General features: G+C 68.5%; 58 protein-coding genes and 1 tRNA gene (2 of these 59 running past the window's edge). 37 read left to right on the forward strand and 22 right to left on the reverse strand.

Features of this window, described 5'->3' with window-relative positions:
- Positions 1-419 carry the 3' end of a polysaccharide deacetylase family protein gene (locus tag Psi02_RS05750; protein ID WP_203972392.1) on the forward strand. 1,957 nt of this gene lie to the left of the window's left edge, so 419 of the gene's 2,376 nt are visible here — the last part of the coding sequence; the start codon falls outside the window, past its left edge; its stop codon occupies positions 417-419.
- A 22-nt stretch (positions 420-441) separates the two neighbouring features.
- Complete coding sequence (locus Psi02_RS05755) at positions 442-1,323, forward strand: class I SAM-dependent methyltransferase (protein ID WP_203972393.1); 882 nt, start codon at positions 442-444, stop codon at positions 1,321-1,323.
- Here the strand turns inward: Psi02_RS05755 and Psi02_RS05760 are convergent.
- A complete protein-coding gene (locus Psi02_RS05760; RefSeq protein WP_203972394.1) occupies positions 1,301-2,437 on the reverse strand; it encodes an acyltransferase family protein in 1,137 nt (378 codons plus the stop codon). The two genes, Psi02_RS05755 and Psi02_RS05760, sit on opposite strands and share 23 nt — an antisense overlap.
- Before the next feature lie 363 nt (positions 2,438-2,800).
- On the opposite strand from Psi02_RS05760, the gene Psi02_RS05765 reads away from it, so the two are divergent.
- From Psi02_RS05765 to Psi02_RS05790, 6 genes are all read left to right on the forward strand, one after another.
- Entirely contained in the window at positions 2,801-4,339 is a 1,539-nt protein-coding gene (locus Psi02_RS05765) for a hypothetical protein (RefSeq protein ID WP_203972395.1), read from the forward strand.
- A 382-nt stretch (positions 4,340-4,721) separates the two neighbouring features.
- On the forward strand, positions 4,722-6,554 hold the full coding sequence (locus tag Psi02_RS05770; protein ID WP_203972396.1) for a calcium-binding protein: 1,833 nt from the start codon (positions 4,722-4,724) through the stop codon (positions 6,552-6,554).
- Positions 6,555-6,750: 196 nt separating this feature from the next.
- Complete coding sequence (locus Psi02_RS05775) at positions 6,751-7,674, forward strand: phosphotransferase family protein (protein ID WP_239094646.1); 924 nt, start codon at positions 6,751-6,753, stop codon at positions 7,672-7,674.
- On the forward strand, positions 7,675-8,880 hold the full coding sequence (locus Psi02_RS05780; RefSeq protein WP_203972397.1) for an acyl-CoA dehydrogenase family protein: 1,206 nt from the start codon (positions 7,675-7,677) through the stop codon (positions 8,878-8,880). It abuts the gene before it with no gap.
- Between the two features lie 16 nt (positions 8,881-8,896).
- On the forward strand, positions 8,897-10,069 hold the full coding sequence (locus Psi02_RS05785) for an acyl-CoA dehydrogenase family protein (protein ID WP_239094633.1): 1,173 nt from the start codon (positions 8,897-8,899) through the stop codon (positions 10,067-10,069).
- On the forward strand, positions 10,066-11,205 hold the full coding sequence (locus Psi02_RS05790; protein WP_239094634.1) for an acyl-CoA dehydrogenase family protein: 1,140 nt from the start codon (positions 10,066-10,068) through the stop codon (positions 11,203-11,205). Before Psi02_RS05785 ends, Psi02_RS05790 begins: the two co-directional genes overlap by 4 nt.
- Here the strand turns inward: Psi02_RS05790 and Psi02_RS05795 are convergent.
- Positions 11,198-11,800, reverse strand: a complete 603-nt coding sequence (locus Psi02_RS05795) for a TetR/AcrR family transcriptional regulator (protein WP_203972398.1) — start codon at positions 11,798-11,800, stop codon at positions 11,198-11,200. The genes Psi02_RS05790 and Psi02_RS05795 overlap by 8 nt on opposite strands.
- A gap of 180 nt (positions 11,801-11,980) precedes the next feature.
- Here Psi02_RS05795 and Psi02_RS05800 point away from each other — a divergent pair, with 180 nt between their 5' ends.
- Positions 11,981-12,751, forward strand: coding sequence for a nuclease-related domain-containing protein (locus tag Psi02_RS05800; RefSeq protein ID WP_203972399.1), 771 nt, complete (start codon positions 11,981-11,983; stop codon positions 12,749-12,751).
- A gap of 115 nt (positions 12,752-12,866) precedes the next feature.
- On the opposite strand, the gene Psi02_RS05805 is transcribed toward Psi02_RS05800, so the two are convergent.
- Together Psi02_RS05805 and Psi02_RS05810 are read right to left on the reverse strand one after the other, a co-directional pair.
- On the reverse strand, positions 12,867-14,282 hold the full coding sequence (locus Psi02_RS05805) for a vWA domain-containing protein (RefSeq protein WP_239094635.1): 1,416 nt from the start codon (positions 14,280-14,282) through the stop codon (positions 12,867-12,869).
- 8 nt (positions 14,283-14,290) lie between these two features.
- A complete protein-coding gene (locus Psi02_RS05810) occupies positions 14,291-15,139 on the reverse strand; it encodes an AAA family ATPase (RefSeq protein WP_203952891.1) in 849 nt (282 codons plus the stop codon).
- A gap of 84 nt (positions 15,140-15,223) precedes the next feature.
- Between Psi02_RS05810 and Psi02_RS05815 the strand changes: the two genes are divergently transcribed.
- Positions 15,224-15,297: transfer RNA gene (locus Psi02_RS05815), tRNA-Lys, on the forward strand.
- Positions 15,298-15,419: 122 nt separating this feature from the next.
- On the opposite strand, the gene Psi02_RS05820 is transcribed toward Psi02_RS05815, so the two are convergent.
- Positions 15,420-15,824, reverse strand: coding sequence for a winged helix-turn-helix transcriptional regulator (locus tag Psi02_RS05820; protein ID WP_203972400.1), 405 nt, complete (start codon positions 15,822-15,824; stop codon positions 15,420-15,422).
- A 115-nt stretch (positions 15,825-15,939) separates the two neighbouring features.
- On the opposite strand from Psi02_RS05820, the gene Psi02_RS05825 reads away from it, so the two are divergent.
- From Psi02_RS05825 to Psi02_RS05855, 7 genes are all read left to right on the forward strand, one after another.
- Entirely contained in the window at positions 15,940-16,803 is an 864-nt protein-coding gene (locus Psi02_RS05825; RefSeq protein ID WP_203972401.1) for an SDR family oxidoreductase, read from the forward strand.
- Between the two features lie 120 nt (positions 16,804-16,923).
- Complete coding sequence (locus Psi02_RS05830; RefSeq protein WP_203972402.1) at positions 16,924-17,508, forward strand: NADPH-dependent FMN reductase; 585 nt, start codon at positions 16,924-16,926, stop codon at positions 17,506-17,508.
- Positions 17,509-17,525: 17 nt separating this feature from the next.
- Positions 17,526-18,518: an ATP-binding cassette domain-containing protein gene (locus Psi02_RS05835; protein ID WP_203972403.1), complete on the forward strand. Its 993-nt coding sequence runs from the start codon at positions 17,526-17,528 to the stop codon at positions 18,516-18,518.
- Positions 18,515-19,360 carry an ABC transporter permease gene (locus tag Psi02_RS05840; protein ID WP_203972404.1) on the forward strand — a complete coding sequence of 282 codons (846 nt, stop codon included), beginning with the start codon at positions 18,515-18,517 and terminating at the stop codon, positions 19,358-19,360. Before Psi02_RS05835 ends, Psi02_RS05840 begins: the two co-directional genes overlap by 4 nt.
- Before the next feature lie 175 nt (positions 19,361-19,535).
- Positions 19,536-20,063, forward strand: coding sequence for a GntR family transcriptional regulator (locus Psi02_RS05845; RefSeq protein ID WP_203972405.1), 528 nt, complete (start codon positions 19,536-19,538; stop codon positions 20,061-20,063).
- A gap of 29 nt (positions 20,064-20,092) precedes the next feature.
- Entirely contained in the window at positions 20,093-20,953 is an 861-nt protein-coding gene (locus Psi02_RS05850; RefSeq protein WP_203972406.1) for a DMT family transporter, read from the forward strand.
- A 79-nt stretch (positions 20,954-21,032) separates the two neighbouring features.
- Positions 21,033-21,629, forward strand: a complete 597-nt coding sequence (locus tag Psi02_RS05855) for a hypothetical protein (protein WP_203972407.1) — start codon at positions 21,033-21,035, stop codon at positions 21,627-21,629.
- A 730-nt stretch (positions 21,630-22,359) separates the two neighbouring features.
- Here the strand turns inward: Psi02_RS05855 and Psi02_RS05860 are convergent.
- A complete protein-coding gene (locus tag Psi02_RS05860; RefSeq protein ID WP_203972408.1) occupies positions 22,360-22,926 on the reverse strand; it encodes a peptidase inhibitor family I36 protein in 567 nt (188 codons plus the stop codon).
- Positions 22,927-23,890: 964 nt separating this feature from the next.
- Entirely contained in the window at positions 23,891-24,460 is a 570-nt protein-coding gene (locus Psi02_RS05865) for a hypothetical protein (protein ID WP_203972409.1), read from the reverse strand.
- Positions 24,461-24,637: 177 nt separating this feature from the next.
- On the opposite strand from Psi02_RS05865, the gene Psi02_RS05870 reads away from it, so the two are divergent.
- On the forward strand, positions 24,638-25,171 hold the full coding sequence (locus Psi02_RS05870) for a GNAT family N-acetyltransferase (RefSeq protein ID WP_203972410.1): 534 nt from the start codon (positions 24,638-24,640) through the stop codon (positions 25,169-25,171).
- An 84-nt stretch (positions 25,172-25,255) separates the two neighbouring features.
- Complete coding sequence (locus Psi02_RS05875; protein WP_203972411.1) at positions 25,256-25,582, forward strand: hypothetical protein; 327 nt, start codon at positions 25,256-25,258, stop codon at positions 25,580-25,582.
- A gap of 310 nt (positions 25,583-25,892) precedes the next feature.
- Here Psi02_RS05875 and Psi02_RS05880 read toward each other — a convergent pair whose 3' ends face one another.
- Positions 25,893-26,366, reverse strand: a complete 474-nt coding sequence (locus Psi02_RS05880; protein ID WP_203972412.1) for a MarR family winged helix-turn-helix transcriptional regulator — start codon at positions 26,364-26,366, stop codon at positions 25,893-25,895.
- Between the two features lie 83 nt (positions 26,367-26,449).
- Between Psi02_RS05880 and Psi02_RS05885 the strand changes: the two genes are divergently transcribed.
- From Psi02_RS05885 to Psi02_RS05905, 5 genes are all read left to right on the forward strand, one after another.
- Positions 26,450-27,127 (forward strand): hypothetical protein, encoded by a 678-nt coding sequence (locus Psi02_RS05885; RefSeq protein WP_203972413.1) that lies wholly within the window; start codon positions 26,450-26,452, stop codon positions 27,125-27,127.
- Positions 27,128-27,279: 152 nt separating this feature from the next.
- Positions 27,280-27,651 (forward strand): ClpX C4-type zinc finger protein, encoded by a 372-nt coding sequence (locus tag Psi02_RS40640; RefSeq protein ID WP_203972414.1) that lies wholly within the window; start codon positions 27,280-27,282, stop codon positions 27,649-27,651.
- Between the two features lie 246 nt (positions 27,652-27,897).
- A complete protein-coding gene (locus tag Psi02_RS05895) occupies positions 27,898-29,040 on the forward strand; it encodes an aromatic ring-hydroxylating oxygenase subunit alpha (protein ID WP_239094636.1) in 1,143 nt (380 codons plus the stop codon).
- A gap of 104 nt (positions 29,041-29,144) precedes the next feature.
- Positions 29,145-30,182 carry a M48 family metallopeptidase gene (locus Psi02_RS05900; RefSeq protein WP_203972415.1) on the forward strand — a complete coding sequence of 346 codons (1,038 nt, stop codon included), beginning with the start codon at positions 29,145-29,147 and terminating at the stop codon, positions 30,180-30,182.
- Between the two features lie 119 nt (positions 30,183-30,301).
- Entirely contained in the window at positions 30,302-31,027 is a 726-nt protein-coding gene (locus Psi02_RS05905) for a hypothetical protein (RefSeq protein WP_203972416.1), read from the forward strand.
- 39 nt (positions 31,028-31,066) lie between these two features.
- Here Psi02_RS05905 and Psi02_RS05910 read toward each other — a convergent pair whose 3' ends face one another.
- Both Psi02_RS05910 and Psi02_RS05915 read right to left on the reverse strand, forming a co-directional pair.
- Complete coding sequence (locus tag Psi02_RS05910) at positions 31,067-34,240, reverse strand: ATP-binding protein (RefSeq protein WP_239094637.1); 3,174 nt, start codon at positions 34,238-34,240, stop codon at positions 31,067-31,069.
- 43 nt (positions 34,241-34,283) lie between these two features.
- Positions 34,284-34,502: a hypothetical protein gene (locus Psi02_RS05915; RefSeq protein ID WP_203972417.1), complete on the reverse strand. Its 219-nt coding sequence runs from the start codon at positions 34,500-34,502 to the stop codon at positions 34,284-34,286.
- Positions 34,503-34,605: 103 nt separating this feature from the next.
- On the opposite strand from Psi02_RS05915, the gene Psi02_RS05920 reads away from it, so the two are divergent.
- Positions 34,606-34,764 carry a hypothetical protein gene (locus Psi02_RS05920; protein ID WP_203972418.1) on the forward strand — a complete coding sequence of 53 codons (159 nt, stop codon included), beginning with the start codon at positions 34,606-34,608 and terminating at the stop codon, positions 34,762-34,764.
- Positions 34,765-34,907: 143 nt separating this feature from the next.
- On the opposite strand, the gene Psi02_RS05925 is transcribed toward Psi02_RS05920, so the two are convergent.
- Positions 34,908-35,822 (reverse strand): N-acetyltransferase, encoded by a 915-nt coding sequence (locus tag Psi02_RS05925; protein ID WP_203972419.1) that lies wholly within the window; start codon positions 35,820-35,822, stop codon positions 34,908-34,910.
- A 445-nt stretch (positions 35,823-36,267) separates the two neighbouring features.
- Between Psi02_RS05925 and Psi02_RS05930 the strand changes: the two genes are divergently transcribed.
- Positions 36,268-36,837 carry a dihydrofolate reductase family protein gene (locus Psi02_RS05930; RefSeq protein ID WP_203972420.1) on the forward strand — a complete coding sequence of 190 codons (570 nt, stop codon included), beginning with the start codon at positions 36,268-36,270 and terminating at the stop codon, positions 36,835-36,837.
- Positions 36,838-36,877: 40 nt separating this feature from the next.
- Here Psi02_RS05930 and Psi02_RS05935 read toward each other — a convergent pair whose 3' ends face one another.
- Positions 36,878-37,642 carry a nucleotidyltransferase domain-containing protein gene (locus tag Psi02_RS05935; protein WP_203972421.1) on the reverse strand — a complete coding sequence of 255 codons (765 nt, stop codon included), beginning with the start codon at positions 37,640-37,642 and terminating at the stop codon, positions 36,878-36,880.
- Positions 37,643-37,673: 31 nt separating this feature from the next.
- A complete protein-coding gene (locus Psi02_RS05940) occupies positions 37,674-38,324 on the reverse strand; it encodes an SRPBCC family protein (RefSeq protein ID WP_203972422.1) in 651 nt (216 codons plus the stop codon).
- 337 nt (positions 38,325-38,661) lie between these two features.
- On the opposite strand from Psi02_RS05940, the gene Psi02_RS05945 reads away from it, so the two are divergent.
- The 4 genes from Psi02_RS05945 (at position 38,662) to Psi02_RS05960 (ending at position 41,534) form a co-directional block, all read left to right on the forward strand.
- The gene (locus tag Psi02_RS05945; RefSeq protein ID WP_203972423.1) at positions 38,662-39,075 is read left to right on the forward strand and encodes an ATP-binding protein; all 414 of its coding nucleotides are present in this window, start codon (positions 38,662-38,664) and stop codon (positions 39,073-39,075) included.
- Positions 39,076-39,168: 93 nt separating this feature from the next.
- Positions 39,169-39,699, forward strand: coding sequence for a DUF6609 family protein (locus Psi02_RS05950; RefSeq protein WP_203972424.1), 531 nt, complete (start codon positions 39,169-39,171; stop codon positions 39,697-39,699).
- A 113-nt stretch (positions 39,700-39,812) separates the two neighbouring features.
- A complete protein-coding gene (locus Psi02_RS05955; protein WP_308442208.1) occupies positions 39,813-40,751 on the forward strand; it encodes an NADP-dependent oxidoreductase in 939 nt (312 codons plus the stop codon).
- 48 nt (positions 40,752-40,799) lie between these two features.
- Positions 40,800-41,534: a TenA family protein gene (locus tag Psi02_RS05960; RefSeq protein WP_239094638.1), complete on the forward strand. Its 735-nt coding sequence runs from the start codon at positions 40,800-40,802 to the stop codon at positions 41,532-41,534.
- A gap of 9 nt (positions 41,535-41,543) precedes the next feature.
- Here Psi02_RS05960 and Psi02_RS05965 read toward each other — a convergent pair whose 3' ends face one another.
- On the reverse strand, positions 41,544-41,981 hold the full coding sequence (locus Psi02_RS05965; RefSeq protein ID WP_203972425.1) for an SRPBCC family protein: 438 nt from the start codon (positions 41,979-41,981) through the stop codon (positions 41,544-41,546).
- 135 nt (positions 41,982-42,116) lie between these two features.
- Here Psi02_RS05965 and Psi02_RS05970 point away from each other — a divergent pair, with 135 nt between their 5' ends.
- Together Psi02_RS05970 and Psi02_RS05975 are read left to right on the forward strand one after the other, a co-directional pair.
- Positions 42,117-44,123, forward strand: a complete 2,007-nt coding sequence (locus Psi02_RS05970) for a phosphocholine-specific phospholipase C (protein WP_203972426.1) — start codon at positions 42,117-42,119, stop codon at positions 44,121-44,123.
- Between the two features lie 62 nt (positions 44,124-44,185).
- Positions 44,186-45,169: a CapA family protein gene (locus Psi02_RS05975; RefSeq protein WP_203972427.1), complete on the forward strand. Its 984-nt coding sequence runs from the start codon at positions 44,186-44,188 to the stop codon at positions 45,167-45,169.
- A gap of 32 nt (positions 45,170-45,201) precedes the next feature.
- Here Psi02_RS05975 and Psi02_RS05980 read toward each other — a convergent pair whose 3' ends face one another.
- On the reverse strand, positions 45,202-45,723 hold the full coding sequence (locus tag Psi02_RS05980) for a Dps family protein (protein ID WP_203972458.1): 522 nt from the start codon (positions 45,721-45,723) through the stop codon (positions 45,202-45,204).
- 216 nt (positions 45,724-45,939) lie between these two features.
- On the opposite strand from Psi02_RS05980, the gene Psi02_RS05985 reads away from it, so the two are divergent.
- Together Psi02_RS05985 and Psi02_RS05990 are read left to right on the forward strand one after the other, a co-directional pair.
- Positions 45,940-46,368 carry a hypothetical protein gene (locus Psi02_RS05985; RefSeq protein ID WP_203972428.1) on the forward strand — a complete coding sequence of 143 codons (429 nt, stop codon included), beginning with the start codon at positions 45,940-45,942 and terminating at the stop codon, positions 46,366-46,368.
- A 57-nt stretch (positions 46,369-46,425) separates the two neighbouring features.
- Entirely contained in the window at positions 46,426-46,896 is a 471-nt protein-coding gene (locus Psi02_RS05990) for a substrate-binding domain-containing protein (RefSeq protein WP_239094640.1), read from the forward strand.
- 68 nt (positions 46,897-46,964) lie between these two features.
- Here the strand turns inward: Psi02_RS05990 and Psi02_RS05995 are convergent, their stop codons facing one another.
- Together Psi02_RS05995 and Psi02_RS06000 are read right to left on the reverse strand one after the other, a co-directional pair.
- Positions 46,965-47,441 (reverse strand): MarR family winged helix-turn-helix transcriptional regulator, encoded by a 477-nt coding sequence (locus Psi02_RS05995; RefSeq protein WP_203972429.1) that lies wholly within the window; start codon positions 47,439-47,441, stop codon positions 46,965-46,967.
- A complete protein-coding gene (locus Psi02_RS06000; RefSeq protein WP_203972430.1) occupies positions 47,438-48,856 on the reverse strand; it encodes a DHA2 family efflux MFS transporter permease subunit in 1,419 nt (472 codons plus the stop codon). Before Psi02_RS06000 ends, Psi02_RS05995 begins: the two co-directional genes overlap by 4 nt.
- A 91-nt stretch (positions 48,857-48,947) precedes the next feature.
- Here Psi02_RS06000 and Psi02_RS06005 point away from each other — a divergent pair, with 91 nt between their 5' ends.
- Positions 48,948-49,805, forward strand: coding sequence for an alpha/beta fold hydrolase (locus tag Psi02_RS06005; protein ID WP_239094641.1), 858 nt, complete (start codon positions 48,948-48,950; stop codon positions 49,803-49,805).
- A gap of 120 nt (positions 49,806-49,925) precedes the next feature.
- Here Psi02_RS06005 and Psi02_RS06010 read toward each other — a convergent pair whose 3' ends face one another.
- From Psi02_RS06010 to Psi02_RS06025, 4 genes are read right to left on the reverse strand one after another with little or no spacing between them, the layout of a single operon-like run.
- Positions 49,926-50,297, reverse strand: coding sequence for a hypothetical protein (locus tag Psi02_RS06010; protein WP_203972432.1), 372 nt, complete (start codon positions 50,295-50,297; stop codon positions 49,926-49,928).
- A 42-nt stretch (positions 50,298-50,339) separates the two neighbouring features.
- Positions 50,340-50,753 carry a roadblock/LC7 domain-containing protein gene (locus Psi02_RS06015; RefSeq protein WP_239094642.1) on the reverse strand — a complete coding sequence of 138 codons (414 nt, stop codon included), beginning with the start codon at positions 50,751-50,753 and terminating at the stop codon, positions 50,340-50,342.
- On the reverse strand, positions 50,753-51,556 hold the full coding sequence (locus tag Psi02_RS06020) for a hypothetical protein (protein ID WP_203972433.1): 804 nt from the start codon (positions 51,554-51,556) through the stop codon (positions 50,753-50,755). Before Psi02_RS06020 ends, Psi02_RS06015 begins: the two co-directional genes overlap by 1 nt.
- A 3-nt stretch (positions 51,557-51,559) precedes the next feature.
- Positions 51,560-51,931: a roadblock/LC7 domain-containing protein gene (locus tag Psi02_RS06025; RefSeq protein WP_203972434.1), complete on the reverse strand. Its 372-nt coding sequence runs from the start codon at positions 51,929-51,931 to the stop codon at positions 51,560-51,562.
- A gap of 316 nt (positions 51,932-52,247) precedes the next feature.
- On the opposite strand from Psi02_RS06025, the gene Psi02_RS06030 reads away from it, so the two are divergent.
- Positions 52,248-52,763: a 2-thiouracil desulfurase family protein gene (locus tag Psi02_RS06030; RefSeq protein ID WP_203972435.1), complete on the forward strand. Its 516-nt coding sequence runs from the start codon at positions 52,248-52,250 to the stop codon at positions 52,761-52,763.
- On the opposite strand, the gene Psi02_RS06035 is transcribed toward Psi02_RS06030, so the two are convergent.
- Positions 52,735-53,979, reverse strand: coding sequence for a DUF4032 domain-containing protein (locus Psi02_RS06035; RefSeq protein ID WP_203972436.1), 1,245 nt, complete (start codon positions 53,977-53,979; stop codon positions 52,735-52,737). The genes Psi02_RS06030 and Psi02_RS06035 overlap by 29 nt on opposite strands.
- 55 nt (positions 53,980-54,034) lie before the next feature.
- Here Psi02_RS06035 and Psi02_RS06040 point away from each other — a divergent pair, with 55 nt between their 5' ends.
- A protein-coding gene (locus Psi02_RS06040) for a DUF885 domain-containing protein (RefSeq protein ID WP_239094643.1) crosses the window boundary here: on the forward strand, positions 54,035-55,448 show its 5' portion. 164 nt of this gene lie beyond the right edge of the window; 1,414 of the gene's 1,578 nt are visible here — the first part of the coding sequence; the start codon lies at positions 54,035-54,037; the stop codon falls past the right edge of the window.

Consider the following 55,448-nt stretch of genomic DNA (forward strand, 5'->3'; position numbering starts at 1 on the left):
GCACCCCCGGCGGCCTGGCCGCGCCGTACTTCCAGAGCACGTGGAGCATCCCGGGCGGCAAGTGCGCCGACCAGACCCTGCCCTGCAGCCGCTGGGTGCCCAGCCCCAACGGGGTGAACGACTACGCCTACGCCTCGCCCGACCGGCTGGCCGACTTCCTCAAGGGATACCCGGGCAGCTGGCGGTCGCTGCAGGCGTACAGGTTCGTGCGGGGAACGCACATCGTGAACCCGGGCCAGGGAGAGTCGTGGGACTGCAACGGGTCCGACTGGCGCACCCATTGGACGGGAAGCGCCGAAGCCTACTGCCTGACCGACTTCCTCACCGCCCTCAGCGCGGCCCGCGGCCAGGCCACGGTCGCCGATCCCGCGACCGTCGCCGAGTCGTGGGGCCGGGGCGCCCTCGCCTCCGTTCTGTGATCCACGACACCTCAGGAATCCGATGACGACTTCAGACGCAGACGCTCCCGGCAGCGCGGCGGGTCCCGGCCCGGTCACCTACGAGGCCGCGGGCAGGTCCCCGTTGCTCTGGTGGGCGGCCGGGCTCGGGATGGGCCTGGCCAACGCGGCGAGACATCGGATACGCGGGTACCGGACGCCGCGGCCGTTCTCCGCCGACGAGGTGGAACGCAGCGTCGATTACGTGATCGGCGTGGCCGACCGGTGGGCCGAGGACTCCGAGCTCGATTTCGCCGGCCGCCGGATCCTGGAACTCGGTCCCGGCCCCGACCTGGGGACGGGCGCGGTGCTCCTCGCGCGCGGGGCGAAGTCCTACGACGCCGCGGATCTCTTCTCCCTGGCGTCCGGCACGAACCCGGCGTTCTACGAGGCGCTCGGTGGCCGCCTCGGCACTCACGTGGAGCTGGATCAGATCGGCTACCACATCACCACATATCCAGAAATGTCGGAGGTGAACGGTCCGTTCGACCTGGTGGTCAGCAACGCGGCCCTCGAGCACTTCGACGACGTCCGCGCGACCTTCGCCCGCCTGGCGGAGCTCGTCGCTCCCGGGGGCACGATGTGCCACCACATCGACGGCATGATCCACATGCGCGGCATCCGGCAGCGTGACCCGCTCAACATGTTGCGCTACCGGAGGTGGGTGTACCGGGCCATGAGCTTCCCCGGCATCCCGAACCGGCTCAGGGCCGCCGACTTCCTCACCGCGGCGACCGCCACGGGATGGACGGCACGAATCGTGCCCCACCTGGTGGCGCCGGACGACTATGTCGATTGGGCGCGCCGCGGCCTCGCCTCCCCCTACGCGAGCATGGACGCCGAGGACCTGGCGCTGCTGACCTTCACGCTCGTGGCGGTCCGCTGATCGCGGAGGCGGTCCTCGCCCGCCCGCCCAGCCGTCGTTCCAGGGGCCGCTCGACCAGGCGGTGGAGCAGCCAGGCCAGGATGAGCGACACCCCGAGCATGGCGAACGCCGCCGCGATCAACATGGGGAGCGGGGAGTGCTCGCCGACGAGCAGGTGGGCCCCGAACCTGATCACCGGCTGGTGGACCAGGTAGAAGGCGAACGACACCTCGCCCAGCCATATCAGGGCCGGCGCCTTGAGCCACGATCGCCGCCCCACGGCGTCGGCGGAGGCGACGGCGGCGATCAGCAGCACCAGTGGCCCCGTCATCCATGCGACCCGCTGCCACTGGTCCCAGACGAACGGCTGCGTCAGATACGCCGCCAGCAGCAGGGCCGAGGACGCCGGCACGCCCGGCCCGCGCCATCGGCCCTCCCGGATCATCAGGGCGAGCGTCATCCCCAGTGCGAATTCGAGGACCTGCGTGCCGGGGAAGACCCAGATGAACCACAGGCCCACCGTGCCGGGCATGGGCAGGGAGATCAGCGGGACGAGCCAGGTTCCCGCCACCAGGGCCGCCGCGAGCACCCACAGCCGATTGCCGGGGATCCTGCGAAGAAGCGGCAGCAGGAGGGGGAAGGCGGCGTAGAAGGCCAGTTCGCACGAGAGTGACCAGGCCGGGGCGTTCCCGCCGAAGTGGTAGGCCTCGATCGGGATCCACGCCTGTGTCAGGAAGAGCCCGCTCAGCGCGGGGCCCGGTGCGGAGGCGCGTCCGGCCGCGGCCAGCACGACGAGCACCGCGATCCAGGTCGCGACGTGGCTGGGCACGATCCGGGCGGCCCTGCGCCGCCAGAAGGCGACAGGCCTGTCCCCGGCGCGGGCCGACCAGGTGAGGACCAGCCCGGAGAGGATGAAGAAGAAGGGCACGCCGACCGACCCCGGTGCGAACAGGATCCGCAGGCCGGTCTCGAAGGCCGTGTCGGTGGTCCTGACCGGTGAATGGTAGAGATGAAATCCGAAGACGGCGAATGCCGCGAACCACCTTAATCCGGTTAAAGAGGGGAGGCGTTTCTCGAGTGGCCCGTTCGGGCTCTCCCTGGCGGCCGGCTCGCGCGTTCCTGTGGCCCGGTCCACACCGCACCGCCTGTTCCGTCGGTCGTCGATCTTCGATGGGGGAACGTGAGCGTATCGGCGTCGGGTGAGCATTCAACGAGCGCTCACGGAACGTTTGTCGAACTCCGTGATGCGGGCGGTAGCACGCACCTGTGGCGAATTCCGCCGCGTCCGCGTGATCTGACGCTCCCAAACTTCAGCGATCGTTTACCGGAACAAGCCGGAAAAGACTGATTGGATCTTCAGTCTGAGCCGGTGAAACGATCATTTACCTGGCTTGTCGGAATTCTCGCGCTCGTCCCGTTGACGTTTCTCGGGGCGGCCCCTCATGCCGAAGCCGTTTCAGGCCTGCGGTTTCTGTCGAGTTTTGGAGAATATGGCCAGGTGTCCGGCATCATTACGCTCCTGGCGAACGGATGCCCGAGCAGGATGTCGCTGGCCGACGCCACGTCTCCGGCCACGTTCGAGTGGATCACGCCTGCCTGCGCGGAAGGCCGGCTTCGTCATCGTCTCGACACTCGGACCCTTTCCGAGGGCCATCCGTATCAGGTGAACATCTACGACGAGAACTGGACGGACGCCGGTCAGGTGAGGTTCGCCCCGCACAATCCGCTGGCCGGCGAGCAGAAGTCGTTGTCCAAAGGGGTGTACGTCACCGGCGGTTGGGCGGACTCGTCGCTGTACGACGCCTTCTCCTACATCGAGGAGGGCGGGTACGTGCCCAACTGGGTGCAGGGCATCGCCGTGGACGTGGCGTGGAGGCAACTGCAGCCGTCGGGGCCGTGGGATCTGGACACGTCGCGGATCAAGAGAGTGCTGGACTACGCGGAGCTCCATGCCGCACCGGACCGCGTCTCACCTCTGCCCGTCATCGTCGTCATCGAGGTCGGCGACAACGCGACACCACTCTGGTTCGTCCGGGATTCGGCCGACGGGTTCGGGCGGCGAGTCGTCCGTTATGAGGACGGGGACGGCTTGGCGTTCGGATTCACGCCGTGGGACACCGTGGCGGGGGACATGTTCAACAACCTGACCGCACGGGTGGCGGCGGAGTTCGACGAGGCGCCCGGTCTCGGGGGCGTCTATGTCGGCGGCGCCGGGACGCCGAGGTATCCGGAGATGTGGTACTCGCGGTTCACCGGTTGCGACGGCCGTTACGTCGGTGACCGGAACGGCGACGGCTACCTGAACGGGCCTGACTTCGATTGGACGACGCCCTGTCCGTCGCTCGGTCCCGACCCGATGCGGCAGGCCGCGGCGTGGAAGGACGCCTACACGGTGATGTCGTCGCAGTTCCCGCGCACGCCGTTGATCGGGATGCTCGACGTCACGCGGGAGAGCGACGACTACGGCGATCTGCGGCGTACGACGGCCGCCATGGCGTCCATCCTGGAAGACCCGGACGTCGCGGGAGACCGGCACCTCGCCATCGGCGTCACGAACATGTCTCCGCACACGTTCGACCGGCAGGACGTGGCGTCCTTCAGCCGGAACGACTGGAAGAAATATCCCGTCATCAATTCTTATGCCGAGAGATATCCGGATGTCTTCAGGCTCAATGAGGTCGACCCGGTGAGATTCTCCAATCTCTCGAACAGCCCTGACTCCGGCGCGTACATGCCCTCGGGCCGGACGGCCCCGGCGCAGGCGGGTGAGGAAGGCGGGAAGGATTACCGCAGGTGGCTGGAGAACGTCGTCGGATACTGCGGAGACGCGAAGGAGCCGAACGACGGAGACAACCCCTTCACGGTGACCTGTGACGCCGTCCTCGTGCACCGGAGCAATCTCGACCCCGGCTTCTACGTCCACGAATGGGTCTTCGACACGTGCACGTTGCGCGAGGCCTCCCGGCTCACCTTCGGGACGGCCGACGCCGGCGGCGACTGCTCCGATCCGGCGCCGGCACTGGCTCCCTGGCGCTGAACTCCGGCCGCCTCGCGATCGCCTCATACGGCTGAGGCGGCCTGCCGTCCAGAAAGGCGGTGCCGTTCCGGATCGCCCGTATCTGCCCCACTGTCCAGTTCGTCGTCCCGCTGGATCGGTATGTAGCGATGTGTAGCCGGACGTTCATGTTGGATTCGCCGATCAGCCGGGTCATTCGCTCACGATTGGCGTGATCGATTCCCGGGGCGTTTTTCCCACGAGCGCATTTCTCGTTCTCTTCTCTCTGACACATCGGCGTGCCTGTCGAATGGCGTCATGCCAGGGCACGGTCCCGTCCGTATCTCAAGGAGTTCGTGTGAAGCGCATGCGCGTCAGATCGGCCGAAGCCTTTCCGGCATTGGCCTTGACAGTCCTCACATTCATGTCGATATTCATGTCCCCGGTGCGCGCCACCGCGGAGGCCGGCGCGACGGCCGGCGCCCAAACCTTGCCGACCCCGCCGCTTCCGGCGGTCACCGTGGCAGGTCAGGGCCTCGCCGGCGATCTCGTCTACGCCGACGACCAGCACTACGACACGTATTACGCTCTCCCCTCCGCCATCAGCGCCGACGCCGTCACGATCGCTTACGAGCTCTTCGGACATTACGAGAGGCCAGGGGCTTCCACTCTCATCGGAAGCCACGTGCTGAACAGGAAGACAGGGGCGACCGTCGACTTGGGCGACGTGAAGATCGTCGGTCTCAGCCAGGATGGCAAGAAGGTCGTCTACATATCTCAATGCTCTGGTTGCAAGCAGGGCCTTTACGTGGAGGACCTCGCCACCAGAGTCGCCAACCGGCTGGACTGGAGCTACGGCGGTTGCTGCGTCCGCCTTTGGGCCTCCTTCGACGGGTCGCGAACGGCGGTGTTCTGGTCGGAGTTCCCGCACACCACCGAACCGGGGGACGACGGCCGTCGCTGGTACGTCCGCGATCTGCCGACCGGCGTCTACAAGATGCTGAAGGATCCCGAGGATCCGGGCTTCGACACGTTTCAAACAGGCTCCGCGGTGAGCCCAGGGGGCCGGTTCATCGCCTACGAGCGACAGGAAACCAGCTCAGGCGGACGAAGGGTCGTGGCCTTCGACCAGGTGACCGGGCAATACACCCGGGTAACCGTCACGATGGGAGGGATGGGGGTGGGCGGCATCAGCAACAGCGGCAAGCTGGTGTTCGAGACCTCCGAGAAGCTGGTGCCACAGGACACCAACTCCGATCTCGACATCTACGTCCGCGACTTGGTGAGCGGCGCCGTCACCTTGATCAGCACTGACGAGGCCGGAGCGGCCGCCGGTGCGAGCATCGTGAAACCGCTCATCACCGCGGACGGCCGGTACGTCACCTACGGACGCTGGCGCGGGGGTCTCGAGTCGGTATTCGCCAACCTGGCGACGGGTGCGCAGCGCGTGCTGACCGGCCTCGACGGCGACAAGTCAGCGATATATACGGATTTGTCAAGTTATGGCCACGAGGTCCTCGCGTTGTCGCGTAACGGCCGTTATCTCGCGATGAGCGCCCGTACCGAGGCGGGCCGGCCGGGCATCGTCCTTCGTGACCAGGCGCAGGACTGTGCGGGTGATTTCGTCACCGCCACCGGGTCCGGTTCCGAGCCGCTCTACGGTTCACCGTTCGACGACGTCCTGTACGGGTCTCCGGGCCAGGACACCATCTACGGCTACGGCGGGAACGACGTGGTCTGCGGGCTGGGCGGTGACGACGTCGTCGACGGCGGTCCCGGCGACGACGCCCTCTACGGCGGCGAGGGCGACGACCGCATCGAAGGCAACGAGGGCGACGACGTGGTCGAAGGCGGCGTGGGCGCCGACACCCTGAACGGGGGCATCGGCACCGACGCGCTGCTGTACCGCTACGCGACGGCCGGGGTGGACGTGAGCCTCAGCCGGGTGACCCCGAACGGCATGCCGGGGGAGGGCGACCTGGTCTTCAACGACTTCGAGCAGATCTACGGCTCGGCCCACGACGACACCCTGAGCGGCCGCGACAACAGTGAGAAGCTGGTCGGCCATGCCGGTGACGACCTGCTTCTCGGCATGGACGGAAACGACGAGCTATGGGGCGGCGACGGCCACGACGTCCTCGTCGGCATGGCCGGCGACGACTACCTCAACGGCGGCCCCGGCCCCTCGGACTCCTGCGCCGGTGGTCCGGGAACGAACGGTTTCGGCGACTGCAGGTTCACCTCGAACGTGCCCTGATCGCCCCCTCGGTCCGTCGGCGGCGACCCGGGGAGCCGCCGCGGAACCCGGGGACTGTTCGACATACATACCGGCTGGTCGGTACGCTGCTGGCGTGAGTGATCCAGGGGCGAACCATCCAGGAACGGACCTTCCGGAGGCGAATGGCCGGAAGGCAGGCGTTTCCGAGGGCGCCGCCGACCCGCCGGGCCTCGACCTGGGCCGGCTCGCGGATCACCTGTGTGAAGCGGGGCTTGTTCGCGGCCCGCTCTCCGCCGAGATGATCACGGGCGGGAAGTCCAACCTCACCTACGTCGTCAGGGACGGCGACGCGACGTTCGTCGTCCGCAGGCCGCCGCTCGGCCATGTGCTCGCGACCGCGCACGACATGAGCCGTGAGTACCGCGTCATGAGCGCGCTCCAGGACACGCCGGTCCCGGTGCCGCGGACCTTTCACCTGTGCCAGGACGCCGACGTGATCGGCGCTCCCTTCTACGTCATGGAGTACGTCGAGGGCGGCCAGCCCCCGATCGACCCCGCTCTGGCCCACCAACTCGTCGACGTGCTGGCGGCGCTCCACTCGATCGCCCCCGGCAGCGTCGGCCTCGGCGACTTCGGCAGGCCGGACGGCTTCCTCGAGCGACAGGTCAGCCGGTGGAAGCGCCAGCTCGACGCCTCGCGCAGCCGTGAGGTCACGGGCATCGACGAGTTGTTCGCACGGCTGTCGCAATCGGTTCCGCGCTCCGGCGAGCCGGCGATCGTGCACGGCGACTTCAAGCTGGGCAACACGCTCGTCGCGGACGGCCGGGTCAAGGCCGTCCTCGACTGGGAGATGTCCACACTCGGCGACCCGCTCACCGACCTCGCCCTGTTCCTCCTGTACGGCGACTTCAACCAGCTCGACAGCGACAACGCGGGCGAGTCGCCTCCCGCGGACGAGCTGGCCGCCCACTACGCGGAGGCGTCCGGCCGGGACATCTCCCGTGTGGGCTGGTACATCGGCCTGGCCTGTTTCAAGCTCGCGGTGATCGCCGAGGGCATCCACTTCCGCTTCACCCAGGGGCTCACGGTCGGGGAGGGGTTCGCCGAGGTCGGCGAGCAGGTCGCCCCGCTCGTCGCCCGCGGTCTCGAGGAGGTCTAGATGAATTTCGCGTTCGACGACACCACGGCCGAGTTGCGAGCGAGGCTCCTGGCGTTCATGGACGAGTGCGTCGTCCCGGCTGAGCGAGCCTACGAGGAGCAGGCTGCCACCAGCGGCTGGGGCCCGCCGCCCCTGCTCGAGGACCTGAAGGGGGAGGCGCGCAAGCGCGGCCTGTGGAACCTCTTCCTGCCGGGCGAGGAGGGCGCGGGGCTCACCAACCTGCAGTACGCGCCGCTGGCCGAGATCATGGGCAGGTCCCCGTCGATCGCCGCGTCCGCGACCAACTGCGCCGCGCCGGACACCGGCAACATGGAGTTGCTCGCGCAGTTCGGCAGCGAGTGGCAGCGCAAGGAGTACCTGGAGCCGCTGCTGAACGGTGAGATCCGCTCGGCCTTCGCGATGACCGAACCCGACGTGGCCTCCTCCGACGCGACGAACATCTCGACGTCGATCGTCAGGGATGGCGGGGAGTACGTCATCAACGGCCGCAAGTGGTTCATCACCGGGGCGATGAACCCGAACTGCAAGGTTCTCATCGTCATGGGGAAGACCGACCCCGAGGCCCCGTCGCACCGCCAGCAGAGCATGGTCCTCGTGCCGCGAGGCACCCCGGGCCTGACGATCAAGCGGGGCATGAAGGTCTTCGGCTACGACGACGCCAGCCACGGCGGCCACGCCGAGGTCGTCTTCGAGGACGTCAGGGTGCCCGCCGACCACCTGATCGGCGAGGAGGGCGGCGGCTTCGCCATCGCCCAGGCGCGCCTCGGGCCCGGCCGCATCCACCACTGCATGCGCCTGATCGGCGCGGCCGAGCGCGCGGTCGAGCTCATGTGCAGGCGGGCCCTGTCACGCAGCACGTTCGGCAAGACCATCGCCCAACAGGGAGTCGTGCAGGACTGGATCGCCGAGTCCCGCGTCCGGATCGAGCAGCTCCGGCTCCTGGTGCTCAAGACGGCCTGGCTTATGGACACCGTCGGCAACCGCGGCGCCCACACCGAGATCCAGGCCATCAAGATCGCCACTCCGGCGGCCGTGGAGTGGATCCTCGACAAGGCGATCCAGGTGCACGGCGCGGGCGGGCTCAGCCAGGACTTCCCGCTCGCCGGCGCGTGGGCGGGCGTGCGGAGCCTCAGGTTCGCCGACGGCCCCGACGAGGTGCACAAGAGGTCTCTGGCCTACCGCGAGCTCAAGAAGTACATGGACTGAGTGGAGGGGACGACTCGTGGGATGGGATGAGGCGGCGGTCGACGAGCGCGCTCAGGCGTTCCTGGCCGAGCACGATCCGGCGAAGATGGAACGGCTCGACTTCCTGCGCGCGCGGTTCGACGCCGGTCTGGCTTGGGTGCACTTTCCCGAAGGGCTCGGCGGCCTCGGCGCGGCGCGGGGTCTGCAGGCGGTCGTGGAGCGGAGGTTCCGCGGCACGCCGGACAACAACCCCGGCCTGATCACCATCGGTCTCGGCATGGCCGCCCCGACGATCCTCGCCTTCGGCACCGACGAGCAGCGGCAACGGTTCCTCCGGCCACTGTGGACGGGGGAAGAGGTCTGGTGCCAGCTCTTCAGCGAGCCGGGCGCCGGATCCGATCTCGCGACGCTCGCCACCCGGGCGGTCAGGGAGGGCGACGAATGGGTCGTCGACGGGCAGAAGGTCTGGACGTCGGGCGCCCACCACTCCCGCTGGGCGATCCTGGTCGCGCGCACCGACCCGGACGTGCCGAAGCACCGCGGGCTCAGCTATTTCGTGTGCGACATGGAGGCCCCCGGCGTCGAGGTGCGGCCGCTGCGCCAGATCACCGGTGAGGCCGAGTTCAACGAGGTCTTCCTCACCGGCGTCCGGCTGCCCGATTCGCTCCGGCTCGGCGAGGTCGGCGACGGCTGGCGCGTCGCGCAGACCACGCTGATGAACGAGCGGGTGGCGATCGGCGGCACGCCGACCAGGCGGACGATGATCGGCCTGCTCAGCGAGACGTGGCGCGAGCGTCCCGAGCTGCGCACCCACGCCCTGCACCAGCGGCTGCTCAAGCTCTGGGTCGACGCGGAGGTCATGCGCCTCACGGCGACCCGGCTGCGCGAGCAGCTCGCCGCGGGGCATCCCGGCCCCGAGGGGTCGGGGATGAAGCTGGCCTTCGCGCGGCTCAACCAGGAGCTGACCGGCCTGGAGGTCGAGCTGCTGCGCGAGGACGGCCTGGCCTACGACGACTGGGCGTTCCGCCGCTCCGACAGCGTCGACTTCCTCGGCCGCGGGTCCGGTTACCGCTACCTGCGGGCCAAGGGCAACTCCATCGAGGGCGGCACGTCGGAGATCCTCCGCAACATCATCGCCGAACGCGTCCTCGGGCTCCCGTCCGAGCCCCGTGTCGACAAGGACGTCGCCTGGAAGGACCTCCCCCGATGAGTCAGGAAGCGCAGAGCCCGATGACGCTGCTCTACACCGAGGTGGAGGAGGAGCTGCGGGCGGCCGTCCGCGGCCTGCTGTCCGGCCGGAGCTCCCCCTCCGAGGTGCTGGCCCACGTCGAGTCGGCGGCGTCGGACGGAGCCGTGCCGTACGACCTGGAGGTGTGGAAGGCGCTCGGGCGGGACATCGGCGCGGCCGGGCTGCTGATCCCCGAGGACCTGGGCGGCGCCGGCGCGACCGCGCGCGAGGCGGCCGTCGTCCTGGAGGAACTGGGCCGTGCGGTGGCTCCCGTGCCGTATCTCAGCAGCGCCGTCCTCGCCACGCGGGCGCTGCTCGGCGCGGAGGACGAGGCCGCGCGGGACCTGCTCGGACGGCTGGCGTCGGGAGAGGTCACCGCCGCACTCGCGGTGTCGTTCGCGGCCTCGCCGTACACGCCGCCGCTCTCGGCGGTGACGCTCGGCGCGGACGGCGCCCTCACCGGCAGGGTGACCGGGGTGATCGGCGCGGAGGTGGCCGACGTCCTGATCGTCCCGGTCGCGGTGGAGGGGAGCGGCTCGGCGCTCTACGCCGTGGACGCGTCGGAGGCGAGGATCAAGACCGTGGCGTCCCTCGATCTGACCAGGCCCATCGCGACGGTGTCGTTCTCCGGGGCACAGGGGCGGCCCGTCGGGAGCGCCGCCGGCGTCGGGGACGCCCTGCTGCTGGCGGCGGGCCTGCTGGCGTCCGAGCAGCTCGGAGTGGCCGAGTGGTGCCTGACGACGACGGTGGCCTACGTCAAGGAGCGCAAGCAGTTCGCCAGGCCGGTCGGCTCGTTCCAGGCGATCAAGCACCGGCTGGCCGACCTGTGGCTGGAGATCGTCGGCGCCAGGGCCGCCGCCCGCAACGCCGCCGCCCTGCTGGGCGCCGGTGAGGACGCGCACGTCGCGGTCGCGGTCGCCCAGGCGCACTGCGGAGTGGCGGCCGTGCACGCCGCGGAGGAGTGCGTGCAGCTTCATGGCGGTATCGGGATGACCTGGGAGCATCCCGCGCATCTCTACCTCAAGCGGGCCAAGGCCGACGAGATCGCACTGGGCACTCCCGGTGACCACCGCGAGGCCCTCGCCCTGATGGCCGACCTGCCGGGTCCGGTCAACTGATCGAGTGGCCGAGGGAGCCGAGCAGGAGGTCGGCGAAGTGCCTGCCGACCTCCTGGCCGGAGAGCGGCCCGTCGGGGCTGTACCACGTGCCGAGGTGGTGGACGGAGCCGAAGAAGAAGTCGACCACCATCTCGGCCGGGATGTCCTCGCGGAACACTCCGGCGCGCTGGCCCTCGGCGACCAGGTCGCGGAAGCGCTCGTGGTAGCGGCGGCGCTCGGCGCGGACGGTCTTGTACGTCTCGGGGGCGAGTTGGTGCATCGACCGGAAGAAGATCTTGGAATCGTCGAGGTTCTCGACCGTGGTGACGACCACGTCCATCGCGGTGGCGTGCAGGCGCTCGGCGACCGGCCCCTCCGCGTCGGCGAACCGGGTCAGGCGCTCCATCTGCAGACGGAGGACACGGCCGTAGATCTCGTGCAGGAGGTCATCTTTTGATCCGAAATAGTGGTACATGGCGCCCTTGGTGACGCCGGCGGCTGCGACGATCTCCTGGACGGATGTGCTCTCGAAACCGCGTTCGGCGAACAGCCGGGTGGCCTCGGCGAGCAGGCGCCGGCGGACCGGCTCCTCCACGGTGACTGCGCTGCGCGCCATCGTGTCCTCCTCGTTGTCTGTACGGCACAGCGTACCGACTGGTCGGTCGACGTGCTGGGGACGGGGCCAATCCCCGGTTTCGGAGGCGGGAATGGGCTAATTTCCTATCCCGAGGAGAGCTGGGGTTCCTACTTGGGTATCCCTGAGAAAGCCGCCTGCCTACCGTGGGGGAGTTTCGCCATGCCCAGTGGCTCGATCTACGTGCCTCAGGACGAGAAGTTCAAAGGAGCCTCGCCGCAGAACCTGTACGAGACCTTCTGGTTCGCCGGGCGCAAGAACCGGCTCCGTGTCCGCGCCGCCGTCGGGGTGGCCGGCTTCATCGCCGGCTACTACCTCGCGTACCAGATGGGGCTGGACAATCCCTTCGCCGCCGGCGTGCTGCTCGCCGCCGCCGCGGCCCTGGTCGACCTCCTGATCGCCTGGCGCTCCCACGAGCGCACTGCCGTGTGGCGGGGCAAGCGCCGCGGCGAGGTCAGGACCGGGAGGCTCCTGCGCCGAGGGCTGGCCCGGCACGGCTACCGCGTCATGAACGGCCGTGCCATACCCGGTGAGGCCTCGATCGACCACCTGGTCATCGGACCGGGAGGCGTGTGGATCGTGGACAACGAGGCGTGGGAACCCGACACCCACATCGCCAGATACGGCGAGCGCCTGTTCTTCGACGAGAAGTTCGGCACCTCGGTGGCCAAGGGGCTGATCGGCGCCGCCACGTCGATGGCGGGGCTGCTGAGCCGCGAGACCGGCATCACGGTCACGATCACGCCGGTGCTTGCGATCCACGGCGGCAAGATCGACTCACGCGGCGGGGTGCTCACGGGAGAGGGACTGACGGTCTCCTACCCGCGCAAGGTGGCGCGCTGGATCCGCTCGGAACCGACCGCCGAACTGACTGCGGAGCAGATCGAGTTGTTGTCGCGGACGGCCGCCCGCATCCTGCGCCGCATGATGTGATCCTCGGCCGGCTGGGAGATCGACGCGGGCGAAGGGTGTCGATGCGACCAGGGGCCGATGCCGGACATGGGCCCGATCGAGGTGGGGATCTCGATCCGGGAGACGGCTCGAGGGTTCACTTCAGCGTCTCGATGAACTCGGCCAGTTGGGCGACGTTCCGGCATTCGTACATCGGGACGACCGAACCGTAGCCGGTGGCGACCGAGTCGCCGGTGTCCCACTGCGCCCGGGGCTCCGGGTTGAGCCAGTACGCGTGCCGGGCGCGGCCGGCTATCCGCTTCAGCGTGTCCAGGGCGGGCGCCTGGTAGTTGGAGCGGGCGTCCCCGAGGATCAGCAGCGACGTCTTCGGGCCCACGGCGTCCGCGTAACGTTCGGCGAACCTCTCGAAGACGTTGCCGTAGTTGGTGCGGCCGAACCGGGTGATGTCGGCTTCCTGCGCCATCCGGGAGATCGCGTCGATGACGTCGGTGCCGGGCGCGAACATCTTGGTGATCTCGTCGACCGTGTCCACGAACGCGAACGCGCGCACCTTCGTGAACTGCTCGCGCAGGGCGAAGGTGAGCAGCAGCGTGAAGTGGGAGAACGTGGAGACGGAGTCGCTGGCGTCGCACAACACCACGAGCTCCGGCTTGTGTGGGCGCTTGGGCCGCAGCCGCGTCGTGAGAGGGACTCCGCCCGTCGACAACGAGGCCCTGACCGTGCGCCGGAAGTCGAGCCGCCCGCGACGGCCGAGCCGGTTCCTGATCGTGAGCCGGGTCGCGAGACGGCGGGCCAGGGGGTAGACCTCACGGCGGAGTTGTGCCAGCTCGGCCTTCGTCACGCGCAGGAAGTCGATCCTGTCGATCGGTGGCTTGACCGTCGAACGGGCGATCTTCTCGATGCCCGACTCTTCGGCGATCCTCCGCCGGACGTCGGTGGCCACTTCTTCCTGGAATCTAGCGATATTTCGGCTTATCCGCTGGCGGGCGATCTTCTCGGGGAGGCCGCCGCGTTCCGTCAGCATCCGGCCGAGCAGGCGGGCCGTCAGCGTCTCGGGGGACAGCGCGCGGATCACGGCGAAGGAGAACCACGACTGGCGTCCCGCCGCCGCCTGAACCCGGCCGAACCGCTCCACCATCGCGCGGGCGAACTCCCGGAACGCGGGGTCGTCCGGATCGTCCATCAGCAGGTCGGCGAGCCGGTCGCGTAACTCGGGGATCTCGGCGTGCTCCAGGTCGGCGGCGCGGTCCCGCCGCTCGCCCGTGTCCCTGTCGGGGTCCGCATCCGGATCCGCGCCTGTGCCGTCCGAGATCACGGGCGGGAACCACAGGTCGAACAGCATGTCGAAGCCGGGACGGTACGACGGGCGCTTGACCAGCGTCGCCGCGTACGCCTCGCGGAGCGTGTTCCGGTCCGCCAGGTCGATCACGGTGAGGGCGCCGGCCGCGTCGAGCCCTTCGGCGAGGGAGACGGGCAGCCCCGCCTCGCGCAGTGCCTGGACGAAGCCGAGATGCCGGTCGACCAGCGACTCCCGTGTCATGACCGTCTTCATGACCGGTTTCATGACCGGGCCGGCAGGCCGAGCTCCTTGGCGGCCCTGGCCTGGTCGGAGTTGTGCTTGAGCACCACGCCGAGCGTCTGCCCGATGACCGTCTCGTCGAGTTCCGTACGGCCGAGCGCGAGTAGGGTGCGGGCCCAGTCGATCGTCTCGGCGATCGACGGCGACTTCTTCAGCTCCAGGACGCGCAGCGCGGCGACCGTACGGGCGAGTTGTTCGGCGATGCTCGCGGGCAGTCCGGGCACCTGGGCCAGCACGATGTCGCGCTCGCGCTCGGGGGTGGGGTAGTCGAGGTGGAGGTAGAGGCAGCGCCGCTTGAGCGCCTCCGACAGTTCGCGGGTCGCGTTCGAGGTGAGCACGACGTACGGCGTGCGCGCCGCGACGATCGTGCCGAGCTCGGGGATCGTGATCTGGTAGTCGGACAGGATCTCCAGCAGGAGTCCCTCGACCTCGACGTCGGCCTTGTCGGTCTCGTCGATGAGCAGCACCGTCGGCTCGTCGCTCCTGATCGCCTTCAGCAGAGGGCGTTCGAGGAGGAACTCCTCAGAGAAGATGTCGTCCCAGGCGTCGTCGTCGGCCTGGATGCGCAGGAGTTGCTTCTTGTAGTTCCACTCGTAGAGCGCCCGCGCCTCGTCCAGGCCTTCGTAGCACTGCAGCCTGATCAACCGGGCGCCCGTGGCCGCCGCGACGGCCTTGGCGAGCTGGGTCTTCCCGACCCCGGCAGGCCCCTCGGTCAGCAACGGCTTGCCGAGCGCTCCGGCCAGGAAGACCGATGTCGTGATGCCGTCGTCGGCAAGGTAGTCCACGGCCGCCAGCCGTTCCCGGACCTCGTCAGGCGAGGCGAACCACATCTGCGCTCCCAGCGTCGCCGAATGTTGTTCTAGCGTAGCCCGGTTTTGAGTGGTCTGGGCATTGCGATAATCTTTAGGAGCTCTGCGCCGCTAGCTCAGTTGGTTAGAGCAGCTGACTCTTAATCAGCGGGTCCGGGGTTCGAGTCCCTGGCGGCGCACTTCTCCGAAACCCAGGTCGATCCAGCCGATCTGGGTTTTCTGCTTTCCACCCGGCCGTGAAGTCGCGGTCACGTCCCGGGAGTCGTCCTCGGTCTCATCAGCCCTCTCGTCCGTGGCCTCTTTACGGCTCCCGGGCCCCGTCGTAGGCGTCGCGCGCCGCGAAGACGTCATCCAGCCGGGACTCGACCCACCGGGTCAGCGTCCACACCTGCTCGGCGACCTGTCGGCCCATGGGAGTCAGGGAGTAGTCGACGCGCGGCGGGATGACGGGCTTGGCGTCGCGGTGGACGAAACCGTCGCGTTCCAGGGTCTGCAGGGTCTGCGCGAGCATCTTCTCGCTCACGCCCCCGACCTCGCGGCGCAACTCGCTGAATCGGTACGGGCGCTCGCGCAGCGCCGCCAGGACCAGCACGCCCCAGCGGCTGGTGACGTGTTCGAGCACGGCCCGCGAGGGACAGCCCGCGCGATTGACGTTCGGCGGCGGTGCGAGCGTCCCGGCCGCCACCGCCTTATCACTTACGTCCATTTCAGTACCTTACTTCAAGGTGGGTACTTACGAGTTTGACGGTACCAGCCGTAGGGTGAGCGCCGAGTGCGGGACCTGCACTCATTGCACACACCTAACGGGGAGAAGCACTGCGATGAGCATCGTCATCACCGGCGCGACCGGACAGCTCGGCCGTTTGATCATCACGGACCTGCTCGCCGCCGGCGTACCGGCGGACGGGATCACGGCTGTCGCGCGCAGCACGGAGAAGGCCGCCGATCTGGTGGCGAAGGGCGTCGGTCTGCACATCGCCGACTACGACCGGCCCGAGACGTTCGTGGGCGTGTTCCGGCCCGAGGACCGCGTGCTGCTGATCTCGGGCACGGACGTGGGCAGGCGCACGGCCCAGCACGCAGCGGTGATCGACGCGGCGAAGGCGGCGGGCGTGGCGCAGTTGGCGTACGTGGGCGTGTTCGGAGGACCCAAGACCGATCTCCTGCTCGCGGGCGATCACCACGAGACGGAGCGGCTGATCCTCGACTCCGGCCTGCCGTACACCTTCCTGCGCAACAACTGGTACTCCGAGATGTACACCGGCGACCTGGCCGGCATCGTGGAGCGGGGGGCGGTCGTCAACCACGTCGCCGAGGACGGCCGCGTCGCCACCGCCACGCGCTCCGACTACGCCGCGGCCGCGGCGGTCGTCCTGCGCACCGACGGGCATCTGGACAAGGCGTACGAGCTGGGCGGCGACACCGCGTGGACGTTCGAGGAGTTCGCCGAGGAGCTGACACGGCAGACGGGCACGAAGGTCGTGCACACGTCGGTGCCGGCAGCCGAGCTCAAGGCGATCCTCACCGGCGTGGGGGTTCCCGAGGGCTTCGCCGACGTCCTCGTGGACGTGGACGAGGGCATCAGCCGGGGCCTGCTCGCGGCCACTCCGGGGGACCTGTCGCGGCTCACCGGACGCCCGACGACTCCGATCGCCGACGCGATCGCGGCGGCCCTGGCGTCCTGACCCCCGGTGGAGACTTCGGCATAACGTCGCCGGAACGGCGCCCGCTAGATCCGATCTAGCGGGCGCCTCGCCGTTTCTCGCGCCTGTGAGGTGACGCCGGACAGCCGAGGAGGGGCGCCGATGTGGATCACGGAGGTCGTGCCCCCGCTGCGCATGGCAGCGATCATTGGAAGCACCAGGGAGGGCCGTGTCTGCGACGTCATCGGCCGGTGGTTCGTCGAACGGGTGCGAGAGCGGAAGGACATCCAGACGGAGGTCGTCGACCTGGCCGAGTTCGCCTTCCCCGCCAGATATCCGCATGAGGCGACGTCCCCCATGCGCAGGTTCACCGCGGAGATAGGCAGGGCCGACGCCTTCGTGGTGGTCACTCCCGAGTACAACCGCAGTTTCCCCGCGTCGCTCAAGCAGGCGATCGACTACGCCTACGACGAGTGGCAGGCCAAGCCGGTCGGCTTCGTGTCGTACGGCTGCAGGTCGGAGGGCATCTATGCGATCGAGCAACTACGGACGATTTTCACTGAGCTGCATGCCGTGACCATGCGCGACAGCGTGGGCTTCAACCTGCTCGGCGGCGGCGTCGACGACAGCGGCAGGCCATGCGGCACCGACGAACAGATCCAGGCGAGCAAGGCCATGCTCGACCAGCTCGTCTGGTGGGGCCTCGCGCTGCGGGCCGCGCGCGCCGCGAGGCCGTACGTCGCGTAACCGGAGAGGACAGATCGATGACGGAGCTTGGAACCGGCCCGGCGATAGAGACGTCGGGCCTGATCAAGATTTTCGGGAAGAACCGTGCGCTTGACGGCTTGGACCTCACGGTCCCCGCCGGGACGGTGTACGGCGTGCTCGGCCCCAACGGGGCGGGCAAGACCACGGCGGTGCGGATCCTGGCCACGCTGCTCCGCCCCGACGGCGGTGAGGCGCGGGTGTTCGGCCACGACGTCCTGCGTGATCCGGACGCGGTGCGCGGCAGAGTGAGCCTGACCGGGCAGTTCGCCTCGGTGGACGAGGACATGACCGGGATGGAGAACCTCGTCCTGATTGCGAGGCTGCTGGGCTACCGGAAGCCGGGCGCCAGGGACAGGGCGGGACAACTGCTGGAGGCGTTCGGGCTCACGGACGCGACCGACCGCCAGGTGAAGAACTACTCCGGCGGCATGCGCAGGCGACTGGACATCGCGGCCAGCATCCTCAGCACCCCCGAACTGCTCTTTCTCGACGAGCCCACCACGGGCCTCGACCCGCGCAGCCGCAACCAGGTCTGGGACATCATCCGCATCGTGGTCGCCCACGGCACGACGGTCCTGCTCACCACGCAGTATCTCGACGAGGCCGACCGGCTGGCCGGCCGCATCGCGGTCATCGACCACGGCAAGGTCATCGCCGAGGGGACGCCGGGCCAGCTGAAGGCCTCGGTCGGCGCGGGTTCGGTGCACGTACGGCTGCGCGACGCGTCGCAGCGGCCGGAGGCCGAGCGCGTCCTGTCCAAGGCATTGGACGCGCCCGTCCAACTCGAAGCCGATCCGGTGGCCCTGACCGCCCGTGTGGCGGGGGAGGGCATCGAGCACGCCGCCGCGGAGCAGGCCGCCCGCGCGTTGTCGGAACTGGCCGCGGCCGGCATCACCGTCGACGACTTCTCCCTCGGCCAGCCCAGCCTGGACGAGGTGTTCCTCGCCCTCACCGACCACCCGGCCACGTCAGAGGAGACAGCGGCATGAGCGCCACGACCACCGAGACCGGCACGACGTACGTCCCCGCCGCCGAGACGCTCGGCGCGGTTCTGGCACCGGGGGCACGCCCGCAGCGCCCCAGCGCTCTGTCGGCCTCGATCACGTTCGGCTGGCGCGCGATGTTGAAGATCAAGCACGTGCCCGAGCAGCTGTTCGACGTGACCGCGTTCCCCATCATCATGACGCTGATGTTCACCTACCTGTTCGGTGGTGCGCTGGCCGGCTCGACGACCGAGTATCTGCAGTACCTGCTGCCGGGAATCATGGTCACGAGCATCGTGATGATCACGATGTACACCGGCGTGGCGGTCAACACCGACATCGAGAAGGGGGTGTTCGACCGCTTCCGGTCGCTGCGGATCTGGCGGCCCGCGCCGATGGTCGGCTACATCCTCGGCGACATGTTCCGTTACGCGGTGGCGTCCCTGGTCATTCTCGTGGTGGGTCTGATCCTGGGTTTCCGGCCGGGCGGCGGAGCCGTCGGAGTGCTGGCGGGAGTGGGCCTGCTGATCGCCTTCTCGTTCGCGTTCTCCTGGGTCTGGACGATGTTCGGACTGCTGCTGCGCAGTGAGAAGTCGGTGATGGGCGTCAGCATGCTGGTGCTGTTCCCGCTCACCTTCCTCAGCAACGTCTTCGTCGACCCGGAGACCATGCCGGGCTGGCTGCAGGCGTTCGTCGAGGTCAACCCGATCACGCATCTGGTCAGCGCCGTCCGGTCGCTGATGGGAGGCACCACCGATACCGGAGAGGTCACCCTGGTGCTGATCTCCGGAGCGGTGCTGGTCGTGGTCTTCGGCACGCTCACGATGCGCCTGTACAACCGCAAGTGACAACCGACGGTGTCTACCTGCGGAAACGCCTAGGTTGATCTTCCAAGGGCACAGTCAGGGCACTCGACCCTTCCGCGAGGCTGGGCGCGAAGAAGGCATCCATGGCCTTCCGCGCCCGGTCTGCGGCGTCCGGCAGCAGGTGTGTGTACGTCCTCAGAGTGAACCCTGGGTCGTTGTGCCCGAGGAATTCGGCCACCGTGCGGATCGCGAGAGCGGCCTCTCACCGTTCCTGCTGGAGTGCGCCAAGCAGGGCAAGACCGGACGCTTCGAGGTCTTGAGTATCGAGCGCACCACCCCGCCGCCGGCAGTTGCCGACCGGCTTGGAATCTCCGCCAAAACCAAGTCCGTCTTGCAGCGCGACAACGTGTTCTGGGCTGATGACGACCCGGTCCAGCGCGTCACGACCTACATCCCGTGGACGATTGCAAAGGGCACCGGCCTACTCCAAGAGGAAGTCCCACACCAGTACGGCATTCACGGGATCTTCGAGGACAAGGGCCACACGATGAAGCGCATCCGCGAGGAGATCAGCACCCGGATGCCGCGCGCCGAGGAAACCCAACACCTCCGGCTACCGCCCGGAGTCCCCGTGATCGATGTCTGGCATACCAGCGTCGACCAGGACGGCCAGCCGTACGAGGTCACCCGGTTCGTCATGCGCGCTGACATGACCGGCCTGCTCTACGACGTGCCCGTGGAATGACCCGCGTCCGCGCTGAGGGCTTACTCCGCGTGGGTGCGCTCGCCTTGATCTGGGGGAGCGGATTCCTCTGGATCAAGGTTGCCCTACGTGGCTTCTCGCCTACTCAGGTCACCCTGATGCGCCTCGTGCTCGGAGCGCTCGTTCTGGTCATCATGGTCTACGCCCAGGGGCGACGGCTGCCCCGAGGCTGGAAGCTATGGGGACACCTCACGGTCGCAGCCCTGTTCGCTAACGCGGCGCCCTATCTGCTCTTTGCGATCGGAGAGCAGACCGTCTCATCATCGACGGCAGGCATCATCAACTGCACAACTCCTTTGTGGACGATGCTGCTCGCCTACACCATCGGTCATGACCGGACGATCGGGGTTCGCCGAACGGCTGGCCTCCTGCTCGGATTCGCTGGAACAGTCGTGATCTTCACACCCTGGTCCACGGGGACCCAGCTCATGACCTTCGGTGGATTCGCCTGCTTACTCGCCTCGGTGTGCTATGCGATCAGCTACATCTATATGGATCGCTTTCTGGTTAACCGAGGCATGCCGCCAATCGCGCTCTCAGCCAGTCAGCTCACCGCAGCATCCGGACTTCTGCTCGCAAGCACACCTATCGACGGCATGCGTCCGATCATTGTCCGGCCGGATGCCCTGGTCGCGATCGTCATCCTCGGTGTACTCGGAACAGGAGTCGCGTACGAACTGAACTACCGGATCATCGAAGAGGACGGGGCAGTGGTCGGATCCGTGGTTACCTATCTGCTCCCAGTTGTTGCCATCTCCCTTGGTTGGCTTGTCCTAGGTGAGGTGCCCACGGCCTTTACAGCCCTCGGAGCGGGTACCGTCCTTGTCGGGATCACTCTCACTCGCATACGGTCTCAACCCAGAAATTCTTGATTAGCAGCCCGACGCGGTCATGCCGATGAGCGGACGTTGTGGCTGATGGTGGTGTTGCGCCGACCAGGATAGTGAGATCGTGCCGAACCTCGACTTCTACGCCGCTGACGACGATTGGTTCTCGATCCTCGAGACGGTATTCGATCTCGGCTTGTTCCGTGTATTCGAACACGACTCGGAACCTGATTGCGAACTGCGGGAGTTTCAAGCCGCCCCAGATGTTCCCGACGGCCCAAGGGGACGACACCTGGCGTTGTTCGTCGTCGGGGCGGGCCCGGATCCCATGGCCAGGCGAATCGACCTGCTTCCGGGTGCGCTTGGAGATGCAACCTTCCGGTACTGCTGCGAAGGCTGGGGTCTCATTCAGCTCCACTACGGCGGATCGGTCGGAACAGAGGAACTGCGATGGAGCCACACGAACCACAACACGGAGAAGCGTGCCTCGGCGTGGGCGACAGCCCTGCAGCGACTCGGTGATCCAGCTGAGTGGAATTGGGCAGCGGTCACCAGCGCCTCTGGCCGACTCAATCGGGTCATTCGCCGGATGGCAGTGAGCAAGATCGGCTCACACCCCGTACTGCCGCACGCTGCGAGGGTCATCGCACACGCCAGCTTGCAATACGAGTACGGCATGGGTATCCACGCGACTCCGTTGTATGGCGTAAGTCGTCGGTGACGGTGCACGCTCATGCCGCGAGTCGCACCCCCGGCGCCACTCCGAGTTGACCATGTCAACCGTCCACTGGGGCCGCAGTGTCAAGCATGTGCCGGGACAGGACAAGAACCACAAGCGGTGCCCTGTGAGAAGTTTCTGTACGTCTTCAAGGCGGCCCTAACCGGGCCGCACGCGCCGCCGTCACGGCGCACGCCGCCGCCTCCCGCTGGCGCTCCCGGCGGACAGCGCGCAAAGAACGCCGGACGGCTGGCGCGGACGAGGGAAGGGCCGCCAGGCGACAGTACGAGTCCGCTCACAGGGATGTTGGGCTGAGCTGGAAGTGCCCGCCAGGTGCCGGCCGCGCGCGGTGGTGCCTCCGGCGGGGGCTCTCCGGCTCCGGGATGGCCTTCGAACACACGTGCGAGTTGCGGGATGGTTGGGGTGGTGCCCATCCCGCCCGCCATCGACCCAGGCAAGCCCAGCAGACCGCCTCCGCCGCCGCAAGCCCGGCTGTGACCGTTGGCGTCCCATCACCGTGGAAGGTGCACAGGCGAAGGGACACGTCAAGCCGGGCTTGCACCTCCGTCACCGGCCCGCTGCCGCTCCGCGGTGGGTCGACGGCAAACGGGATGGGACGGGGCTAGAGCGTGGCATGCGCCGGCTTGGTCACCGGCTTCTACAAGCAAAGGAGCTCGGCAGCCCGAATCTGCCGTATTCCGGTGGCACTCGCTGCGGTACGCGTGCAGTGAATTCAGCAGTACCGGTACACGAATGCCGCCTTATCGTTCGCGTCCCCGAGAGAAGGTTTTGCCCCAGGGTTGTAGTTGGTGAAGAGGTAAAAATGGGAGATATCCTGGTAGTTGATTGGGGTGGTAGTGCTGTTGTCGACCGAGGATACGCGGTTATTCCAGCCATAGTCTCCGAGATACTGCTGGCCACAGTCCGAGAGCTTGCCTCGTGGGTAGCCGAAATTAATGTTCTCGTAGAAGCAGAACCAGCCGGACGGGCAGTCGGCGACGCCGAGGGCGAGCTGCTGCCCAGGCAAAGCGTAGGTCACCACGAACTTACCGTTGTCATACGAAACCTCGTTGAGGCTCGTCTGCTTGCCCCCCGGGGCGATCTTCATCTGAAGTGCGATCTGGTCGCGCAACTCCGCATCCGAACGGGCCTGCCGGCTCAGCAGGGACGGCCTGTCAGTTGAGTTGGTCGATGCCGATGACGTTGCTGCTGGGGTAGGAGAAGGGGCTGCCGATGCAGGCGTTGCGGCGATGGCCGATGCGGCAATGAGCGCCGCCCCCATGGCCATGACAATACGCATGACTCGTCCGAGGTACAACTGCGTACTTCCTTCCACATTGATTCGCATTCCCTGTTTGGAATGCGTTGACTGGGATTGGGTTCGTGCAGTTGCGGTGATTGTAATAGCAACAGTGCTGGGTGTGGATCAATCTGTCCAGAACCGGACAACGCCAGACACAAGACGCGATTACGCACTCACTTCCCGTTACGGCCGCTGCTGACGGTGCCGCCGTAGGTCTCCCATGCACCGCCGTTGAGCCGTGGTCGGCGCACCCGGCTGGCTCACGCGGCCGGCGAGGGACGCCGGCGAGACGTGCCAGTTGGCGAGGAGGGACGCCCGGCGGGCCGGAAGCGAGGAGATTTAGGGGCTGTCGGTGGGCCGTCCGGAGGCGACCTGGGCCAGCAGCGCTCGCCCGCGCGAAGCCCCTGGGCAGGCTGAGCAAGGAGAGGGCAGGGCACAGCCAGGGCACATGACACCGTGAGCAGCTGCGAAATGCCGAGAACCACCGAGACGGCCGTTGCAGGTCATCGCGGTGGTTCAGGGTTTTGTCGCAGGTCACGACGAACGTTGATTACTTCAACCGCAAGTGACCACAGGCCGTCTCCACTCGCCAGGGCACTCGACCCTTCCGCGAGGCTGGGCGCGAAGAAGGCATCCATGGCCTTCCGCGCTCGGTCTGCGGCGTCCGGCAGCAGGTGTGTGTACGTCCGCAGCCTGCATTTTTGAGAGCGGTCTGCCACGTCCTCTCGCCGTTCCTGCTGGAGTGCGCCAAAGCAGGGCAAGACCGGACGCTTCGAGGTCTTGAGTATCGAGCGCACCACCACCACCACCCCGCCGCCGCGTGGGTGCGCTCGCCTTGCTCTGCGGAAGCGGCTTCCTCTGGATCAAGATTGCCCTACGCGGCTTCTCGCCTACCGCCAAGCTCAACGGCACCGCGCGTCAGGCCAGATCAGTTACACCCTCCGTCGGAAAGTTCCAGCGGTCACCGCTCGTTGGACGGGGGGCGCAAGGGAGGTCGACCGCGACGGACGAGCGAGCGGTTCAGCCAGTCGTAGACCGGCGTGAAGGGTCCTAACGGCGGCGGCGGACTGGGCTCGGGCTCCTGCTGGGAAAGGATCGGCACCTGCGGCGCCGCTTCCCGGACTGCCGATTCGAGCCGCCGCGAGTCGTAGCGGGCAAACAGGGGGCGGGCCTGCTCAACGGTGCCGTCCGCAAGCTCCACCTGAACCACCGGCTGCACCCGCGTTGTTTCCGCGCCACCGATGTCGGTCCAGGTCCGCACAGCCGTGACGTCGGCCCACTGCAGCCGCCGCGGCTTCGCGCCGCCGATGAGGAACCCGTCCCGGTCTACGGCTAGCACGACCTCCCGCCGGAGCGCCGCCCGCGCCCTGAGGATGCCGAGGGCGACGAGGCCGCCACCGCCGATCATGCCCAGTACGGCGAGTAGCGCATCGCCATCGGTGACGGCACCCCAGATTATCGCCGTACCGACGGGGAGCGGCAGGTAGGGCCGCGGGTCGAAGCGGCGCTCCCGGACAACGTACGGCAACATGGCCACCTCGGTCCGTGCGGAAGTACGACGGAATCCACGAGTACGGAACCCACGAGTATCGTCCTCCCGAAGTGAGGTCCCGTACACGGGTCGAGGGGACATGGGCCCGCGCATCCGGGCCGAATCCGTCAGCTACCAGCGTTGCCCAAGCAGAGCGGTGTGCGGCATGGTCTCGTAATGAGCGCGCTCCGCAGCAGAGGAGTGCATCGGGCAGCGTTCAGGATGGCCGTTCCTCATGAAATGCACCTGAGGCAGAATGCGGCGGTGGTGGAGATCCGGTTGTTCCGATCCGGCGACGGTCCGGCCGTGGCCGACGTCATCGAGCGGTGCCTACGCGAACTCAACAGCCGTGATTACCCGGAAGAGATCATCGAGCGCATGTGCGCACACTTCTCCGCCGAGCGGATCGTGCAGCTCGCCGACGAGCGGCAGATGTTCGTCGCCGAGTGGGCGGGGATCGCGGGCACCGTCTCCCGCGATGGCAACAAGGTCTTCACGATGTTCGTCCATCCCCGGGCGATCGGTCAGGGTGTCGGACGGCGGTTGATGCGCCACATCGAGGCGCTGGCTGCAGCCGAGGGGTACGACTACATGGAAACCGGCGCCAGCGTGACTGGGCACGGGTTCTACCAGCGGCTGGGTTACGTCGACGTGCGTACGAGCGAGACGGAGTTCGGCTTCAACTACATTCTCCGAAAACCACTGCGATGACGCCGCTGGAGACGCAGGCGGTAAGCCACGTCCCGTTCGGCGGCAGGGCAGACGAACAAGCGTGATCAAAGTAGGGTGATCGCCGTGAAAACACTGATCGGCCGTCTCGTCCTGCCCATGATCTGTGTGCTGCTCGGCTGGGGCGTCTACGCGTTCAGCGGAATTGGACAGAGCGACGAACTGCGCTGCGGCGATCGCGTCATGACGACCAGTGACACGTGCGAGCACGTCACCAATGGCGCGACGCGGACCAACGACTACTACCAGGAGAAGGCCGAGAACGAGCGCCTGTCCAACCTGGTGAAGAACGCCGGCCTCGGCATCATGGGCCTGAGCGGGCTGTCAATCCTGTACGTGCTGGCCAGCAGCGGCGTGCAGGCGGTCCGGAAGAGGGCACCCGCACAGCCCTAGCGGCACCAAGCGGACGACTTGATTAATACGGCGAGGTGAACGAAGGTCGGCGACGACTGCAGGTGCCGGCCGAAGATGACCGAGGGCAGCCGATGCAGTGACCGGCCGAAACGTCCGCTCATCGGCTACTTGTCAACTGGCGGTACGACCGCAGCCCGGCCAGGCTTGGCCGAGGTGACCGGCGGGGTGGCTCTCTCATGCGGCTGCCCACCGCGGTTTGGGTGGCTCACTCATGGCATGCACCCCGCCGGACCGAGACGGCCGGTGCAGGTCATCCCGGTTTGGGAAGGGCGACGCAGCGCCCGGCCGGTCATCCCTTCGACGACTCGTCTTCGGCAGCGAGAAGCTTCATCATCAAGGCGATGAACTGACGCCGCTGCGCATTCGTCAGAGGTTTCAGAACCTGCTCCTGAATGCCGTCGATGACATTGTCGAGTTCCAGGAGTTGTTCGACTCCGGCCGGGGTGATGGTGACGATGTTGCGACGCCGGTGATCGGGGTCGACGGACCGCTCGACGAGGCGGAGTGACTCGAGCTCGGACAGCACCGCCGTGACGTCACTGCGATCGATCCCGGTCCCACGGCCCAGGTCGGCCTGGCTCGCGGGCCCCCACTCGTCGAGTGCGGCCAAGAGGCGGTAGTGGTAACTGCGAAGGCCGCGGCCGTACGACTCGAACCCGGCGGCGAGGAGACCCGACGAGCGGGCGAAGGTCCGGCTGATGAGCCAGGTCGGACGATCCTTGATGCGGGCGGGAGTACGGCTTGGCGGGTGGTCCGTCGGCATGGGTAGACGCTATCAGTTGTTGGCGTGGCCAACGTTTGTTATGTTGGCCACGCCAACATTGGCCCAATCAAGGAGACCGGCTCATGGACGAACCGACCACCAGCGGACCCGAGCGGATTCTGGTCATCGGCAGAAGCCCCAGTGTGATCCTTGAAGCTGCCGACATCCTGCGAAGCAAGGGCTTCCACGCAGATGCGACGAACCAGTTCGACGAGGTGATGACGGAGTACGACACCGCGAACATCGATGTCGTCGTCTTCGGTGGCATGGTTCCGCCTAACGCCAAGCGGTACCTCAAAGAAGAGATCTCCAAGGTCAACGGCCATGTCACCTTCGTACAGGGACTCGCCGGAATCGCGGGCCTCATCGCCGCCCAGGTTGAGGGCGTCACGTCGGCCGCCGGAGACGACGACGGCGTGGCATATGACGCGACGAAGAGAACGGTGCGGCTCAACCTGCGGGAACCGGCCCGGGTGGTCGTCGAGGCCTGGTGGGGCACCTCATTCACGCCGCCCGAGCCGACGAGCACCTCGATGCGTGTGATCGACTCCCACTTCGATTCAGGGGAGTACGTCATTCCGCTCCCCGCCGAGGTTCCGCCAGTGGCGTCGTTCGTCACCGTGTCCGTCGGGCCGGCCGTCCGCGCGTTCACGGTCGGCGCGATCCCGGAGGCCGTGATGCGCATGGTTCCCACTGGCGACCCGGCCCAGCCCCCCGCGCTCCCACCCGTCCGGGCGGTGGCCACTCACAACGATGACTGACGAACCGGGCACCCCGGCCGTCTGCGAAGGCACCGCCTGCTGCTGAGGTGTCGTCGGCCGGCGCTTCAGAAGGGGCGGCACGCATTCCTGTTGTCAGGGGATCCCTGACAGTCTATGGTGTCAGGGACGCCCTGACACCTGAGGAGCATGCTGTGACATCGCCTGACGCCCTGACCGAACTCGCTCGGTGTTCCTTCTGCAACAAGTCGGACACCAAGGTCGACAAGCTGGTCGCCGGTGCTGGAGTGCACATCTGCAACGAGTGCGTGGCTCTCGCCGCGTCGATCATCGACGGGAGCCTCGGCGGCCCGGCAGGACCGCGCGTGCCTGTCTGGGAGTCGTTGACGGACGAGGAGATGCTGGGTCACATTCCCCGCGTCGCCGCACACATCGACCAGGCCGAGGCCGACCTCCGTTCGTGGGTTCAAGAACTGCGCCGACGCGGTGTCACCTGGAGCAAGATCGGCGAAGCTCTCGGGGTCACCCGCCAGTCCGCATGGGGGCGGTTCTCCGGCGAGGAGTGAACGCGACCCCGCAACCTGCTCACCGGACCGGAACGGAGGGACCCCTCGGTTCCGGTCCGGTTCCGTCCAAGGCTGCGAAGTGTGGAGGGCGCACTGTGGCCGGCTGCGCCGATTAGATACTCAGGGGGCTTGAATCTGTACTAAAAGGATCATTAGCCTCAACCTGGCCGGTCTGGGATTCCTGTTCCGTCTCGCGGGATCGCCATCTGGGCACCCGTGCTCTCGGAGTCAGGCATTGGAGGTACGGTGGCCCCCGATTCGATCTCCGCGATCGACCACATCTCGGCCGGATACGACCCGGACCCTGCGTTGTCGATGTCGTTGCACGCCGACGCCTATACCGATCCGAAGTGGTTCGAGGTCGAGCAGCGGGCGATCTTCGCTCGTTCGTGGCAGTGGCTGTGTCATGTGGAAAGGCTGCGGGAGCCGGGAAGCTATGTGACGGGCACGGTGGCCGGCATGCCCATCGTCGCCGTCCGGGACGAGGCCGGCACGCTGCGGGCGTTCTACAACGTGTGCAAGCACCGGGCGCATGAACTGCTGTCCGGTTCCGGCGTCCGGCGCAGCATCGTGTGTCCGTACCACGCCTGGAACTTCGACCTGACCGGCCAGTTGAGGCGAGCGCGCAACACCGGTGACATGCCGGGCTTCGACACCTCCGCGGTATGCCTGGACCAGATCCAGGTCACCGAGTTCGGCGGCATGGTCTACGTCAACCTCGACCCGGAGGCGGCCCCTCTGTCGGAGCAGGCCGGAGACCTCGAGGCGGAGATCGAGGCGAGGGCACCGGACGTGGCCAAGCTGACCCTCGCCCGCCGGCTCACCTATGACATCGCCTCCAACTGGAAGAACGTCGTCGACAACTTCCTGGAGTGCTACCACTGCCACGTGGCCCACAAAGACTTCGTGTCCCTGGTCGACATGAGCACCTACAAGGTCACCACCCACGGGATCTACTCCAGCCACATGGCCCAGGCCGGTAGAACGGAGAACTCCGCCTACGACGTGTCAGGTGCGACGGTCACCGAGCACGCGGTCTGGTGGCTGTGGCCCAACACCTGCCTGCTGCGTTATCCCGGCCGGGGGAACTTCATGGTGTTGCAGATCATCCCCGACGGCCCGCAACGGACTCGCGAGATCTGGGACTTCTATCTGGAGACCGCGGAGCCCGACGAGACCGAACTGGACAGCATCCGGTACATCGACGAGGTTCTCCAGGTGGAGGACATCGCCTTGGTGGAAAGCGTCCAGCGCGGGATGCGCACCCCCGCGTTCACCCAGGGGAAGATCGTTTATGACCCCGACGGGTCCGGGTTGTCGGAGCACGCCGTCCACCATTTCCACGGCCTCATCCTCGATGCCTACCGACACGAGCTTGGACGATCTTGACCTTTCACGGTGAGGCGCGCCATGACCACCCCCCAGTCCCGCGTGAATCCCGTCGCCGGCCACTGAAACGACCGGGATGGGGAATCGCCAGGCTCCTCACCTACGTGCTGTCGGTCGCCATCCACGCGCTGACCGCCGCCATCCTGGTCGCCGCCGTCGTCATCCTGGTCAACTGGTACGACACCGTCCAAGGCTGGCTCGTGGGAGGCGGTCTCGCCGCGATCGCACTGTGGCTCCGCCCACGGACGATCCGGCCGCCGAAACACGCCGTGACGATCTCCAGGACCGAGGCGCCCACGATGTTCGAGGTGGCCGACCGGATCGCCGAAAAGGTCGGGGCGTCGCCGGTCACCACGATCCACCTGCACGACCTCCTCTTCCGCTGCGCCCACGTCCGGATCGGCGTACGGCGAGAGCCCACCCTGGTGATCGGACTCCCTCTGCTGGTCGCCTCGACTCCACGGGAACGCGCGGCGATGCTCGGCGTCGCGTTCGCTCATGACGTGGCGGGCGATCCCGCGCGAGGCCCGCTCGTGCGCTCGGCTCTCGACACGGCCGCCGCGTGGCGGCGCTCCCTGCTGGACGTGCGCGTCGACCGGTACAGCATGCCCGACGACCCGGTGGTGGCCCTGTTCGCCCCCGCGTTCCCCGCCGAGCGGATGGGCTCCCAGATCATCGGGAAACTCGCCGGGTGGGTGCTGGGCTCGCCGCTGTTCCTGGCGGAGTTCGCACTGACTCGGCTCGTGTCCGGCCAGTCCAGGCTCGCCGTCCACCACGCGGACCAGGTCGCCGCCCGCGCCGTCTCGTCGCAGGCCGTCATCGAGTATCTCGATGCCCTCACGATGGCCGAAATCCGCCTCACTCCCATCCTGTCGGCGGTCAGGCGAGGGGAGACGCTCGGCGGGATCCGTGAGGCGGTGCTGAACCGAAACGCAGATCACGACATGCGGCGGGACGCCTCTGTCGCGAAGCGGACCTGGCGGGATCTCGAGCCGCCGACCGCACTGCGGGCGGCTCTCCTTGAGGCGTCCGAGGCCGAAGAGGGCTCCGTGGGCCTCGATCGGGGCGAGTCCGACCGCATCGACGCCGAACTCGAGCGTCACCTGACACGGAGCCTCCGGGAGCTGTCCCAGATCACCTGAAGGGTCGAGCCTAGCGGCGACTAGTTCCCAATAGTGATGGTTTGCCCTGCTTCGTGGCTACATGTCGATCGCAGATAGGATCACCGCGCCCCAAACCCGGGCTAACTTGTGGAGAACTCGTGTCTCAACCCCCCCTTGACCTGCCGGAACACCCGAATACTGACAGCGGATCGCATCCGCCGTTCCCGCAGCCGGAATACCTGGACAGCGGCCGGCCGCCCCACCCCGGCTACCCGCAACCTTCGGCGGCTCCACCGAAAAAGCGCAAGGTGGGCAAGATCGCCACCATCGTTCTTGCCGCGGTGGGCGCAGCCCTCGGCAGCGCCGTAGTCAATTACGCCTTCAAGGACCACACCGATAAGACGAACGACGTCCAGAGCAGTATCCAGACACACGTCGTCGAGCCGACGACGCTCGACGGCAGGGCCAAGGTCGTGGATCCCGACCTACAGGCGATGGCCGACGGGATGGTCGCCCAAATGAAGAAGGAGATACCGCAGGCGACTGGTGCGATCTCCGCCTTCTATGGCGACCCGGCGAAGCAGGACCTGGTCCTTATCATCGGCCTGTCCTCTCACCTCACGTCCCCGGCCGCCGAAGTCGACCAGGCCATCACCAGCATGGGAAGCGGTGGTGTGAAGGTCACCAACGTGAAGGCGGTCGCGCCGGGGTCGCTGGATGGCGTCGCCAAATGCGGTGACGCCGATCTCGGCGAGGTTCCGGCCGGCGTATGCCTTTGGGCCGATCACAACACCATGGGGACGATCTTCATCTACTTCAAGTCCGGCGACGAGGCCGGGGCCGAACTCGTGAAGCTTCGCGGTGAGATCGAGCAGCGCGACTGACTTCGGCTTTCTTGAATCCGCCTCCGGCGGCGTCGGGCGTCAACAGCGCCAGCTGATCTCCTGATCGGGCTGGTAGCGGCACGCGGCGCCGGTGGAGACGGTGGCGCGGAGGTGGGCGGCGAGTTCGGGGTGGAGGCGGTCGAGCTTCCGCAGGACGTCGCGGATCCGGGCGGTGACCGTTTTGCGGGCCCGCTCGGCCTCGTCACCGAGCCTGCGGTCACGCCCGCCGAGCCCGGCGGCGGACCGCAGTTCCGCGAGCAGCGCCTCCCGCTCCCGGTCGAAGTCCGCCGCCCTCCGGTCGTCGCCGAGCCCGGCCGCGCGGTCGATCTCCTCGTCGAGCCGGGCGAGGCGGCGCCGGTATCGGGCCTTGGCCTCCTCGTCGAGGATCGGGTCGCCGCCCATCCGCCGGGCCGCGACGACGAGTCGGCCTCCTTCGGGGTCGAGGAGTTCCACTGCGGACACGTCCGTCCCCGGGCGGCTCAGCAGGCGGTGGAGATCGCGCAGGCCCTTGGCGTCGGGCAGGTGGACGGTGCGGCCGGCGAATCCGAGTGACCAGACCTCGCCGTCCCGCCGGAACGTGTCGCCCTGGGCGGGCACATGGACGGCCTCGGGCGGGCGCGGCCGCACCTGTAGCCGCTGGACGCTCTCGACGATGTGGGTCATGCCGATCCGAGCCGCTTCGGTCGCGACGTCGTCGAGAAGTCTTCCGGCGGCCTCCGCGTCCCCGGTCCTGTTCCGCGCGAGCAATGTCTCGGCGAGATGGACTCTCGCCTCGATCGACCAGGGGCGCGCCTGCAGACGGTCGGCGGAGTGCCACGCGGCGGTGAACCCGTCGATCGCCTCGTCCCAGCGCTCCTGGGCCGCGTCGACGAGAGCCAGCCACAAGACCATCGGGCCGCCGATGTCCCAGCCGTGCATGGCCACCGCCCAGGTGCCGATGTGCGGCTCGAGGTCGGCCCGTGCCTTCTCGCACAGCTCGGGGTCACGCGAGGCCGCGGCGACCATGGCCTGGAAGCGCAGCCACAGGGGCTGCACCGAGCGCTCGCGCGGCTCGCCCTTCGCCGTCGCCTCGGCCAGGTAGCGCCGTGCCGGCTCGACGTCTCCCCTGCGCAGCTCGGTCATGGCCTGAAGAAGGCCGGGGCAGGGGTGTCGGCTCCTGAGGAGAACGCGGTGCACGTCCTCCAGATCCTCGAACCTGCCCTGGAGCAGCCGCACCGCCCAGCGATGATGATCGAGCATGTAGGCGAAATGGTCGTGCCCGAGGCGTCCGTTGACCTCGACGACCTCGTTCAGGTGGCTCTCCGCCTCGTCGAAGCGGCCGAGGAGCGCGGAGACGATGCTGAGGTCGGAAGACGTGGCCAGGCCGAGGCGGGGAGTCTCGTCCCGCCGGCCCAGCTCGATGTACGCGTCGAACTGGTCGAGGTAGCGGGGATCGCCCTGCTCCAGCAGGGCCACCCAGCGCAGGGCGGCGGCGTAGCTCTCCATCTCCACGTCGGCGGTACGGCGGGCAAGGGTCAGGATTTCGTCGGTGAGCGCCACCCTCTCCGGCGCGGTGCCGGGACCCCAGATGCTGTCGTGCCGGGCCCACAGGCCGAAGACCAGGGCCTCGTCGTCATCGTCGCGCCTGGCCAGCACGGCGACCTGGACGGCCAGGTCCTGGGCGACGCGGTCGAGGGGCAACGCGTCGGGCGAATCCCGGCGGATGAGCCTGCGGTGTGCCTGTCTCAGCAGGCCGGCGCCCATCTGGCCGATGTGGTCGCGGCCGCAGGTTCCGTGGACGGACAACGCCACCCGGGCCAGCAACTCGGGGTCGTCCGCCTCCTGCGCCACAGCGGCGGCCTCTTCGAAGGCGTGCCACCCGACGTCGCTGTCACCCCAGTGATAGAGCTCGCGGCCGAAGTCGATCGCGATCATGACCCGCCGGCGCGGGCTGCCGTCCACGGCCAGATCGAGCGCCCTGCGGTAGTGGCCGGCCGCCTCCTCCGTCGCCAGGCGCCGTACGGCATGGTGGGCCGCGCCGACCAGCAGTTCCACTGTTCGAGCCGTTCCGACGTGGTCGCCGGCGAGGTAGGCGTGACGGGCGAGATCGGCGGGGACCGTCCGGACGGCGAGGTCCGGCGTCCGGTCGACGGCCCGGATGACCGCGGCGTGCCGGCGGGGCGCCTCGTCCTCGTCGAGCGACTCGTAGAGCGTCTCGCGGACCAGGTCGTGCGCGAAGGCGAACTTCGCCCCGCCTTTCGCCACGACGAGCCGGGCCGTCACCGCCTGGTCGAGCAGCCGATCCACGTGCGCGACCGGTGCCGCCGCCGTGGCGGCCAGCACCTGGCGGTGGAAGTCGCGGCCGAGCACCGCGGCCGTGGTGAGGAGTTCCACGACCGGCCGGGGGAGCAGGGAAAGCCGGCGCAACAGGGTGTCGCGGACACCGGGGGTGATCGCGGTGACCGACCCGCCGCTGCGCCACAACCGTGCCGTCTGCTCCACGAAGAAGGGGTTGCCCCCGGTGCGCCTGTGCACCTCGGCGACCAGGTCGGGGGCCGGTTCGTGGCCGGCCGTCCGGGCCATCAGCGCCCCGACCCCGTCGCGGTCGAGTCCTGTCAGCGTGATGGTCGTCGCCCTCGACGCCAGTGGCGACAGGAACGGCCGAAGCGGGTGGTCGGCGTGCTCCACCTCGACGTCCCGGTAGGTGCCCACGAGCAGGAGTCGCTCGAACCAGGTGTGCTGGGCCGCGAACTCGAGCAGCTTCAGCGACGCCGCGTCCGCCCAGTGCAGGTCGTCGAGGACGACCACGACGGGGCGGCTCTGCGAGATCGACACCAGGGCGCTCGTCACCGCGTCGTACAGATGGAATCCGTCGACGACGTCGGAGTTCGGCGACTCGCCGAGCAGGGCGGCGAGACCGCCCCGCGCGGCGTCCTCGGCCGCCGACCACTCGCCGGGCGTGACGCTCCGCCGTACACCGCGCAGGACCTGCACCCACGGCCAGTAGCCCGGCGCGTTGTCGGAATCCCAGCACGATCCACCGAGAACCAGGGCGCCCAGCCGTCTGGCCGCGTCGGCCGCGTCGGTGACGAGCGTCGTCTTGCCGATGCCCGCCTCGCCGGTGACCAGGACCAGACCGCCGTGGCTCTCCGCGGCCCGGCCGATCTCGGCGCGCAGCATCGCGGCGGGATGGTCCCTGCCGATGAGCCCGCGAGTCACGTCGTCAATCCGCATCTCTATAGGAAGGTAGCCGTCCGTCCCGTCCGTGGTCCGGCGCTCACGGCGTTCGCCGGTGACGACGTAGAGGTTCGGCGGTGAGCGAGTTCCCGGAGGCCAGGAGTCGCCGCGGGGTTCCGATGAAGACCGTGATCTTGTTCTTCGGAATGCGCAGGGAAACGCCCTTGTGATTGTGCTCCCGGGCGCCGACGATCCTGATGGTGTCGTGGTCGGCCCCTGGTGGAGATGCCCGTCCCGGCTTCTCCTCGGCGACGCTCATGGGGGTCCTTTCTCCCGAATGCTTAACGTGAAGCAAGTAATTCGGCACGCACGATGACGCCCGCCGGAAATGCCATATTAAGATTTCTGACGTTTCTTCGCACATGCCGATCTTCGTGTTCCGCGTGCACGTCGATGCGCCGCCCGTGCGCAGGCTAATCAGAAAGCAACATATCCGCGAATATATGCTGCTTAATGGCGACAAATGCCGTCAGTTGGCGGACGTCATCACGTTCCGCATCACGTTCCGCGTCGCCACCTGAACAGCGAGCGTCCCTTGGGCTGCGACGGTGGCGGGGGATCGGCGGGCGCGGCGGGCGTCCGCCTGCCCGGAAGGCGGGCCTCCGGACGGTGCCGTACGGCTGGGCAGGGCCGTACGGCACCGATCACTCGGGAGGGCGGGGACCTAGACGGGATGGTGGAGGAACACACGTTCCTGGACGACGGGATAGCGGGCGCGTGCGAACGCGGCGGCCATCGGAATGTTGCCGACGTCGGTGTCCGCCCCGATCTCGGCGGCTCCGGCGTCCGCCAGGATGTGGGTGGCCTCGACGAGCAGGTCGTACCCGTAGCCGTGGCCGCGCTGTCCGGGGACGACGCCGACGTACCCGATGGTGGGGCGCGTGTGGTTCCTGCCCGGGACGGTGAGACCGGCCAGGTCTCCCTCCCTGGTGTAGGCCAGGCGCCACCATTCGCGCGGCGACGGCATCCAATGCAGGAACTCCAGCTCGTCCCTTGCCGAGGCGTCGACGCCTCCACGCGCCATCTCGGCCCGGGCGTGCGCGTCGAGCGTGTTGTGATGTGTGCGGCGGATGGCGTCGAGGATCACTTCGTCGTCGGGCTCCGGCCGGAACTCCAGCCGACCCGGCCGCAGGGGAACACCCGCGTCCGGAGTCCACAGGTAATTGAGGCGCTCGACCAGTGGCTCCATGCCGGCCTGCTCCGCCGCCGAGATCCGGACCTCGGCCTCCGCGCGGACCGTGGGTTCCTCCCGCCATCGCGGCGGCAGGACGAGGCAGTATTCGGCGGTGAACGGAGCGGCTCGGAGCAGCGCCGCACCGATCTCGACGTCGGATCCGAAGTCGAACCAGTCGAGGGCCACGGGTCGCGGGTCGTCCGGGCCGCCCCACCAGGCGGCCCTGCCGACGACCTCGCCGTCGCGCAGCGCCACCCAGGTCCACTCGGGGCGGTACTGCGCGGCCGCGGCGACCTCCAGATAGTCGCGGCCGGCCCACGCCATTCCGACGGACGCCGGGGCGGACAGGGAAATGAACAGGTGTTCTTCGCCCGCTGTGAGCGGGCGGATGACCAGATCGGTCATGGGGAGTCGTCCTCCAGGGGAGATGTGCGCTCCCCGGTCAGACCCGCGTGAACGCCCGAGCGGGAAGGGAGCGCATGAACGGTCGTGTCGACATGGCTCTCACCTCCTTGGCCTTCGAGGGCGTGGTCTCACCCAAGCACAGGCGCACGCGCCTGCTCAACTCATTTGTGATCGGAAATCCGATCGCCTCCCCGTCCGGGAGAGATCTATCGTCAGGGGGAATCCGCCCGCCCCTCTCGACCGTCGGGACGAGTACGTGAAGATCTTGGGCCTGGCCGCCGGGGGTGCGTACGTCACCGTGACGTGAATCGGCAGCCGTCAGAAATCTCCTGCCGGGACATGAAAATCTCCTGCCGGGACATGTCGAGAAACCTCCGGCGACTCCGACTCACTCATCGAAGGGCGTCCGCGGCGGGCGCAGAACGACGATCACAAGGAGCCGGTGATGAGGAACATCTTCCTTTTCATGATGACGAGTCTCGACGGCTACTACGCCGGTCCGAACGGGGAGATCGACTGGCACAACGTCGATGAGGAGTTCAACCAGTTCGCGGCCGACCAGTTGGCGGAGGTGGACACGCTCCTGTTCGGCCGGGTCACCTATCAGGGCATGGCGTCGTGGTGGCCGACGCCCATGGCGAAGGAGTCCGACCCCGTCATCGCCGAGAAGATGAACGGCATCGCCAAGCTCGTCGTCTCGACGACCCTGGACTCGGCGGACTGGGCCAACACCCGGCTCCTCAGGGACGGCATGGCGGACGAGATCGCGCGGCTGAAGCGGCGACCCGGCAAGGACATCGCGATCTTCGGCAGCTCCGAGCTGACGGTGAGCCTCCTGCGGCTGGGGCTCGTCGACGAGTTGCGGATCATGGTGGCTCCCGTCGTGCTCGGCGACGGCAGATCCCTGTTCGGGACGGCGGAGAACAGGATCGGCATGGAACTGCTGAGAACGAGGTCGTTCCGTTCCGGCAACGTCCTGCTCCACTACCGGCCCGACGGGCGCCGGGCCGGCTGACCTGCCCGGCGGCCGGGCGCCGGCCGCCCGGTGATCCGGCTTACCGTCCGAGCCGGGTCCTGACCACCAGGGCGTGCAGCACCTCATGCGCCGAGCCCACATCGGGGAGCGCGGACGCGTCCCTCGCTCCCTCAAGGTCGGCGGTGAGGCGCTCCACGTCGCGGCCGAGCCGTACGAGATCGGGGGCGTCGCCCGGCAGCGCGCCGTGCTCCGCGGACCTCTTCGCCTCGACCAGGTCCGGCAGGTAGGGCGGTGTCCAGCGCCCGGCGTCGCCGTACAGGCGGGTCAGGTCGGCGACGACCTCCCCGGTGCGCATCAGGTGGGCGCCGGTGAGCAGCGTCCTGAAGGTGTACAGCAGGGGCTTGAGCTCACCGGACTTCTCGAACAACCGCCACTGCGTCCGGGCGAAGCCCAGGTAGTGGTGCGCGTGGTGGCGGGTGACGCACGCGGGGGCGGCCGCGACGAGTTCCTCGTGGACGGGCGACGTGGCGACGACGAGGGGCGAGAGCAGTTGCTCCAGGACGTAGCCGTTGCGGCCCAGCAACATGCGGCAGAACTTGGCCAGGTCATGCGTGACCAGGTCGACCTCCACGCCGTCCCGGTCCCACATGCGGGTGACGGTCTCCTGGCCGTGGCGGAGCCCGACGACCTCCTCGACCGGCAGCAGGTGGACGCCGCGCAGGTCGAGGTCGGAGTCGTCGGAGGGGAAGCCGTACAGGTGGGCCCCGCTGACGGTGGCGAAGGCCAGCGGGTGGGTCTGCTCGCGCGGGATCTCGGCGAGCCAGGACGGCAGGGTGGCGGTCATCGGGCCTCGGGGACGTGAGCGGGGAGGGGGGTCACAGAGCGCCGCTCTCGATCGCTTCCTTGAGGCCTTCCTGGGTCTCCTCATGGGAGGAGACGCCGTTCGTCACCGTGAAGTCGATGAGCAGGACGCTCGCCTCGAAGGTGAGGTGCTCGGTGACGCGGGTCCCGCCGTCGCCGAGTTCCTCGAAGACGATCTTCTGGTGGGTGACCACGTTGGGCAGCGACCAGCTGTCGGTCTCGTAGTAGAAGCCGTCGGGGTGGATCCGCTGTTGTGCGTGGGTCTTGCTCGTGACCGGGATCCCGGCGACGACGGGGATGTCCTCGATGGCCGTGAAGTCGATGTAGTGCGTGCCGGCCTCGGTCCGGTCCTCGTGGGTGACCACGCGCTTCAGGAACGAGTGCAGGCCGAGGTGATTGTTGACGTTCGAGTACGCCGCGAACACGTGCTCGATGGGCGCGTCGATGTCGATGGAGATGTCACGTTTCACCTGGCTCCGCCCCGTCAACGGCAGGGGCGCGGTCGCGCACTCGTAGAACTTGTAGAATTCCCATGCGGCCTGCCATTCGGCGGCGAGCTGGGCGTCGGTCTCGACGACCTCGGCGTGGACGGGATTCGAGAACGCGCCGAGCACGACTGCGGCCGTGAACAGCTGGATCACGAGAAGTCGAAGGAGCTTCTTCACGGAACCTCACCGAGTTATGGCGAATGGGGCGAATGCCCTTATATCGCACTTGATCAAGCTTTATGAAGATGTTTTCCGGTGATGTCGTCGCGAGGTGATGACGTCCGGCCGTCCGGCCCGTGATGCGTGCGGCGGCGGGGTTGTCCGTGGACGCTGGCCCGCGTCCATCAGGAAATTTCAGCTTTTCGCACACTGCTCGCCCGGTTCTGCGGGAATTAGGCAACAGAATCGAAACGATAGGTTCACATGCCGGAACCCGTGTCATATCGTAGAGGTGGGAGCGCTCCCATGATTTGGAGTGAAGCCGTGACCCCCCCCGCGTACCGCCGAGTGCCTGTTGCCCGCCGTCGGTGCGAGCGTCTCCCAGGCCCGCGCGCTGGTGCGCCGGGAGCTGGACCGCTGGGGAGTCCCGTCCCTGATCGACGACTGCACGCTCATCGTCAGCGAACTCGTGACCAATGCCGTACGGCACGGCGGCAGCGCCCTCGCCCTCAGGCTCGTCGGTGGCGGCGGCTGGGTGTACGGCGAGATATACGACCCCGGTGACGGCGTGCCCCGCCTGCGCGAGGCGGGCGCCGACGCCACGGACGGCCGGGGACTGCTGATCGTGGCGACGCTGGCCGACGACTGGGGGATCGCTCACTCCTCGCGCGGCGGCAAGACCGTCTGGTTCGTGGCCGGCGAGGGGGTTCCTGCCTGCGGGGCGTCCATGGCGCCTGTCGCGGCCGATTCCCTCACCTCGGTGTGCTGACTCAGGAGGATCGGGTCGGGCGGGTATATGCGTGAAATCTGACAGTTCGATCACCCACTGCCGCAAAGGCGTGATCCTTGAGATCATCGCCGGATGATCCCCTTATCGATCACGCTGGCGATCGAGCCGCATCCCTACCCGCTGATCCGCGGGGGCGGCCTTTTCCTGATCTTCGTGGGACTCGGGTTCCTGCTGGGGTGGACCTTCCCGAAGGTGTGGATCCCGTTCGCCATCGGGGGTGGAGCCACCGGACTCACCGCCAGCGGCCTGAGCGCGCTGCTGCCCTCTCTCGGGACGCCGTCGTTCATCCAGATCGCAGCCCTCGTCTTCTCCTTCATCGTGGAACTGGGGCTGATCGCTCTCGTCCTCACCAGATACAAGACCGCCGACCAGCGGACGCAGATCCTCATGATCCTGCTCGTGGTGGGCCTGCATTTCATCATCATGGGCGTCGCCCACGGCCCGCTGATGGCGCTCCTGGGAGTCGTGAGCGTCGCCAACGCCCTGCTGGGCCTGCGGGCCAAGGCGCTGCCGATCTGGGCCTTCGGCGTGGCGGACGGCCTGCTCAAGTTCGGCTTCGGACTGGTGATGCTGCTCCTCTATCCGGCCCTCACGTTCACCTGACCGGGACCGGATCGGGGCCGCGGGGGGATCTCGGCTCCGGATGGCGGGAAACCGCCAGGCTAAGGTCGGAGACAGCGGAAGAACACGGCCTGTGGGCACCGGGGGGAGCGCCGATGGCGACGATGAAGGCGATTCGGCAGCATGAGTTCGGCGGGCCCGAGGTCCTCCGGTACGAGGACGTGCCCCGTCCCGAACCGATCGGCACCGAGATCCGCGTCAGAGTCCAGGCCACCAGCGTGAATCCGGTGGACTTCAAGACCAGATCAGGGCGTGGCCCGTTGGGCACTCCGCCGTTCACGGTCGGCTGGGACATGGCCGGCGTCGTCGACGCGCTCGGCGGCGGCGTCACGCGGTTCGCCGTGGGTGACGAGGTGCTGGGCATGCCGTGGTTCCCGCGCGAGGCCGCCACCTACGCCGAGTACGTCACCGCGCCGTCCCGCCAGTTCGTGCGCAAGCCGGCCGCGATGAGCGTCGCCGAGGCCGCGGCGCTGCCGTTGGCCGGGCTCACCGCCTGGCAGGCGCTCGTCGACACCGCCGGTCTCGCGGAGGGGCAGCGGGTGCTGATCCACGCGGCGGCCGGCGGCGTGGGACACCTCGCCGTGCAGATCGCCAAGGCGCGCGGCGCCCACGTCATCGGGACCGCGAGCCCGCGCAACCACGGCACCCTCACGGACCTGGGCGCCGACCAGCTCATCGACTACCGCACGACTCGTTTCGAGGACGCCGTGAGCGACGTGGACGTCGTCTTCGACTTGATCGGCGGTGAGACCGGGCTCCGGTCGCTGGGAGTGCTGCGGCCGGGCGGGCTGCTCATCGAGGTGCCCTCCGGCGCGAGCGCGGAGGTCCTGGCCGCCGCGGAGAAGGACGGCGTGCGCGCCACCGGCTTCCTCGTCGAACCCGACTCGGTCGGCCTCGCGGGCCTGGTCGGGCTCTACGAAAGCGGCCGGTTGAAGGTGCTCGTCAGCAAGCGGTTCCCGCTTTCCGAGGCCGCCGCCGCGCATGAGGCCGCCGAACACGACCACTCGATGGGCAAGATCGTCATCACCGTCTGACGCGGGCTGCGGCCGGGGGTACGGCGGGGCCGGCGCTATGCTCGCCGCGTGGAGTTCCAGGACGGCGCGGTGGACGCGCAGGTGAACGATCCGCACGACGCGCCCGCGCCGGTGTACGAGGTGTGGCGGACCACCGCCGCCGACCCCGCCTTCAGCGAATGGCTGCGTTCGGCGAGCGAGCCGGACTGGACCGCCGTGGTGACTCACCCGTTCGCGGCAGCGATCACCACAGGCGAGGCGGACATGCGCCGCTATCTCGTCCAGGACTTCCAGTTCGTCGACGCCTTCACGGCGTTGCTCGGCGCCGCGGTCGCCGGTGCCGACCGGTTCGAGTCGCGAGTGCCGTTCGGCCGGTTCCTCGGGCAGATCGTCACGGACACCGAGAGAAGCTACTTCCACCGTGCGCTGGACACCCTCGGCGTCGACGCGGACGATGTCACCTCGCCGGAGCTGGAGCCGGTCACCGTACGCTTCCAGGCGCTCATGGACGAGGCCCGGTTGAGCCAGGAGTATCCGGTGATCCTCGCCGTGTTGTGCCTGGCGGAGTGGATCTATCTCGGCTGGGCGAGCCGAGCGGCCGAGCCGTCGCCGGAGGAGTTCCTCTACCGCGAGTGGATCGACCTCCACAGCGGCCCGGACTTCGAGGCGTGGGTGGGGTTCCTCCGCGGGGAGCTCGACCGGCTCGGCCCCTCCCTCGGAGAGGCCGGCCAGGCCCGGGTGCTCGGGTTCTTCCGGGAGGCGGCCAGGCTGGAGCGAGGCTTCTTCGACATGGCCCAGGGCTGAGAGACCGCGTCAGGCGGCGCTGAGCTCGGCCAGGCGGCGCAACGACCGCTTGAGGAAGACGGCGCCGACCGGCTTGGCGAGGTTCCAGCCGAACCGTCCCGCCGCGCCGAAGGGCAGCTCCAGATCCTCCTCCCAGAGGATCGTGCTGCCCCCGCCCAGACGGGGGAGGACGCGGAAGAGCCCCGTGCCCCGCAGCGGCCAGCCGGTGTGGCGGACCGAGACCCCGTGGGGCGGATCCCAATCGGTGATCTCCATCGTGTCCAGGAAGCCGACCGGCCCGACTCCGGTGAAGGCGGCCAGGGCGCTGCCCGCGCTGTGACCGTCGCCGGCGACGACCCGCGCGCTCGTCAGCGACATCCACTCGTGGTGACGGTCCCAGTCGGTCAGCACGTTGAAGACCCGCTCGGGGCTCGCCTCCGCGTCGACGGTCACCGCAAGATGCGTCATGTCTGTCCCTTCGTGCCGCCTGCCCGGTCCGGATGCCGGGTCCGCGCTTCCGGCGGACGCGGACGCAGTCGCCGGAAGGGCCGCTGTTAGCGTTGGCAGCCGTCGCACCGAACGTCTCCGGAGGGACGCAGCACGATGTCGGCCGGTTCCACTCTTCCTTCTTCCCTGTCCCGGGTGCTTTCGCGGCCCGTCGCCCCCGGCGATCTGTCCGGCATCAGGCACGTGGTGTTCGTCATGCAGGAGAACAGGTCGTTCGACCACTATTTCGGGCACCTGCGCGGTGTGCGGGGGTACGGCGACCGCAACGCGGTACCGGGCCGGACGCTGAGGCCGGCCTTCGAGCAGGACGGCGTGCTGCCCTTCTCCGTCCGTGAGGCGGCCAGGCTCGCGGGAGCCGACCCCATGCTGCTCGACTCCCACGACCACAGCTGGCTCGGCACCCACAACGCCTGGGCGATGGGCTGGAACGACGCGTGGACGCCCAACAAGGGGCCCTCGTCCCTGTCCTACTACGACCGCGGCGATCTGCCCTTCTACTACGAGCTCGCGGACACCTTCACGATCTGCGACGCCTACCACAGCTCGGCGCTGACCTCCACGACGCCCAACCGCAACTACCACGTCTCCGGCCACACCGGCTTCGAGCCGGGCACGGGGCAGCGGGCCGTCGACAACGACGCGTGCGAGGAGGACGGGCACGCCGGATACTCGTGGATCACCGTGCCCGAGCTGCTGACCCAGGCCGGTCACTCCTGGCAGGTCTACCAGGAGTGGGACAACTACCAGTGCAACAACCTGGAGTTCTTCGCCACGTTCAAGGCCGTCATGGCCAAGCTCGGCCAGACCAGCATGCACGCCTTCTACCAGGCGGTCCAAGCGGCCGACGATCCCGCGCCGCTGCTCGCCGAGCTGGAGGAGCGGGTGGCCGGGCTCGACCCCGCCGACCGGGAGCTGTACGACCGGGCGCTGCGCCGTACCCGGACGGGCGGGCTGGGAGAGTGGTTCTCCGCCGACGTGGCCGCCGGGCGCCTTCCCGCCGTTTCCTACGTCGTGACGTCACTCGCCGACTCCGAACATCCGGAGGGGTCGTCGGCCGTCGAGAGCGGCAAGGTCATCTACCAGGTCCTGGACGCGCTCGCCTCGCATCCCGACGTGTGGGCGAGCACGGCGGTCTTCATCACCTACGACGAGAACGACGGCTTCTTCGACCACGTCCCGCCGCCCGTGCCGCCCGACGGAACGCCGGGGGAGTTCGTCAACGGACGGCCCATCGGCCTCGGCATGCGGGTCCCGATGATCGTGGTGTCGCCCTGGAGCGTGGGCGGTCACGTCTGCTCTGAGACGTTCGACCACAGCTCGACCGTGCGGTTCGTGGAGACCTGGCTGGGCATCAAGGCGCCCGACATCAGCCCGTGGCGCCGCCAGGTCGTGGGCGACCTGACCTCGGCCTTCGACTTCGCCTCCCCTTCCGCGCCGGTCGTCGCCCCCGGATCGTCGCCGAGCCTCGGCGACGGCCCCGCGCCGGCTCGGGGGGATACCGCCGCCGCCCGGTGGTACCCCGTGGCGCCCGCAGAGCAGCGGATGCCCGTCCAGGAACCCGGGACCAAGCCCGCACGGGCCCTGCCGTACCAGCCGGACGCCCATGCCAGGGCACGTGGGCGCGCCGTGGAGATCACCATGGCCAACCGCGGTGTGGCGAGCGCCCACCTCGCGCTCTACGGCTACATGGGCGAACTCGTGCGGCCGCAGCACTTCGACGTCGTCGACGACCTGCGGGAGGCGGTCTACTTCCCGTCCGACGCCTACGACCTCCTCCTGACCGGCCCGAACGGCTTCCGCAGGCACTTCCGCGGCGGGCTGGGCGACCGGGTCGAGGTCACGACGGAGATCGACCCCGCCTCGCGGACCGTGCTCGTCGACATCGTCAACACCGGCGGCTCTCCCGCCGACGTCAGCGTCACCCCCCTCGCCTACGGCGGGGAGCCGCGGGCTCTGCGCCTGCCCTCCGGAGGCGCGGTCCAGGTCGAGTGGCCGGCCGCGACCGGGTGGTACGACATCGCGGTGACCGTCGAGGGAGACGCCGGCTGGCTGCGCCGCCTCATGGGCCACATCGAGAACGGCAGGCCCAGCGTCACGGGCTGAGCCGCGAGGCGGGTTCACCGGGAGGACACCGGGTAGGGGAGCCGGGTAGGCAGGTGACCGCGATGCCCGCGACTCTCGCGCTGGCGGGGGACACGATGCTCGGGCGCGGCGTGGCCGAACGCGTCGCCCAGTCGGTGGACCCCGCGCATTTCTTCTCGGCGGATCTCCTCGAGGTGCTCGGGGAGGCGGACCTCCTCCTGCTCAACCTCGAGTGTTGCGTCTCCAGCCGGGGCCGGAGGTGGGACGCCCCGGGCAAGCCGTTCCACTTCCGCGCGCCTCCCCAGGCCGCCGAACTGCTCGCCCGGCTGGGCGTGGGATGCGTGACGCTGGCCAACAACCACGCGCTCGACTACGGCCAGGACGCGCTGCTCGACACGCGTGAATGGCTGAGCCGATCCGGAATCCGCTGTGTGGGGGCGGGAGCCGACCAGGAGGAGGCGAGGCGGCCGGAGGTCGTCACGGTGGGAGGCATTCGCGTCGGGGTGCTCGGCGTGAGCGACCACCCGGCCGACTTCGCGGCCACGGCCGTACGGCCGGGCGTCTCCTACGCCGATCTGATGACCGGCGTTCCGCCGTGGCTGGTCGCAGACGTCCGGGAGTTACGCGCGAGAACCGACGTCGTGGTCGTGTCGCCGCACTGGGGGCCGAACATGACCGGCCGGCCGAGGGCGTACATCTGTTCAGCCGCCCAGACCCTCGTCTCGGCGGGGGCGGCGCTCGTCGCCGGGCACTCGGCACACGTGTTCCACGGCGTCGCCCCACCCGTCCTCTACGACCTCGGCGATTTCATCGACGACTACATCGTGGACGCCCGGCTCCGCAACGACTTGGGCCTGGTCTTCCTCGTCACGATGGACGAGCACGGGCCCATCCGGCTGTACGGCGTCCCGATCGAGTTGCGGCACTGCCGCACGCGGCTCGCGCACGACGACGAATGGCGGTGGATCCGCGACCGGTTCGCCGCGGCCTGCGCCGATCTCGGCGCCCCTGGTCTCGGCAGTCCCGTCACCGAGGAGGACGGCCGGCTCGTGGTCGAGATGAGATGAGCCGCACCGCCGCCCCCGGAACAGGCGCGTGATCAGGTGTGGATGAGCGGGGTGTCGACGAGATGCTCGGCCAGGAACCAGGCCTGAAGCTCACCTGTACGGATGACATCGGAGACCAGCAGGTCGTTGGTTCCGTCGTCGCCCTTCTGGTCGGCGGTCGCGGCGGCGTCGTGCGCGGCGACGAGGATCATCTCGTGCGCCTCGAGCAGGCGCGACAACATCGCCGGAACCTCTTCCACGCCGTCCGGCGGCCGCTTGATCACGGTGATCTCCGCGACGTGCCGGGGATCGCCCACGGCGACGCCTCCGAGGGTCTGGACCCGCTCGGCGAGCTTGTCGACCAGTTCGAGCTGTTCCTCGGCATGTTTGTCCAGGAGCAGGTGGAGTTGGTAGAAGGTCGGGCCGCGCATCAGCCAATGGCACTTCTTGTAGAGGCTGTAGAGGATCTGGGTGTCGGCCAGGATCTGGTTGAGCCGCTGGCACGAGTGCATCCGGGTCTCCATGGCGAGACCGACGGGGAACTGCCGCACGGTCCCGAACTCCTGGATCTCCATACCCTTCTGATGCAGCCAGGGCTGGCTGCCGCCACCGGAACGGGCTTTGGCGGAAGGCTTGACACTCAAGGTCGTTCTCCTCCCTTTCGGGTGCTTCTTTCAAAGTGTTCCGGCTGTCACGTATGAGGAGCCTTGTGCGATATCCCGAAATTTCCCCTTATTGGGTAAAGACGTGACGGTGAACCGGGACCGCTGATCCCGCGTACCTCGAAGGTGATGAGAATTTCACGCCGAAGGGCGCGCGCCGGACGGTGCGCCACCCCCGCCCTGCTGATCGTCCCCGCCCTGCTTCTGGCCGTCGCCTGTACGGCGGAGCAGGCCGCCCCGGCCGCGGAGCAGGCGCCTCCGCCCACGGTGGAGTTGCTCGCCGCCGAGGCCGGATGCACCCCGAAGATCCAGATCGACGCCAAGGAGTTGCGCCAGGGCTACTGCACGACCTCCATCGGCCAGTTCTTCATCACGACGTTCGCGACCCAGAAGGGGAAGGACGAGTGGATGGACCAGGCCCCCGAGTACAGCCCCCACCTGGTCGGGAACCTGTGGACCGCACTTGCCCCCCGGCCCGTGCTCGACAAGCTCCGGCAGCAGATCGGCGGGGACCTCCACCTGATGGATCACAGGAAGAGTCCCACTCCGGCGGGATGACGACCGGGTACGCTCGACATCCCCGCGACCGGCGGAGCCGCGGCGAGGAGGTCGAACGTGGGACACAGGTCAGGGCACGGGGCCGGACGTCCGTCCAGGCTCGCGTGCGTGTTCGCGGCGGCCCTCGCCCTCGTCCTCGTCGCCTCGGGATGCGGCGGCAAGGAGAAGCAGACGCTGACGGTGTTCGCGGCGGCGTCGCTGAGCGGGCCCTTCACCTCGCTCGGGCACGCCTTCGAGGCCTCACACCCCGGGGAGTCCGTGCGGTTCGGCTTCGGAGACAGCCAGGCGCTGGCCCAGCGGATCGCCCAGGGCACGACCGTGGACGTCTTCGCGGCCTCGGGTGAGCCGGCGATGCGACGGTCGGGAGCACCCACGTCGAGGGTGTTCGCCCGCGATGGCTCCGGCGACTATCTGATCGGAGCGGCGCCCGAGACCGCACACCTGGTCCTCGCGCGCGAGTTCATCGATCTCGTCCTGTCCGACGAGGGCCGCCGTGCCCTGACGGCTGCGGGCCTCACGCCTGTCTAGACCCACGTGAGGGCCTCACGCCCCCATGGACCCGCGTGAGGGGCGCCGTGCCCTGACGGCCGCGGGCCTCACGCCTGTCTGGACCCCGCGGGGATCCGAGACGCCGATCCGCCGGGCTCGTCCTCGCCGGCCCGCTGAATCACCGCCACGATCCGGTCGAGGGCGGCCAGGTCGCCCGGTTCGAGCGAGAGCAGGGGAGCGGGCGGCTCGCCGAGGATCCGTTCGGCCAGCGCCGCGGCCTCCGCCCCCGCGGGGGTGATCGTCACGATCTTCGCCCGCCGGTCGCCGGGGTGTGTCGTCCGTTCCACCATCCCGCGCCGCTCCAGGTCGGCGACCACCACACTGGTGTACGGGGCGTCGGTGGCCAGTTGCTCGGCCAGGTCGCGCAGGGTCAGCGGGCCGGTGAGGAGGCGGCGCAGCGCCTTGGCCCGGATGAAGCTCATGCCGAGGGACTCGCAGACCTCCTTGCGCCGGTCGTGAGCGTCCAGGACCAGCGATCGGATGCCCTGCCAGGCTCTCGCCGCCGTCTCCTCGTGGCCGTTCATGAGATGGTCACCGCCTCCATGGTCTTGAGACGCTCGGCTGTGCGGGCCGCTGTGCCTCTCGCCCAGCGGCCGGTGGTCAGGAGGGCGAAGCCCAGGATGAGCGCGCCGTACCCCGCAATGATCCACCAACCCAGGTGGGCGGCCGACATGAAACCCTCGCCCTGGCCGGCCGTGGCCACGACGGATCCGGAGATCGCCACGCCCAGGGACTGACCGACCTGACGGCTGGTCGAGGCGACGGCGGCGGCCACCCCGGCCTGTTCGAGAGGCATCCCCGACACGGCCGTGTTGGTGATCGGCGGGTTCAGCATGCCGAACCCGAGCCCGAACACCGCGTAGACGGCCAGCAGCAGGGGGAGCGGCGTGTCGAGTGCGACCTGCGCGAGCAGGACTCCCGTCACGGCGATGAAGACGCCGGAGATCAGGAGGGACGGTCTCGGCCCGCGGGTTCCCACGAGCCGGCCGGACAGGGGCCCGCAGACCATCGCCATCAGGGCGATCGGCAGCGTGCAGAGCCCCGCGTCGAGGGCGGAGAGCCCGCGATGGCTCTGCAGGTAGAGCGTGTTGAGGAACAGGAAGGAGCCGAGGCCGGCGAAGCCGCACACCGCGATGGCCGCCGCCCCGGAGAAGGGGGCGCTCCGGAAGAACCGCACGTCGATGAGTGGTTCCTCTCTGCGGTACTCGTAGACGATCAGGCTCACCAGGGCGACCACGGTGACGGAGAAGCAGCCGAGGATCAGCGGGGAGGTCCAGCCCGCACCGGGACCTTCGATGATCCCGTAGGTCAGCGAGGCCAGCAGCGCGATCACGAGCGCCTGCCCGACGGGGTCGATCCTGCGTGCCTTCTTCGCCTTGGACTCGGGGACGAACTTCCACGTCAGCAGCACCGCGACGACGCCGATCGGCACGTTGATCCAGAAGATGGCCCGCCAGCCGACGGTGTCGGTGAGCAGGCCGCCGATGACGGGCCCGAGCGCCATGCTGATCCCGACCACGCCGCCCCACACGCCGATCGCCTGCGCCCGCTCACGGCGGTCGGTGAAGGTGTTGGTGATGATCGACATCGCGACGGGGTTGAGCATCGAGCCGCCCACCGCCTGGACGATGCGGAAGACGACGAGCCAGGTGAGGCTGGGTGCGATGCTGCACAACAACGACCCGACCGTGAAGGCGACCAGGCCGGTCTGGAACGTCCGCCGGCGGCCGATCCTGTCCGCCGTCGATCCCGACAACATGAGAAGGCTCGCGAGCGTCAGCGTGTACGCGTCGATCGTCCACTGCAGACCGGAGACGGGGGCGCGTAACTCATGACCGAGCGACGGCAGCGCCACATTCACGATCGTGTTGTCGAGCGCGACGATGAGCAGGCTCATGCAGCAGATCAGCAGGACGAGAATCCGCCTTCGGCGGGACATGCGGTGACCCTTCATTAGTTGTACTAACACAACGGTACAGGCCGCTCGGATGTGCTTGCCGGAGGGGTCAACAGAATGGAATTCTGTTCGCATGCGTGCGACGGCTAACGGGATCGAGATCTGCTACGAGACCTTCGGCGAGCCCGGAGGGAGGCCACTCCTGCTGATCATGGGGCTCGGAATGCAGATGATCGGCTGGGACGAGGACTTCATCGGCCTGCTGGTCGACAACGGCCATCACGTCGTCAGATTCGACAACCGAGACGTGGGTCTGTCCTCGCACATGCCGGAGGCGCCCGATCTCATGGCGGCGCTCGGCGGAGACACCTCGGGCGCGTCGTACCTGCTGGCGGACATGGCCGATGACTCGGCCGGGCTGCTGGACGCCCTCGGCTGGGCGAGCGCGCACGTGGTCGGCGCGTCGATGGGCGGCATGATCGCCCAGTCCCTCGCGATTCGGCACCCGGGCCGCGTCCGCACGCTGACGTCCATCATGTCGACGACCGGCCCGGGAGTCGGACAGCCGACCGAGGCGGCCATGGCGGCGCTCCTGACGCCGCCGTCCCCGGACCGCGAGGCCGCGGCGGAACGCGCCCTCGCGTCCTGGCGCGTGATCGGGTCACCGGGATACGCGATGGACGTCGAGCGCGTCGCCCGGGTGGCGCGGGAGGGCTACGACCGGGCGTACGACCCCCAGGGCGTGGCCCGCCAGCTCACGGCGATCCTCGCCTCCCCAGACCGGGCTGAAGGCCTGCGCGGCCTCACGATCCCCGCACTGGTGATCCACGGCGAGGACGATCCGCTGGTGACGCCGTCCGGCGGTGCCGCCACCGCCGACGCGATCCCGGGCGCCAAGCTGCTGACCTTCCCGGGGATGGGCCACGACATGCCGCGGGAGCTGTGGCCGGTGTTCGTCGAGGCCGTCACCGAGCTGACGGGCAGGTCATGACGTTCAGGTCGTGGTGGGCAGGTCGTGACGTCCCCGGTTGTGACGGGCGAGTCATGACAAACAGGTCGTGACGGGCGGGGAGGCCGCCGGCTGACGGCCTCCCGGGGTGTGCGCCCGCGTTCACACTTCGAGCTTGTCCTCGATCGTGCGGAGCTGGTGCCGGGCCATCGCGAGGTTGGCTCGGCTGCGGTCCAGGGCCAGGTAGACGAACAGGCCCTTGCCGCCGCGGCCCGCGAGCGGCCGGATGATGTGGTACTGACCGCCCAGCGTGATGAGGATGTCCTCGATGGTGTCCTGGAGCTGGAGGGCGTCCATGGCCCGCAGTTTCGCCTTGACGACCTCGGTGTTGGCCGCCGCCGCGACCTGGAGGTCGAGGTCCTTGGAGCCGCCGATGGTGCCGAGCGCCATGCCGCTTCCGTAATCGACGACCGCCGCTCCGATCGCTCCGTCGACGGCCATCATCTCTTTGAGTGAAATGTCCATGTTCGCCATGCGTTTTTTCTCCTGTTCGGATTATCTGGGGATTTCAGGGATTTATTCGCGTTCGACGATGGCGGCGAGTTTCTCCGCCGTTTTGCGGCCCTCCCTCCGGAGCAGGCCGAGATTGGCCCCCGGGCCCGTGAGAATGGTGAGGACGAGCTTGGCTCCCGCGGCGTAGCACGCGGCGTGCCCCTCCGTGCCGGACACCAGGGTCTCTTCGAGCCGGCCGACCTTGGCGAGCTCGGTCATCCGGCGGCTGAGCGACAGCAGCGCCGACGTGAGCGCCGCCGTCTGCTCGGTTTCCGTGGGCAGGTCCGTCGTCACGAGCATGCCGTCCACGGTGCAGGTGAGCGCTCCGGTGATCTCCGGTGCGCGACTCCTCAGCAGGATGATCTCCTCGTGTATGTCGCGGCGCAGATCCATCGGGACACCCTTTCCGGCCCGCTTGAGCCACGAGCGCGTGATCACTACAGCGCCTCCAGGGCGTCACGCAGTCTGATGAGCAGGTTCACATCGGTCGCGTCCGCCTCCGGTGGGCGCGGCCGGGACGGCGCGTCCGCGGCGGACTCGGCGGGGGTCCGCTTCGGCAGGACCGGGGCGGTCGCCTCCGCCTGTGTGGCGAGCAGTCCCGCCGCGGCGAGTTCCCGTACGGCGAGCAGGGTCGAGTAGGCCGGACGCCCGAGGCGGCGGGCCAGGTCGGCCGGGGTGGCCGTGGCGTCCGCGGCGAGCACCAGTTCCCACTGCGGTGCAGTGAGGAGCACATGCCCGCCGTTGAGGCGCCCCACGGGGACGACGGGCCGGCCGTCGAGCTCGTCGGACGGCCAGGCCTGCTCCAGCCGGGCCATCCTCCGATCGCACTCGCGGAACAGGCCGGCGACGTCGAAATACCAGTGCGGGCCGAGCCAGTGGGTGTCCCCCTCCTTGAACCTGGACCTGGGCGCTCCCGCTCTGAGCAGGAAGAACGATGCGTCCAGGGTCGCCCCCAGGACGCAGAACTCCAGCTCGCCCCGGCTGAGCACGCCCTTGCGGACCAGGAGGTCGCCGCCGTCGGCCTCGGGGCCCGAGGCCTGCCGTACTCCGCGTACCCCGCTGGTGCTGATCCGGCCGGAGGCGGTGAGCAGTTCCTCGACTCCCGGCGTGGCCGCGCACTCGACGTACGACACGCGCCCGCGGGTGAGGTAGACGGTGCCGTCCTTGCCCACACGCAGGGAGCCGGTGGCGTTGTCGTCCGCGAGGCCGGTCAGGACGGCGTCAAGAGTGGGAGGGGCCATGACTCACTTGGCCATCAGCTGGTCCGCGATGGTGCACAGCCGCCGTCGCGCGAGGGCGAGGTTCGAGCGCTCGAGATCCAGCCGGAGGCAGATCAGGAGCGGGCCGTCGAACACCATCTCTATCGGCCTGATGAGATGGTGGCTCGTCTCCGTGGTGATGATCATGTCGCCTATCCGCACGGTGCCCTCCGGGGAGGCCAGCGCGATCCCCTCGAGGGCCGCCCGGAAGGTCTCGGTGAGCCCGGCCGCCGATCTCGCGGAGTCGGGCAGCCCCTCCGCGAGGATCGCCATGCCGCTGATGGGTTCCACGAGGACCGCGTCGAGCGCGCCGGGAATCGACATCACCTCCGAAAGGCAGTCCTCGATCCCGATCACGTCGACTCCTCGCCGTGTAGCCCGATACAGCGCGGCCCACATTAGAGAAGCCGGTGGGCGGCACTCCGGTGCCGTGGGCGAGTCATAAAGAGATGAGATAAACGATTAGTCACCCGGAATAAGGATTGTCCTCCTAGGTGAGAAACATAGGTTTTTCGTGAGGTTTATTCATTTTATGGGTTTGCGACATCGGGGGAATGCCCCTGACAAATCGCCGAATGATCGATGGCCTCGGGCCCTGTCGCCGTCCTCGTCTGGCGGGGAGGGCTCGTCCGGTCGCGCGAGGTGGTCGCGAGAGCCGTACAGAATGGGGGGTATGGAGCGGATCCTGGTCAGCGCGTGCCTGCTCGGCAGCCGGGTGCGGTTCGACGGCGGCGCGAAGACCAGCGACGACGAACTACTCGCCGTCTGGAGGGCGGAGGGGCGGCTCGTGCCGTTCTGCCCGGAGGTCGAGGGCGGGCTGCCCGTTCCCCGTCCGCCCGCCGAGATCGAGGGCGGCGTGGGCGGCGCCGCCGTGCTGGCCGGGTCGGCCCGGATACTGACGCCGGGCGGCGACGACGTGACGAACGCCTTCCTGTCCGGCGCGCAGCAGGCGCTGGCGGTCGCGCTGTCGTTCGGCGTCCGGATGGCGATCCTCAAGGAGGGCAGCCCGTCGTGCGGCCCCCTGCGGATCCACGACGGCACCTTCCGCGGCAGGGTGACCCCGGGTCAGGGCGTGACCGCGGCGCTCCTGGAGCTGAACGGCATCCGCGTCTTCGGTGAGGACCGCCTCCCCGACGCCGCCCTCCACCTGGCGGATCTGCTCAGGGAGACAGCGGATCGGGAGCGGTGAGCAGGTCGGAAGGCGTGATGATGGCCTTCTCGTCGGGCTTGAACACCAGGACGTTGTCGACGTAGGACCGCACCGCGGCGTCGAGCCCCACGTCCTTGCCCGCGGCCTCGGACATGTACCAGCGGTGGTCGAGCACCTCGTGGAAGAGCTGAGCCGGCTCCAGCTTGCGCCGCAGGTCGGCGGGGATGGTGCCGACCACGGGCTGGAAGACCTCGGCCAGCCACCGGTGGGCGACGATGGCCTCGTCCTCGTGCCGCAGGCCGTTCGAGACGCGGAACGAGTCGAGATCGTTGAGCAGCCTTCTGGCCTGGTTCTCCTCGACGTCCAGGCCGGTCAGCCTGAGCAGGCGCCGCTGGTGGTGCCCGGCGTCCACGACCTTGGGCCGCACGATCAGCCGCGACGTGCCGGCCTTGCGGCGGATCATCATCTCGGCGACGTCGAAGCCGAGCGAGTTGAGCCGGCGGATCCGCTGGTCGACGCGGTGCCAGTCGACCTCCTCGATGATCTCGTCCTGGGTCAGCTCGTTCCAGAGCCGCTCGTAGCGCTCGACGAGCTGCTCGGAGAACGCCAGCGGGTCGATCGTGGGATGCAGGAGCCCGCCGGCCTCCAGGTCGAGCATCTCGCCGAAGATGTTGACGTGCGCGACCTCGATGTCGTGCGATCGCTGGCCCTCGGTGAGGGTGGGATGGAGCTCACCGGTCTCGGCGTCGACCAGATAGGCGGCGAACGCCCCAGCGTCCCTCCGGAACAGGGCGTTGGACAGCGAGCAGTCCCCCCAGTAGAACCCGTTCAGGTGGAGCCGTACGAGCAGGACGGCGAGGGCGTCGAGCAGGCGGGTCAGCGTGTCCGGCCGGATCGATCCCGACAACACGGCCCGGTAGGGGAGCGAGAACTGCAGGTGCCGGGTGATCAGCGCGGAGTCGAGCTCGGAGCCGTCCTGCGCGGTCCTGCCCGTCACCACGGCGACGGGCTCGACCGCGGGGGTGTCCAGCCGGGCCAGGTCCCACAGCAGCTTGTACTCCCGCTTGGCGTACCGGGCGCTGATCTCCTTGATCGCGTATACCCGGCCGGCGAGCCGCGCGAAGCGGACGACGTGGCGGGAGATGCCGCGCGGCAGCGACACCAGATGGTGGGCCGGCCAGTCTTCGAGGGGGAGGTCCCACGGCAGCCGGATCAGCTCGGGATCGCTGGGAGCGCCGATCATCTGGAGGGGCACTACTGCTCCTTTTTCGGGGTCTTCATCACCAGTGTCCCGGATAGAGTCGGGCGGTATGACACTGCTGGACGACTTTCTCGACTGGTACCTGGCCGAGCATCCGATCAGCGCGACGCTTCTCGGCGCCGACGGCCACGACCGCACTCTGGGTGACTTCACCGAGGCGGGGTTCACGGCCAGGGAGCGTGCCGAGGAGGAGTGGCTGCGGCGGCTGGCGGAGTACGCCCCCGCCTCCCTCGACGACGAGATCGACCGCGACCTCGTGCTCTCCCACCTGCGCGGCGTCGTCGCGGAGGCCCGCTGGCCGGAGTGGCGGCGCGATCCGGCGCCGTACCTCGGAGCGATCTTCGGCTCGATGTTCGCGCCGTTCCAGCAGCGGCTCAAACCGGAGGCCGACCTCGTCGACGCGGCCGTCGCGCGGCTCGCCGACGTCCCCGCGGTCCTGGCCGCCTGCCGGGAGAACCTCGATCCCGGCCTCGCGTCCGACCTGCTCGTCCGGCGTGGTCTAGATCAGGCCCGTACGGCCCGGCCGTTCCTGACCGCGACCCTTCCGGCCGGGGTGGCGGACGAGGGCCTGCGGGCCCGGCTGATCCGGGCCGCCGAGCCCGCGGCCGAGGCGTTCGACGAGCTCGTCACGTTCCTGGAGGGCTTCGAGGCCGGCGGGACCTGGCGGATGGGCGAGGAACTGTACTCGACCCTGCTGCGGGAGCGGGAACTGCTCGGGTACGGCGCCTCGGAGCTGCACGAGAAGGGCCTCAAGGCCTGGGACGAGCTGGACGTGCGGATGCGCGAGGTCGCCGGGCGACTGGGCGACACCGAGTGGCGGGCCGCCATGGAGTCGCTCATGGACGACCACCCGCCGACGCTGGAGGCGATGCGCGCCGAGTACGAGGCCGAGACGTTCCGTGCGCGCGACTTCGCCCGCGACCGCGGCCTGGTCACCTTCCCGGAGGGCGAGGACTGCCGGGTCCTGCCGTCCCCGGAGTTCCAGCGCCCCCTGATCGCGGTGGCCAACTACCTCGCGCCGCCGCCGCTCTCGACGTCGCGGGCGGGCGTCTTCTTCGTCCCGTTCACGCCGGACGGCTACACCGACGAGCAGGTACGGCAGCGCCTCAGGACCAACTCCCGGGCCCAGATGCCGTCGATCGCCGTCCACGAGGCGTATCCCGGTCACCACTGGCACCTCGCGTGGATGGCCGGCAGCCCGAGGAAGGCACGCAAGATCTTCCGCACGCCGTACTTCGTGGAGGGCTGGGCGCTCTACGTCGAGAAGGTGATGCACGAGCAGGGGTACTTCGACACGCCCCAGACCGAGCTCGCGCACCTGGACTGCCGGATCTTCCGCGCCGCGCGGATCGTCGTGGACACGGCCCTGCACTGCGGCGACATGACGATCCCGCAGGCCGAGGAGTTCATGGCCACCAAGGCGTCGCTCTCGCCCGGCACGGCGGCGGCGGAGGTCGGCCGGT

It is taken from the genome of Planotetraspora silvatica (assembly GCF_016863315.1).
Taxonomy (GTDB): domain Bacteria; phylum Actinomycetota; class Actinomycetes; order Streptosporangiales; family Streptosporangiaceae; genus Planotetraspora; species Planotetraspora silvatica.

Excerpts from the sequence above, each read along its gene's own strand:
- Psi02_RS05755 (WP_203972393.1), top strand. The coding sequence starts at position 442 with ATGACGACTTCAGACGCAGACGCTCCCGGCAGCGCGGCGGGTCCCGGC.
- Psi02_RS05770 (WP_203972396.1), top strand. The coding sequence starts at position 4,722 with ATGTCGATATTCATGTCCCCGGTGCGCGCCACCGCGGAGGCCGGCGCG.
- Psi02_RS05780 (WP_203972397.1), top strand. The coding sequence starts at position 7,675 with ATGAATTTCGCGTTCGACGACACCACGGCCGAGTTGCGAGCGAGGCTC.
- Psi02_RS05790 (WP_239094634.1), top strand. The coding sequence starts at position 10,066 with ATGAGTCAGGAAGCGCAGAGCCCGATGACGCTGCTCTACACCGAGGTG.
- Psi02_RS05795 (WP_203972398.1), bottom strand. The coding sequence starts at position 11,800 with ATGGCGCGCAGCGCAGTCACCGTGGAGGAGCCGGTCCGCCGGCGCCTG.
- Psi02_RS05800 (WP_203972399.1), top strand. The coding sequence starts at position 11,981 with ATGCCCAGTGGCTCGATCTACGTGCCTCAGGACGAGAAGTTCAAAGGA.
- Psi02_RS05805 (WP_239094635.1), bottom strand. The coding sequence starts at position 14,282 with ATGAAGACGGTCATGACACGGGAGTCGCTGGTCGACCGGCATCTCGGC.
- Psi02_RS05810 (WP_203952891.1), bottom strand. The coding sequence starts at position 15,139 with ATGTGGTTCGCCTCGCCTGACGAGGTCCGGGAACGGCTGGCGGCCGTG.
- Psi02_RS05820 (WP_203972400.1), bottom strand. The coding sequence starts at position 15,824 with ATGGACGTAAGTGATAAGGCGGTGGCGGCCGGGACGCTCGCACCGCCG.
- Psi02_RS05825 (WP_203972401.1), top strand. The coding sequence starts at position 15,940 with ATGAGCATCGTCATCACCGGCGCGACCGGACAGCTCGGCCGTTTGATC.
- Psi02_RS05830 (WP_203972402.1), top strand. The coding sequence starts at position 16,924 with ATGTGGATCACGGAGGTCGTGCCCCCGCTGCGCATGGCAGCGATCATT.
- Psi02_RS05835 (WP_203972403.1), top strand. The coding sequence starts at position 17,526 with ATGACGGAGCTTGGAACCGGCCCGGCGATAGAGACGTCGGGCCTGATC.
- Psi02_RS05840 (WP_203972404.1), top strand. The coding sequence starts at position 18,515 with ATGAGCGCCACGACCACCGAGACCGGCACGACGTACGTCCCCGCCGCC.
- Psi02_RS05860 (WP_203972408.1), bottom strand. The coding sequence starts at position 22,926 with ATGCGTATTGTCATGGCCATGGGGGCGGCGCTCATTGCCGCATCGGCC.
- Psi02_RS05865 (WP_203972409.1), bottom strand. The coding sequence starts at position 24,460 with ATGTTGCCGTACGTTGTCCGGGAGCGCCGCTTCGACCCGCGGCCCTAC.
- Psi02_RS05870 (WP_203972410.1), top strand. The coding sequence starts at position 24,638 with ATGAGCGCGCTCCGCAGCAGAGGAGTGCATCGGGCAGCGTTCAGGATG.
- Psi02_RS05880 (WP_203972412.1), bottom strand. The coding sequence starts at position 26,366 with ATGCCGACGGACCACCCGCCAAGCCGTACTCCCGCCCGCATCAAGGAT.
- Psi02_RS05885 (WP_203972413.1), top strand. The coding sequence starts at position 26,450 with ATGGACGAACCGACCACCAGCGGACCCGAGCGGATTCTGGTCATCGGC.
- Psi02_RS05910 (WP_239094637.1), bottom strand. The coding sequence starts at position 34,240 with ATGCGGATTGACGACGTGACTCGCGGGCTCATCGGCAGGGACCATCCC.
- Psi02_RS05915 (WP_203972417.1), bottom strand. The coding sequence starts at position 34,502 with ATGAGCGTCGCCGAGGAGAAGCCGGGACGGGCATCTCCACCAGGGGCC.
- Psi02_RS05920 (WP_203972418.1), top strand. The coding sequence starts at position 34,606 with ATGCCGATCTTCGTGTTCCGCGTGCACGTCGATGCGCCGCCCGTGCGC.
- Psi02_RS05925 (WP_203972419.1), bottom strand. The coding sequence starts at position 35,822 with ATGACCGATCTGGTCATCCGCCCGCTCACAGCGGGCGAAGAACACCTG.
- Psi02_RS05930 (WP_203972420.1), top strand. The coding sequence starts at position 36,268 with ATGAGGAACATCTTCCTTTTCATGATGACGAGTCTCGACGGCTACTAC.
- Psi02_RS05935 (WP_203972421.1), bottom strand. The coding sequence starts at position 37,642 with ATGACCGCCACCCTGCCGTCCTGGCTCGCCGAGATCCCGCGCGAGCAG.
- Psi02_RS05950 (WP_203972424.1), top strand. The coding sequence starts at position 39,169 with ATGATCCCCTTATCGATCACGCTGGCGATCGAGCCGCATCCCTACCCG.
- Psi02_RS05955 (WP_308442208.1), top strand. The coding sequence starts at position 39,813 with ATGGCGACGATGAAGGCGATTCGGCAGCATGAGTTCGGCGGGCCCGAG.
- Psi02_RS05965 (WP_203972425.1), bottom strand. The coding sequence starts at position 41,981 with ATGACGCATCTTGCGGTGACCGTCGACGCGGAGGCGAGCCCCGAGCGG.
- Psi02_RS05970 (WP_203972426.1), top strand. The coding sequence starts at position 42,117 with ATGTCGGCCGGTTCCACTCTTCCTTCTTCCCTGTCCCGGGTGCTTTCG.
- Psi02_RS05975 (WP_203972427.1), top strand. The coding sequence starts at position 44,186 with ATGCCCGCGACTCTCGCGCTGGCGGGGGACACGATGCTCGGGCGCGGC.
- Psi02_RS05980 (WP_203972458.1), bottom strand. The coding sequence starts at position 45,723 with ATGGAGATCCAGGAGTTCGGGACCGTGCGGCAGTTCCCCGTCGGTCTC.
- Psi02_RS05985 (WP_203972428.1), top strand. The coding sequence starts at position 45,940 with ATGAGAATTTCACGCCGAAGGGCGCGCGCCGGACGGTGCGCCACCCCC.
- Psi02_RS05995 (WP_203972429.1), bottom strand. The coding sequence starts at position 47,441 with ATGAACGGCCACGAGGAGACGGCGGCGAGAGCCTGGCAGGGCATCCGA.
- Psi02_RS06000 (WP_203972430.1), bottom strand. The coding sequence starts at position 48,856 with ATGTCCCGCCGAAGGCGGATTCTCGTCCTGCTGATCTGCTGCATGAGC.
- Psi02_RS06005 (WP_239094641.1), top strand. The coding sequence starts at position 48,948 with ATGCGTGCGACGGCTAACGGGATCGAGATCTGCTACGAGACCTTCGGC.
- Psi02_RS06010 (WP_203972432.1), bottom strand. The coding sequence starts at position 50,297 with ATGGCGAACATGGACATTTCACTCAAAGAGATGATGGCCGTCGACGGA.
- Psi02_RS06020 (WP_203972433.1), bottom strand. The coding sequence starts at position 51,556 with ATGGCCCCTCCCACTCTTGACGCCGTCCTGACCGGCCTCGCGGACGAC.
- Psi02_RS06030 (WP_203972435.1), top strand. The coding sequence starts at position 52,248 with ATGGAGCGGATCCTGGTCAGCGCGTGCCTGCTCGGCAGCCGGGTGCGG.